Origin of the sequence: Paenibacillus xylanilyticus (genome assembly GCF_047246825.1) — a bacterium.
Taxonomy (GTDB): domain Bacteria; phylum Bacillota; class Bacilli; order Paenibacillales; family Paenibacillaceae; genus Paenibacillus; species Paenibacillus xylanilyticus_B.
In genome coordinates this window covers 966,725-1,024,395 of the sequence record NZ_JBFOLB010000002.1, presented here as the reverse complement: position 1 = coordinate 1,024,395, position 57,671 = coordinate 966,725, and the positions used below count along the sequence as shown (strand labels likewise).

Below are 57,671 nucleotides of genomic sequence, written 5' to 3'. Positions count from 1 at the left end.
ACGTGTTGCAACGGCGCCAGGGACGATGGCATTTACCCGAATGAGCGGTGAGAGCGCGTGGGCAAGAGATAAGGTCAGTCCGTGAACTGCGGCTTTGGAGACTGCGTAAGGGAGGGAGGAGCCGGAACCCGTACTGCCGGCAATACTGCCCAGGTTTACAATGGAGCCACCGCCTGCCTGCTGCATTCCTTCCGTCACTGCACGAGCGCAATAAAACATGCCTTTCACATTCACATCATACAATTCATTCCAGACGTCATCCGTAACGGCTTCCAGATCGTGCAAGGGGATATGACGAGTAATTCCGGCATTGTTAACAAGGGCAGTTATGGGGCCATAGGTTTCGGTTACTGTAGTGACCATCCGCCGGACGGCCATGTCATCAGCAACATTGGCCTGAACGGCAAATGCCTGCCCTCCTTCATCCAAAATGTGTTGAACCGTCTCTTCTGCTGCATCCTGTGAGCGGGAGTAATTGACAGCAACCAATGCTCCACGCCCGGCCAACAATAGGCTGACAGCACGGCCTATGCCTGTTCCACCACCTGTGATTAAAGCTACTCTGTTTTTCCAGTATGTCATGCTGAACACTCCTTATCATCATCCAGTCAGATGACTGGTTGGGGATCTACATGAATTGTAGTCCGGTTTACGCATGAAGTATAATGATTGTTAATGAACTGGATATCATTTTGAATGATGTCAGAACGGAGGGACCATGGAGAGCGGGGATCTTAAAATATTTCAATGTGTTGCACAGGAAGGGAATCTGACCAAAGCTGCTTCTAAGCTGGGCTATGTTCAATCCAACGTAACGGCACGAATCAGGCATCTGGAAGCCGAAGTGGGTACAACGTTGTTCATCCGTCACAACCGTGGGATGACGTTATCTCCAGCCGGAGAGATGCTGCTGGCCTATGCGGATAAAATTATTGGTTTGCTGAATGATGCGTCCAAGGCGCTTCGGGCAACAAGCACGCCATCTGGTCCATTACGAATAGGATCTACACAGACGGCGGCTGCGGTACGACTGCCTGAACTTTTCTCCAGATATTATAAACAGTATCCGGACGTCTCTTTGTCACTGGCTACTGGCAATTCGCAAATGCTTATTGATCAAGTTATCGGGTATGAATTGGAAGGGGCGTTTATTGGTTGTTCCTGTGATCATCCCGAAATCGAGTCCATTGATGTATTCGATGAAGAACTGTTTGTGGTCTCGTCGGGTGTGGGGCCGGCGGAAGAACTTACACGTAAGCCAATCCTTGTCTACAGCATGGGGTGTTCCTACCGCCAAACGTTAGAGGAATGGCTGCTCTCCTGTGGGGTGAACCGTCCGGTGATTATGGAATTTGGTACTTTGGAAGCAATCATTAGTGGAGTGGCATCAGGGATGGGAATCTCGCTGTTACCAGAGATTGTGATTCGGCAGCAGATCGAAAGTGGCATCCTGCGCAAGCATTCGCTTCCCACCGGCATGAGCCGCATGATGACTCGTTTTATTACACGCAAGGATGCGTTTGTCAGCAGTGCGCTTGGCGCATTTATGGCTATGCTGCCGCAGGAATATGATATGATAGAGAGTGCAGATTATTCAGACGTTTAGTTAAGCAGGATTTTAGTATAGGTAATCCGTTAAGGAAGTGATGAGCAATGGATTTATTTTCGTTTCAACAGGATTCAAAGCCCCAGGCAAGACTGCTTGCTGATCGCATGCGACCAGAGCATCTTGATGAATATATTGGACAAGAACATATTATTGGACCCGGGAAGCTGCTGCGGCGCGCGATTGAAGCAGACCAAATTTCGTCCATTCTGCTCTACGGTCCTCCCGGCTGTGGCAAAACAACGCTTGCCCATATCATCTCCCAGCATACACAGGGACAGTTTGTTCGTCTAAACGCGGTGGATGCCTCTGTGAAGGATGTGCGTGAGGTCATTGAGCAGGCGCAGACCAACAAGCAGCTGTACGGAACCAAAACAATACTGTTCCTTGATGAGGTACATCGCTTCAACAGCTCCCGCCAGGATGCATTGCTGCCGGCTGTGGAGAAGGGCACCATTATATTTATTGGTGCTACGACAGAGAATCCTTTTCACTATGTGAATGGGGCCTTGATGAGCCGCTCCACCCTCTTTCAGCTCGAATCGCTGAACAAGGAGCATTCACTTATTGCTATGCGTCGAGCGCTGGCTGATTCGGATAAAGGGCTCGGATTCATGGAATTGCAGGCAGACGATGAAGCTCTGGGTCACATTGCCACGATGGCTAATGGGGATATTCGGCGTGCCCTGAATGCTCTAGAACTCGCTGCATTAACCACACCGCCCGAAAAGGATGGATCCATTCATATTACACTCGCCGTTGCGGAGGAGTCGATCCGACGTCCGATTGTCAAGGCAGATGAGTCCACCCAATATGATGTGCTGTCTGCTTTTCACAAGAGCATTCGCGGTTCCAGTGATGCTGCATTGTTCTGGTTTTTGTATGCAGTAGAGAAGCTTGGCATGGATCCGATGACGTTTATTCGTCGTCTGATTGCTGCGAGCAGTGAGGACATCGGGCTGGCGAACCCACAAGCGATGACTCAGGCTATTGGTGCACTGGACGCATACCGTAACAACGGATGGCCGGAAGCGAAGCTGAATATTGCGCAGGCGATTTTGTTCGCAGTAGAGAGTCCGAAGTCGAATGCAGTATACACTGCCATATCGAAGGCGATGAATGCGATCGATGAGGTGAAGTCGGCTGAGGTTCCGCTCCATTTAAGGGACACGCATTATTCAGGTGCTGCGAAGCTGGGACATGAAGGTTATCAATATCCGCATAACTACCCAGGCCACTATGTGAAACAGGAGTACCTGCCCAAGCAGCTCTCACGGAGAGTATTCTATGAAGCAACGGAGCAGGGCAACGAGTCGAAAATCAGGCTGAACCAACAGCGGCGAAGAGAGTTGTAATGTTAATGACCCGGGAGATGCGTACAACATGAAAGAGATTCTATATGTAGGTGCTGGCGGGTTTTTGGGCACGTTGACTCGATATGTCATACAGTTAGGGATACCCGCTGCCAATGTAGGCTTTCCTTGGGCAGTGCTGCTGATTAATGCCCTTGGCAGCCTGTTTTTGGGTTGGTTCTTTACCATTGCCGTCCCAGACAAAATAACACCACAACTTCGCCTTGCAATTGGCACCGGATTTACAGGCGCATTTACCACATTTTCCACGTTTACGCTGGATATCGTCCGTTTATCTGATGGCAGCATGTGGATGAAGGCCTCCATATATATGATGGCAAGTTTGCTCGCAGGCTTGCTGCTCTGTGCTTTGGGAATCAGGCTCGGGCAGCTTATGCGGGGTAAATCGGCGCAGGATGGCGCTGCAACATGATCATTTGGATCGGACTGGCAGGCACGTTAGGAGCCATACTTCGTTACAGTCTGGGGCGGTGGATTTCAGGAAACCTCGGGGTGGCTTTTCCATGGGGGACATGGATCATTAACATCAGCGGCTCTCTGCTGCTCGGCTTGTTATATGGATGGCATCAATCGGAGATGATCTCGGACGGACTCTGGGTTGTGTGGGGCACCGGATTTTGCGGAGCATATACCACCTTTTCGACCTTCGGGTATGAAACAGTTAACCTGATGATCATGAAACGTTATCCATCGGCTGTATTTTATGTAATCAGTTCAGTTTTACTGGGTGTTGCTGCCTCATACGCAGGCGTGTGGTTAACTGCATAACCGAAAATTTTTATTCTTTTTGCAGGAAAAAGCAGGAAATAAGCCATCCTTCATGGTATACATGAAAGATGGCTTTTATGATGGGAATACAGGGTATTCCGAATTCTATACATAATGGGGTGTTCCTCGATTATTGCATCGCCGGGACAGGTACTTTTTGAACCTGATCAATGGTTCCGCCGCCTAGGCAAACATCGCCATCATAAAATACAACCGCTTGTCCTGGTGTAATGGCTTTTTGTTGTTGATCGAACTGTACATCCACGCTTCCGTCTTTCTGCCAAGTCAGTGTGACGCCTTGATCCGGCTGACGGTAACGGAATTTGGCGGTACAGCGGAAGGGTTCGTTAGGCACATGATCAGCGCCAGCGATCCAGTTTACGCCAGTAGCCGTCAAACCTGTCGAGTACAAGCTCGCGTGTGCATCGCCTTGAACAACAAGCAGTTGGTTTTTCTCGAGATCCTTGTCTGCCACGAACCATGGTTCACCATTGCCGGAACCGCCAATACCGAGACCTTGGCGCTGTCCGAGGGTGTAGTACATCAGTCCGTCATGACGGCCTTTTACTTCACCCGTTACAATATCAACCATGTCTCCACCTTTGGCAGGCAGATAGTTGCTTAGGAACTCTTTGAAATTACGCTCACCGATAAAGCAGACACCTGTGCTGTCTTTTTTCTTCGCCGTGTACAAGCCTGCCGCTTCAGCAATTTTCCGCACCTCAGGTTTAGGAAGATGACCGATGGGGAACATGGCTTTGGACAACTGGTTCTGATTGAGTGCATTAAGGAAGTAAGTCTGGTCTTTGTTGCTGTCTACCCCTCGCAGCAGTTTAAACGTGCCGTCTTCTTCGACGAGGCGAGCATAGTGGCCTGTGGCAACATAGTCTGCACCCAGATCAAGTGCCTTGTTCAGGAATTCACCGAATTTGATCTCGCGGTTGCACATGACATCCGGATTCGGTGTCCGACCTGACTTATATTCATCAAGGAAATAGGTAAATACTTTATCAAAGTACTCTTTCTCGAAGTTGACAGTGTAGTAAGGAATGCCGATCTGTTCACAAACCCGGCGAACGTCCTCTGAATCTTCTTCAGCGGTACAGTGGCCGAACTCGTCCGTGTCATCCCAGTTTTTCATGAAAATGCCGATGACATCGTATCGCTGCTCCTTCAGCAGCAATGCGGTAACGGAAGAATCGACACCTCCGGACATGCCAACGACGACCCGAGTATTCTCAATTGTTTTGGACATCGTTATCACCATTTTCTATATATAAATGTGTTTCGTTTCTATTTTAGCATAACCGGACTCAAGTTACGATACACCCGGCCTTTTTTGGATAGTGTCCACTCCAGGCGCACAATTTTGAATATCGTCAATCTTTCTTTTCCATAAAGCCTGCAGATATGTTAACATTAGCTGAGGGTTATGATCGGAATACGGAGGATTAGAAGCCTTGAGATCTGTATTTTTCGTATCCCGCAGTGGGATCATGAAAAAGACTGTCTTGAACCACACCAATATAATATTGTAATTGTTTTTCTGAAAATTGAAAGAGGTGACTCCTTTGAAAATATCGACAAAAGGCCGTTACGGGCTAACTATCATGATGGAGCTGGCCGCAAGAACAGGCGAAGGCCCCACATCACTTAAAAGTATTGCCGAGCGCAACCAGCTCTCGGAACATTATCTGGAGCAGCTGATCGCTCCATTGCGCAATGCCGGACTCGTTAAGAGCATCCGGGGCGCCTACGGCGGTTACATTTTGGCAGGAGATCCTGCGACAGTGACTGCAGGTGACGTGATTCGTGTCCTGGAGGGGCCAATCTCTCCAGTGGACTTCACCGAAGAAGATGATCCTGCCAAACGCGATCTGTGGCTGCGCATTCGGGACAGCATTGCAGAAGTACTGGATTCCACCACGCTGAAAGACCTGATTACGTTCCAGGATCAGGAACAAAAAGACAGTTACATGTTCTATATCTAGTAAGGTTGATATTAAACATCACAGCTGACACACTAAAGCCCCCATTTTGGGGGCTTTAGCCATGCAAGAGCTACATTTTGCACCAAATGAACGCGATAGAATTCCAACATATAACGGGGTGAATAACATGAACAGAATTTATTTGGACCACGCTGCATCAACACCCATGCATCCACAGGTGGCTGAAGCGATGATGAAAGTCATGACAGGGCAGTATGGCAACGCTTCAAGCATTCATGCTTTTGGTCGGGAAGCCAAACGGACGGTTAGCGGAGCAAGGGACAGCATTGCAGCTTCTTTGGGTTGTTTTCCGGATGAGCTCGTATTTACGGGTGGCGGCACGGAAAGTGATAATCTGGCGATTTTTGGTGCGGTATCGGCGAGAAAAGAACAGGGAAGACATATTATTACAACGGCGATCGAACATCATGCCGTTCTGCACAGCTGTCAGGAGCTTGAGCGTCAAGGTTGTGAAGTAACCTATCTGCCAGTAGATAAGCACGGGAGAGTAAGCATGGATGAACTGCGAGAGGCTATTCGCCCGGATACAGTACTCATTACGATGATGTTTGCCAATAATGAGGTAGGAACGATTCAGCCGATCCGCGAAATAGGCGAACTGGCACGGCAGCATCAGATTTTATTCCATACCGATGCGGTACAGGCGCTGGGCACCCAAAACATCTCCTGTCAAGATCTACCGGTTGACCTGATCAGTTTCTCTGCGCATAAAATTAATGGGCCGCAAGGTGTAGGTGCACTTTATGTACGTCGGGGAATTGTTCTGGAAGCGAGATCCCATGGAGGACTGCAAGAGCGTCAGCGGCGTGCAGGTACGGAAAATATAGCGGGGATTGCCGGATTTGCAGAGGCACTCAAAATCGCAACAGAGCAGGCCGAAACGCATCGTCAGCATGATCTGAAATTACGGCACCTTTTGTTGGAACAGCTGAAAATCCACGTGGGTACAGAGCATTTTCATGTGAACGGTCACCCGGAATTTACATTGCCCAACATTCTGAATATCAGTTTTCCCGAAGTGTCCACAGAAACGATGTTAATGAACCTGGATATGGAAGGCATCGCGGTTGCGAGTGGTTCTGCATGTACTTCAGGTTCCCTTGAAGTCTCTCATGTACTGAAAGCAATGAAGCTGCCGGAGGCATTTTTGCATTCTGCGATTCGTTTTAGCTGGGGATTGGGTAATACTACGGAAGAAATCATGAAAACCGCCGAAAAAATTGGAACCATTCTTGAGCGCTTGCGTAATAGACCCTAAGGGGCTCTTTTGCACATGGAACATAAGGAGGGGAGAAGTTCCATTTCATCGGTTAGATAGAAGCGGTTTTGATGATCGGCGTCTGATTGCCACTCATCAACTTTGGGCATACCTAGCAATAGCGCCGCGCCTATTTAATGATAAGAAGATGAGGAGGACCCTGCGATGAAGCTTCAGGAAATGATCGGACTAGCCGTTTTTGATGTCGAGGACGGAAAACAGGTCGGTAAAATCCAGGATTTCATTGTAAGTGACGATTGGAAAATTGAAGGCATTGAACTTGAGAACAAAGGCCTGTTTACCAGTCATGTCAAAATCGTGCAGTGGCAAGACATTGTTGCCTACGGCGAAGATGCCGTCATGATCCGTAATCAACAGGCTGTCCGCAAGACGGGAGCCGACGACATAAAACACACGTATCTTCTTGGGCAGTCTAAATTGAAAGAGATGTCCGTGCTGACCGAAGAAGGTTTGCTGCTTGGACGAGTCTCTGATGTTTATTTTGACCAAGAGTTGGGAAATACAATAATAGGGATTGAAATTACGGACGGTTTCGTGTCCGATCTGATTGAGGGCCGTAAATGGCTGCCATGTACAAGCGATATGTCTATCGGGGAAAGTGCCATTATGGTGCCTCCACTGAGTGAACAGCGCTTGGAAAATGCCATTCATTCTGTTAATGGATAGGTGAATGTATATGAAATGTCCAAATTGTAGTTCCAAAGATATCGGGAAAATTGGTTCCCACCAGTTTTATTGCTGGGGTTGCTTTATCGAATTGAACGTAAATGGTGAGAAAATGTCTGTGTACCAGGTTGAAGAAGACGGAACGCTCAGTTCTCTTGACGATCTGTTCTTCGGGGAAGAGCTGCCACAAGACTTCCCGCACCTTCACGCATCTTCTTAAAAACGGGCGAAACTTCCTCTATATGCGGTTTTGTGACAATTAATATCATGAGCCCTGTCGTCATTTGGTGACAGATGTGTATAGATGACAGCTACATAGCGGTCCGTCCAGCATGCATTAATGTATGCTCTCGCGGTTAGCAACATGCGTCTCTTTCCATAGTGAAGGAGGCGTTTTTGTTTTCTTCTGTTCCACTTTTGTGCGGGGTTAATAAATATTCCCTTTCCTACATATACTGACTTTCAGAGCCAGTCCAAAGGGGAGAGATACAAGTGGAGCAATTAACCAAAAACAAGCTGTTCCGTTATGCCATCTGGCTGCTGCTCGGCTTGATCATTCTGTATTTTATATGGCTGCTGAGGCCTTTGCTGCTTCATATATATGGATTCCTGAAAACCGTACTGGCACCTTTTATCGTGGCCCTCATCATATCCTATGTACTCAATCCGATCGTAAGCATGTTGGGTGGACGCAAGGTGCCGCGGAGCATCGCCGTATTGCTTATCTATGCTTTTTTTCTCACCTGTATCGGCGTCATACTAATGAATGTCATTCCCGTGCTGATTGAGCAGCTTGAAGAACTGAACGAGCATATGCCCGAACTATCGATGAGAGCACAGAGTCTAATGAACAGCATGGATCACAAATTGATGCCACCGAGTGTACGAACAGGCATGAACAGCTGGTTCTTCCAGATGGAGGACCGTCTTACCCAAGGCATCACGATGCTGATGGACAATATCGGGGCAACGATCAATATGCTGTTTAACGTGTTTATCGTGCCGTTTCTCATTTTCTATATGTTAAAAGACTTCGAAGTGTTCGAACGCACGGTCGTTGCCTATCTGCCGCGTTCCCGCCGCAAAGCCATCGTTTCCGTCATGAAAGAGATCGATACAGCACTCGGTAACTATATTCGCGGGCAATTTATCGTCTGTGTGATTGTCGGCATTTTCGCCTACATCGGTTACGTGGTCATTGATATGCCTTATGCGCTGCTCTTGGCAAGCATTGTGGCGGTATTTAACATCGTGCCGTACCTGGGTCCCTTCCTGGGTGCAGCGCCAGCCGTCATTATGGCTTCAACCGTATCCGTTAAAATGGTCCTGCTGGTGGTTATCGTAAACACACTGTGCCAGGTGCTGGAGAGCAATGTTATTTCTCCACAGGTGGTGGGGCGTTCGCTCCATCTGCATCCGTTGTCCATTATTTTTGCGCTCCTTGTTGGTGGACAATTGGCAGGTATTGTAGGTCTTATTCTGGCAGTGCCCGTTTTTGCCGTTCTGAAGGTCATTGTGCAGCACTTTTTTGCCTATTACATCAAGCGGAGAACAGACTGACTATCTCTCAACGGAATGCCACTTGGGGCACATTGACACTCGCTTGACGTACCGATATAATAAAGTGACATGTTTAGAAAATGAAATCGATGATGAAATGAAGTACGCCGAGGGTTCCTTTCCTCAGAGAATAGACTTCTTCGGATCAGATCCAGATCTGATATCCGATGGCTGGAAGAGTCTTGAAAGTTGAAGCGGCGGAAAGCTGATTTCGGAGTGCAGGACAACCCTGCCGGGCGCGACCGTTATTCGCATGAACGAGGAGATTGCTGATCTGTCCGGGAATGAAGGACTAGCAGCAATAACCAGGGTGGTACCGCGATAACATCGTCCCTGATATTTCAGGGGCGTTTTTTGTGTTTATTTTTACAAAAAGCAATGTTAACCAACCGGAGCGAACAGCACCGGACCATAATAATTAATTGGGGGCAGCCAGTATGAAAGCCAGTGAAATCCGTTCCAAATGGATAGAGTTTTTTGCAAGTAAAGGTCACAAAATCGAGCCTAGCGCGTCGCTTGTACCTCACAATGATCCATCCCTTTTGTGGATCAATGCGGGTATGGCACCGCTTAAGCCTTATTTTGACGGTCGTGAGAAACCGGAGAACCCGCGCCTTGCGAACTCCCAAAAATGTATTCGTACCAACGATATTGAAAATGTCGGCAAAACACGTCGTCACCATACGTTCTTCGAAATGCTCGGTAACTTCTCCATTGGAGACTACTTCAAGGAAGAGACGATTACCTGGGCATGGGAATTCCTGACGAGCAAGGAATGGATCGGTTTCGATCCGGAGCGCTTGTCCGTAACGGTATATCCCGAAGATGAAGAAGCCTTCAAACTGTGGAACGAAAAAGTAGGATTGCCAGCTGAACGCATCATCAAGCTGGACGAGAACTTCTGGGATATCGGCGAAGGTCCATGCGGACCTTGTACTGAGATTTTCTATGATCGCGGTGAAGCCTACGGCAATGACATGAATGATCCGGAAATGTACCCAGGCGGAGAAAATGAACGTTACCTGGAAGTATGGAACCTGGTATTCTCCCAATTCAATCACAACAAGGATGGCAGCTACACGCCACTTCCAAACAAAAACATTGATACAGGTGCAGGTCTGGAGCGTTTTGCTTCCATTCTGCAAAATGTTGATTCCAACTTTGACACAGACTTGTTCCAACCGATGATTCAAAGAACAGCAGCACTTGCTGGTGTGAAATATAATGACAGCGTTGAGATTGATATTGCACTCAAAGTCATTGCTGACCATATTCGTACCGTTGCTTTTGCAGTCGGTGACGGTGTGCTGCCAAGTAACGAAGGACGCGGATATGTTATCCGCCGCCTGCTGCGTCGTGCAGTACGCTACGGAAAAGTACTCGGACTGGATCGTCCATTCCTCTATGAACTGACAACAACGGTCGGTGAAGTGATGGGAGTTTACTACCCAGAGGTAGTAGAGAAGCAAGAATTTATCGCCAAAGTCATCAAAACTGAAGAAGAGCGGTTCCATGAAACACTTAGCGACGGACTGGCTATCCTAGCAGACATCAGTGCTGCAGCCAAAGCCGAAGGCCGCACGGTGATCAGTGGCCCGGAAGCATTCAAACTGTATGACACATACGGTTTCCCGTTTGACCTTACCGAAGATTATGCCGCAGAGCATGGTTTGACTGTCGATCGTGAAGGATTCGATGCTTCCATGCAAGAGCAGCGTGATCGTGCACGTGCAGGCCGTCAGGAAAGCGAGAGCATGAAAGTCCAAGGTGGACCACTTGCCGATCTGGAGGTTAAAAGCGAGTTTGTTGGTTATACTGACCTGTTGACGGAAGCAAAAGTGGTTGCCATTGTTGCTGGCGACGCCCTTGTAGATTCTGTGAGCGAAGGACAAACCTGTCAGGTTATCCTGGACAAAACTCCGTTTTATGCGGAGAGCGGCGGACAAGTCAGCGATCAGGGCTTGCTGCGCGGAGCAGGCGTCACTGCAAAAGTACAAGGTTTGTTCAAAGCTCCACAAGGACAGCACGTACACATGGTAAGCGTGGAGTCAGGTGAACTGCGTGTGGGCGAAGTCATCCAAGCGGAAGTGGATGCGTCCAAGCGTGGAGATATTATTAAAAACCATACAGCTACCCATTTGCTGCACAAAGCACTTAAGGATGTACTAGGTACGCATGTCAATCAGGCAGGATCACTCGTGGAACCACAGCGTCTGCGGTTTGACTTCTCCCACTTCGGCAGCATTACGCCGGAAGAATTGACAGAGATTGAGCGCCAGGTGAATGAGCAGATCTGGAATCGCCTGAATGTAAACATTGAATTGAAAGGCATCGATGAAGCCAAAGAAATGGGCGCAATGGCGTTGTTTGGTGAAAAATACGGAGATATTGTGCGTGTCGTACAAATCGGTGACTATAGTTTGGAACTTTGTGGCGGCTGTCACGTAAACAATACATCGGAGATCGGCATGTTCAAACTCGTGAGCGAGAGCGGAATTGGTTCCGGTGTACGCCGGATCGAGGCTGTAACGGGTCGTGGCGCGTATCTCTTCGTTGAGAGCCAACTGGAGCTGCTCAAGCAATCGGCTGCCTTGCTCAAATCCAATGTTGCCGATGTGCCTAAGCGGATTGAAGGTTTGAATCATCAGCTGAAAGAAGCGGCGAGAGAAACGGAATCGCTGCAAAGCAAGCTGAGTGCCATGGAAGCAGGCGCGCTGACAGATCAAGTGGTACAGGCAGGAGATACACAAGTGCTCGCTGCCCGAGTGGATGCACCGAACATGGATGCACTGCGTACCGTTGCCGACGAGTTGAAAGTAAAACTGCCTGATGCCGTACTCGTTCTGGGTGCTCCAGCAGATGGCAAGGTGAACTTTGTGGTTGCTGTTCCTGCTGAAAAAGTGAAACAAGGTCTTCACGCCGGTAAAATTGTCAAGGAAGTCGCGGCAGTATGCGGCGGCGGTGGCGGTGGCCGTCCAGACATGGCACAAGCCGGAGGTAAGGATGCGTCCAAGCTGGATGAAGCGCTGAAACTGGCGGTTACACTCATTGGACAATAACGGACAAGCAAAAAACACAATTGCATTCTCCTTTGTTTACTCGTGGCAGTCAGAATATGTTATTATATAAGCAGAAATCAATTCGGCAGGACATGGTCCCCATGTTCATGCAGGAGCGAGGTGTCATCAATGGACTCCATGGATAAGACGGTTAAATTTAATGTGAAAGCTGACGAGCAGGAAGCATCCTCCAAAGAGATTCTTCTTACGGTGTATGATGCACTGGTGGATAAGGAGTATAATCCGATCAACCAGATTGTCGGGTACCTGATTTCGGGAGACCCGGCATACATTCCTCGTCATAACAACGCACGCAGTCTGGTCCGGAAAAAGGAGCGCGATGAGCTGATTGAAGAGCTTGTACGTTCCTATCTGGCCAATCACCGGTAATGTATACCGCTTCCGCTGTGATGCAGCCATGCATGCAGCGGGAAATGAACCGACAGAAGACAGCCTGAAGCTTGAGAAGGGGAGTAAGTAATCCTCCTACGCGGGCTTGAGGATGGGAGAGCATGGATGAAAATATTAGGTTTGGATTATGGGGACCGAAGAATCGGAGTTGCCGTTAGTGACGCCTTCGGTTGGACTGCCCAGGGATTAGAAGTGCTTGAACGCCGCCGGGATGAAGGCGAGTTCGGTCGTATTGCTGAGCTGGTGCGTGAGCACGAAATCAGCGAGATCGTTGTCGGGCTCCCCAAAAACATGAACGGCACCGTAGGGCCGCGAGGCGAAATCTGTATTGCTTTTGCCGAACGACTGCGGGGCGAACTGAATTTACCTGTTCACCTTTGGGATGAACGGCTGACAACCATGGCAGCAGAACGAACGTTGATTGAAGCGGATGTCAGTCGGAAAAAGCGCAAGCAGGTTGTGGACAAAATGGCCGCAAGCTTGATTTTGCAAAATTATTTAGATGCGAACAGTAAAAGGTGAGGGGGATCAACAATGGCTGAAGATCAACTGGGTATGGAAGAAGAATCGGAGATTATTTACATCGCGGATGACGAGGGCAATGAAGAAGAATTTGAAGTCATCATGAAGTTTGAAGTGGATGGGTCGGAGGCCAAGTACATGATGGTTGCTCCGGTTGAACCTGAAGATGGAGAAACGGATGTATATGCATTCCGTTATGAAGAAGATGGCGACGATATTAAACTTTTCGTCATCCAAGATGATGCCGAATGGGATATTGTCGAGGAGACGTTTAATACATTTTTGGCAGAAGATGAAGAGGAAGCGAACTAAATGACCGAATACAGCCGCAAAGACCTGAAATGGACAGATTCGCTGCGTCTGGCTTTTGGTGCTCATGTTGAGCTGGAAGAAGAGAATGGTAAGTCCCATCCGTATGACTTGCTGGCTGAGTTCGAAGTGAAGGGTCAGCAGTATGCGGTACTCCGAAGTTCATTACGTCCTTACGACGAAGTTGAGCTTCTGCGGGTCTTGCCTGGAACTGAAGGCCAGGTTATGCCGGAGTTAGTTACGATTGACGATGATGATGAGTGGGAGAACATCTCGGAACTGTACGATGAATGCACTCTCCCCATTGATGAAGATTGATCAGCTTCAAATTGAAGATACCGGAAGGGCGGAGAAGTCCGCTCTTTTTGGTTGTGTAAAGGAGTTGTGTCTTTTTTGAAAGGAAAAGCCATAATAATCGTTCTGCTTATCATTGTAATTGTTGCCGGAGGCGGCGGTGCTGCTGTCTGGAACATGATGCGTCCTGTTGCGGCCTCGGCAGATCCGGTCGTATTCGAGATCAAGAGCGGATCGGGAACATCCAAAATTGCGGATCAGCTTGAACAAGAGGGGCTAATTCGAAGCGGTTTAGCGTTCAAAGGATATTTGAAATGGAAGAAGCAAGGATCGAATTTTATGGCAGGTACATATTCCATGAATCCTGGCGTGTCATACGATGAGATTATTACCAAGCTGAATAGTGGTGAAGTTGTACCGGAAGAAATGGTGAAGTTTACGATCCCTGAAGGATACACGGTGCTGCAAATGGCGGATAAGTTGTCGGCAGAGGGTGTCGTTGACCGTGAGGAATTCATCAAGCTGGCGAACGACCCTTCTTCCTTTGATGTTGACATCATCAAGGACATCCCGGTGGATGAGGAGCTTCGCTATGTCTTGGAGGGGTATTTGTTCCCAGAGACCTATGAGCTCAAAAAGGGCAGCACCGCACATGACGTCATGCAGCGAATGCTTGAGGAATTCCAGACTAAGATCAGCTCCATTCCGGATTTGGAAACGAAACTGCAGGAGCGAAATCTTTCTTTGCATGAGCTGCTTACGATTGCCTCTCTTGTAGAGAGAGAAGTTGTGGTTGATCAGGAACGCGCTCTGGTAGCAGGTGTGATTGATAATCGGCTTAAACAGGATATGAAGCTGGAGATCGATGCTACAGTTCAATATTTGCTGGACAAGCCCAAGGCACGACTGTTGTTCAAAGACTTGAAGGTGCAGAGTCCATACAACTCGTATCTGAACAAAGGACTGCCACCAGGGCCAATTGCAAGCCCGAGTTTGGCTTCCATTGAGGCTGCTCTCGAACCGGAAGCTTCAGAATATCTGTTCTATGTCACGAAAAAGGATGGTTCATCCGGGCATCTGTTTGCCAAAACGTATAAGGAACATCAGCAAAATATAGCCAAAAGTAAGGCTGCGCAATAAGCGGAGGGGATGTATATGAGTAAGAAACATGAACTGCTGGTTACGGCAGCTAATGTGAATGAAGCAGAAGTGCTGCTTCAGGCCGGAGCAGATGCTGTGGTAATTGGGGATGATCGCTTCGGCATGCGTTTACCCGGAAGTTTCACTGTGGAAGAGACGGCTGAAGTGGTAGCCATTGCTGCCAAACATCAGGCGCGTGTCTATGTATCCATGAATAACCTGATGTCCAACGAGCTCTTGAAGGAACTCCCTGAATATGTCCAGGCTCTGGGCAAAATCGGTGTCCATGCGGTGGAATTTAATGATCCGTCCGTACTGGCTGCAATCAAGGAGTACGCTCCACATATTCAACTGCACTGGAACGCGGAGATGACTTCGACGAACTACGCGACAGCCAACTACTGGGGAAACAAGGGTGCCAGTCGTGTCGTGCTTGCTCGGGAGTTGAATATGGATGAACTGACGGAGATGGTCCCTTTTCTAAAGGTGGAAGCTCAGGTTCAGGTTCATGGCATGACGAATATTTATCATTCCAAGCGGAGTCTGGTCCAAAGTTATATGGCGCATCAGGGCCGTCCGGTAGAAGGGCATCTCGGCAAAGAGCGCGGATTATTCCTGATTGAGGCTGAGCGCCGGGATGAGAAATTTCCGATCTATGAAGATATTAACGGTACACACATTATGAGTTCAGAGGATATATGCATTCTGGAGGATCTTCATTTGTTGATGGAGGCAGGCGTGCACAGTTTTAAAGTTGAAGGCATTCTCAAACCGCTGATTTATAATGAAGCTGTTGTACGGGCATACCGGAAAGCAATTGACAGTTATGCAGCTGATGCCGATGCATATGCCTTCTCGGATGATTGGCTGGATGAAGTCCGCCAATTGCAGGACCCTGAACGGGAGCTGTCATTTGGCTTTTTCTACAAAGAACAGGTGTATTAATAGACGAGGTGAACGAAATGGAAACAGTGGCGGTACAGCGGAAATTTTCGGGTAAACGTAACCGTCTGGACAAACCGGAGCTGCTTGCTCCGGCGGGAAATCTGGAAAAACTCAAGTTTGCGATCCATTATGGCGCAGATGCAGTGTATATTGGTGGACAGGCATATGGACTCCGTTCCAACGCGGATAACTTCAGCTTTGAAGAAATGCGTGAAGGTGTGGAATTCGCCAATAAATACGGTGCCAAAGTATTTGTGGCTACGAACATCTATGCACACAATGAAGACATCGAGGGCATTGAAGCGTATTTGCAAAACCTCTACAATGCGGGTATCGCAGCTGTAATCGTGGCTGATCCGGCGATTATTGAAGTGGCCCAGCGGGCTGTTCCTGGACTTGAGGTGCACCTTAGTACTCAACAGTCAACGCTGAACTGGCAAGCCGTGAAGTTTTGGAAAGACGAAGGTCTCCCACGTGTAGTTCTGGGGCGTGAGACCAGCTTCGAGGAGATTGAAGAGATCAAGGCTAACGTGGATATCGAAATTGAAGCCTTTATCCATGGCGCGATGTGTTCCTCTTACTCCGGGCGCTGTGTACTCTCCAATCATTTTACGGATCGGGATTCCAATCGGGGTGGCTGCTGCCAATCCTGCCGCTGGAAATATGATTTGTTTGAAGATGCCAGAGAAGATACGGTGTGGGTCAGTGAAGAAGAGATGCAGATGAAAGCTCCTGCGCCCTTCAAACTGGGAGAAAATCAGCTGCCCCTGTTCCAGGAGCAGGACAATTCGTTTTCCATGGGATCGAAGGATCTGTGCATGATTGGCCATATTCCCGAGTTGATTGATGTGGGTGTGGATAGTTTCAAAATAGAAGGACGCATGAAGTCGATCCACTATGTGGCTACTGTCGTAAACGTATATCGTCAAGCGATTGATGCTTACATGGCCGATCCGGAAAACTATGTGTTGAAGCCGGAATGGGTTGAAGAAATGAATAAGGCTGCCAATCGTCCATTAAACACTGGCTTTTTCTATGATACACCGGATCATGAGGATCATATCTATGAGCCCGAAGAAAAAGCAGTGCCTTATGATTTCGCAGGATTGGTCATGGACTATGATGCGGCCACAGGAATGGCGACAATCCAGCAGCGGAATCATTTCAAACCTGGACAGGAGATCGAATTTTTCGGTCCGAACGGAACCTTTTTCAAGCAAGTTGTAGGTGAAATTCAGGATGAAGAAGGCAATGTGCTCGATGCAGCACGCCACCCGTTACAGTTAATCAAAATGAAGGTGGATCAGCCTGTATCCTACTTTGATATGATGAGAAAAAAGAAATAGGTTGAATGACCTACACTATAACAAGATTATGTTATCCATTTACAAGATTGTGTTATAAATCAAAAATATTGTCTTCCGTATATCGGTATACGGGGGGCTTTTTTTTATAGGGGAATAGGAAAAAAGTTGCAAAATATTTTTGGAAAACAAAAGGGGAAAGGGGAAAACTGTCGAATATTACATGTTTATAGGGGAGAGAAAGAAAAAACATAATTAGCAAACTGGCAGGTGAATGGGATTGGTTCAAAAGAAGCAGAAGGACAGTGGGGAAAAGGTGAAAAAAACAGTGAAGGAAAAGAAGCCGAAAGATCAAAAGTTTAAGAAATTGAGCTTCCTGAAAGGTAAGACAGAAAAACCATCGAACAAGAAGCCGTTCAAGCTGGATTGGAAAAAGATTCAGTGGAATAAGATGGGGGGATCTACGTTAACTCAGGTCCGGAAGGCAAATCCGGTCAAATCGGTAGGGGTTAAACTGTTTTTAATCTTTTTTGCGGGCATTATGATTTTTGTGATTAGCTTGGGTCTATTATCCTACTCAAAAGCCAAAAATACAATTGAGGAAAATGCCTCCCGGGCAAATCAGGAAACGATTGATCAAACCAAAGAAAAAATGGATATCATTCTGGAACGATTTGTGGATACGTCTACCCAGATCTTCTTTGATCCTGAAATGCAATCCTTGTTGCAAAACATGTCTAATGCAAATTTGACGGCATATGATACGTTTATCAATTCAAGCTCCATCAATAAACAGTTATCTAATGTAGCATTTACAAATAAATCTATGGAAGCGATTTATCTGGTACCGACGGACGAAACCAAGTCCACCATGGGAACGGGTAGCAGCAGCTCTTCCATGGGTGACATTCGCAGCGAGGCCTGGTATGACGAGTTGGTACAGTCCGGCGGATATCGCTGGCTTCCTACCGAAATCAAAGAAGACGGAAGTGCGCCAACGTTCCGAATTGCTCGTTCCATGAAAAATCTGCAAGGGACAAATCAGTCCTACGTCCTGGTGATTGAGTTGAAACTGGAAGTTCTGGAGGAACAGTTGAAATCGCTTAATCTGGGAGAGGGAGCTGTACTTCAGCTCATTGCCCCGGACAAAAAAGTTGTAGCCTCAACGATTCCTGACCGTACAGGGAAGGAGACGGAACTTGCCTTTTACGGAGATTTGACGGAGCAAACGGGCAGTACCAATGCAGAATATACGGTTGATGGAAAATCTACGGATATGCTTGTAGTTTACAGTACGATGGAATCATCAGATTGGAAATTAATTGGAATGGTACCTACTTCCATGTTGGTGCAGGATGCAAAAGGCATTTTGACGCTGACATTGTGGATGGCATTGATTGATGCAGCGATCGCAGTATTGATTGGTGTTTGGATGGTCCGCATGATTGCCCGTCCGCTGGGAAGATTGAAAGACCTGATGCAGGAGGGGGCGAAAGGGAATCTGAAGGTGCGTACACCATTTACCTCCAAAGATGAAATCGGCCAGTTATCTGCTGCCTTCAATCTGATGATGGAACAGATTACGAAGCTGGTTGAGCAAACGAATCGTTCCGCGCAGGAGGTACTGGATACCGCTTCTGAGCTTAGCAATGCGTCCAAGAAGACAGCGGTTTCAGCATCGGAGATTGCAGTAGCCACTGAAGAGATTGCAGGTGGGGCAAGCAGCCTGGCATCGGAAGCCGAGCGTGGTAATGAGTTGACCGACAACATCTCCCGTCAGATGGAGAGTGTGGTTGCCGCGAACGAGCAAATGGGACAATCTGCCCGACATGTGGAAAGAGCCAGTGAAACAGGAACACAGCACTTGAATCAATTAATGACGAAGACACAGAAGACAGAAGAAATGATTGGTGCACTTGTGAACAAGGTAGACTCTCTGAAAGAGAGCACATCTTCCGTTCTGAAAGTCCTCGATGTGCTTCAGAACATTACGAAGCAGACCAATATTTTGTCACTGAACGCCACCATTGAAGCGGCACGTGCCGGTGCAGCAGGACGCGGATTCATGGTCGTTGCTGGTGAGGTTCGTCAGCTGGCTGAGCAATCCAGACAGTCCATCGACATGGTTGGTGATATCACCGATAAAATTATGCATGAGATGAACGAGACTGTTACAGCCTTGTCCAATGTCAACCCGTTATTCCGGGAACAGATGGATGCAGTAAAAGATACAAATGTGATATTTGCTTCGGTACAGCAGCAGATGGGTGCATTTGTAGAGAAACTGGACATGGTTACGGACTCCATCGGAGATCTGAACAAGTCTCAAGGTACGTTGTCTGAAGCGATGAGTAATGTTAGCGCAGTAGCTGAAGAATCATCCGCGACATCGGAGGAAGTGGCGTCTTTGAGCAGTGAACAGCAGAATATTAGCAACCAGTTGGTAAACCTGTCTGACAAACTGGAGAATGTATCCACTGAACTTAAGAATACGCTGTCCCGGTTTACAGTCTAACCCAATGTAGAATCTCATGAATATCTTCGATAAACCTGTTCCGTTCCTGGAACAGGTTTATTGCTGTTTTCCGGATAATTCCAAATGAAGTGAAACATACTATGTGAAAAAAAACAGAAAGGGCGAGGATCAGGAAGCATGCATATACAACTGAAAAGAAGAATTTATGTTGGTTGTGTTTTCCTGACCGTCATTTTTGCAATGTTAATTCTGCGCCTGGGTTGGATTCAGATGATTCAGGTCAATCGAATGGTGCCAGGATCTCAGCGAACGGTCCGCGAGATGTCTGTTTTGCAGCGTGAACGCGGGGTTATGCTTGATCCCGGCCGGGGACAGTTCATAGATCGAAAGGGAAGATCATTAACGGGTAAACTGCAGTGGGGACTTGTGCTTTTTCCGCATCCCGGACAAAAGGATTTCCGATCCGCTCCAAATAAGGCAAACTACAGATTGAAACAGATGGCAGCCATATTACATACGGATACAGCTAGGCTAATTAAAGAATGGGAACAGGGATATGCTCCCCATTTCTGGACGGCAGGCAAGCATCAACCGATTGTACTGGATGAATCACAAGTAGCGAGCCTTCGTGAGATTGAGGGGGAGGGTGCCGGAGTATATCCCATGATGTCACGTTATGGCCAGAGTCATACAGGCATGCAATGGCTGGGCTATTTGGCTGAACAACCTGGAGTTCTCAACGGGCGTGACCATCATACAGATGAAGTAAAACAACCATTTGCTCTGAAGTCGGGAGCTGCCGGGCTGGAACGAACGCTAGATCCTATATTAATGGGAATGGGTCCAACCTTATTGACACGAATGGTTACAGGTTCAGGTGAGATTATTCCGGAAATAGAGCCAAGGGTGATTGCCCCAATGAACAGTCATTATCCCTTAAAGGTAGAGACCACCATTGATGCAGACATACAGCAGGGGGTGGAGCGGATTGTGGAGGAATCGGGCATGAAAGAGGGGGCGATCGTTGTGCTCGATACAGCAAATGCAGATGTACGCGCAATGGTCTCTGTGCCGTTCTACAATCCGCAGCATGTGAATCCAGGAGATTCCTCATGGGCGAACCGTGCTGTGCAGAGCGCTGTGCCCGGTTCCATTTTTAAAATCGTTACGGCGGCGGCTGCATTGGAATCTCAGGCTGTGTCGACCAAGGAAACCTTTCACTGTGGTGGAGAATGGGGGAGGTACGGATTATCCTGCTGGAAAGAGCATGGACATGGTGATCTGAAGCTGGAACAAGGATTCGCTGAGTCCTGCAATATCGTATTTGCCGAAACGGCTCGTCGTCTCAGTATGGAGCAACTGGAACGCACGGCAGATGCGCTGGGGCTGGCACGGCCAGTAGGCTGGGAGGGGAAGAATATTGCCGGAATGCCGATACTGCGTCAATTTGATCACGAGGATGCAGGAAGGGTACGTACAGCAGCCGTCTCCCAGCAGGATGAAGGGGCACGGGTACAGACCGCCATTGGTCAGAGAGACACCCGGGTTACTCCGCTACAGGCTGCGAATCTGATGGTTAGTTTGCTTCATGATGGCAGGGTACATGCGCCGCGGCTTGTCCAGCGGATCCGGTACGCTGATGGAGATGTCATGCTGGAAATGCCTTCGCACGATTCACCTTCACTTGCCGGTCAGATCTCCCCAGCAACTGCACATCAACTGCTGGGATGGATGCGTACGGTTGTTACGGATGGAACCGGAAAAACCCTGCAACGGGCACACTGGCATGTCGCAGGGAAGTCGGGTACTGCTCAAGTGCAGCAGAAAGGACGGAATCTTAATCATCAATGGTTTGTCGGGTATGGGCCAGTAGAGCAGCCCCGTTATGCTGTGGCTGTTCTGGTCCAGTACGTAACACCAGGCAGGCAGCACCAAGCGACAGATATCTTTCGCCGTGTTATGGACTATTTGGCCGGATCTTCATGATCTTTGGTCTTGTTTGGGGCTGCTGCAGGAGCTTCCGTGGTAACCCCGGCTGCTTCGTTTACAGGCGAATCCATCACTAATGGGGAAGAGTCAAATTCATCTTTGGGCAGATGGATCCATCGCTGCAGGTACCCCTGCTGCAGCAATTCTTTTAGCAGAATCAGCAGCACTGGGGATAGTACAACTCCGGCAAGGCCGAATATGGAGAGTGAGATCAGCATAAAGGAAAGCATCAGGTATGCAGAAGATACTCCAATCGAGTTGCCCGATATTTTCGGTTCAAGCAGCTGGCGGGTCAGCATCGTAATCACAAGCACAACAATCAGGCCGATGGCCAAGCTGCTGTTGCCTACAATGAACAGGTAGACAATCCATGGGATAAATATGACAGGAACCCCCAGCAGAGGTACCAAATCAAATACCGCACAAATGGCAGCGATCGTGAAGGCATTGTTGGTTCCAAGAATGAGCAATCCAACATAGATCAATACAAAGGTAATCAGCATCATGATCATCTGTGCCTTCAGATACGAACGAATGGTTTTGAAGACATGGTTTCGCATAAAAGCCAGAGCCAGCTTCAATGTTTTTGGTGTTTTTGCACGGGCAAACTTGCGCCAGGATTCAATCTCGATACTGAGAAAGAATGCAAGAATGATCGCAATCCCGAAGTTCGTGATAAATGATGAAAAAGAACTCAGAAATCCGATGATGAGTTGTGCACCACTGGTCACCCACGTGGACAGAAAACCGGTAAGTGTTGCAAAATAATCGTTTACCTTCTCAATAATTCCTGGAGGAAGTGCGTTCCACTTGTCCTGAAGAAAGTATACGAGACTGGTAAACTCGCTTTGGAGCAGCTGCACATAACGAGGGAAGTTATCCTGGAGATTGGAGATTTGAGAAACGATAATCAAACCCACGCCGAAAAAAGCAGCAACAATCAGTGCGAGAAAAAGTAAAACCGATATCGCGGCTCCCAAGGTTTTGGGCAATCCCCGGCGATGCAAAAAGCGGGCCAGTGGTTCGATCATCCAGTACACGATAAATGAAAGAAAAACGGGCGCAGCCAATTGATATAATCGGCTAAAACCATACATGATAAAATATACAGTTAACACAAGTAAAGCGATGTCAAAAACAGTACGTCCATATTTTTTATAAAGCGGTAGCATGGGCAGGGCTCCTTCGTCCGTCATTCATCCATTTATTGTACACGATTGACTTGTTTTTTGGAAAACAGGATTCAAGAAAAGTTTAAATTATGATAAAATTAAAGGCGATTTATTTTCCATAGTACATGGATGGGAGCAGTCATTCAGCAAGAGAAGCGGGGAATCAGAGCATGACAAATTTACTTCAGAGCCTATTTTTATGGGCATTGTACATTTCATCTTTTTACGCCTTTATTCCAAGTTTGATCAGCAGACTTTTTGGGTTGCGCGTGTTCAGACGTGGAAGAAGTGATACACAGTTTGCATTAACATTCGATGACGGTCCCGATCCGGTATACACGCCAAGGTTACTGAAATTGCTGAAGCAATACGATGCCAAGGCGACTTTTTTTGTGGTCGGGGAGCATGCAGCCAGTCACCCGGAACTCATTCAGCATATTCATGAGCACGGGCATCTCATCGGAATTCATAATTATATTCACAAAACCAATTGGTTAATGCGACCGCGTACGGTTAAAAATCAGATTCAGCGAACCGGACAGATTATAGAGGAAGTGACGGGGGTAAGAACCTGTTATTATCGTCCACCTTGGGGGATTATGAATCTGTTCGATTTTTTCAGCAAAAAGGATCGTCAGATTGTCCTGTGGTCTTCCATGTTTGAAGACTGGAAAAGCCGTGTTGGGGCTGAAAAGTTGACAGAACGCATGTTGAAAGAGCTAAGAGGCGGAGAAGTCATGCTGCTGCACGACCGGGGGACAACGCTGGGAGCTGACGCACATGCACCCGAGCAGATGCTTCAGGCATTGGAAGTGGTTTTGCAGGAGGCCGGGCGGCAGGGATTACAAAGTGTACGCATCGATACCTTGATGGGAGGAGGCATTACATTGAACGAATCTCAGAAATCAACTCAACCTCAGCCACAACTGTCACCATGGAAACGGGGCGTAGTTGCATTGTGGCTTGGCTGGGAGAAGTTGTTCCATTGGGTATACCATTTGCGGACCGCTTCACCGGAAGACCCCCTGCTTCATTACCGGTCCCGAGTATATCACGGTGCATTGGTTGAAATGAACGAGGGGCAGGTCATCCGGAATGGCGACCCGGTGATTGAACTTCATTTTGATAATAAAAAATTATTTGAGCTCGGGATGACCTCGCGTTCCAGCATGCATCTGGCTATTCGCATGATCCGGGCCATGGAACAGCAGCTTCCCGATTTGGCTCGGCAGATTGCAACAGAACCCGAACTGCGTTCTGCCAAAGCTCTCTATGGCGTGAGCATGATTAATAGGGGACCGGAGAAATTCGGATTCACTGTGAAGGAACTGCCACCCGGACCTTTCAGTTCGGCTTCCAAGGTGTATCTCAAACTGCTGCTCAGCGTGATCCATCCTTCAGGAACAAAACGTCTGAAGCAGCGATCCGAGCAACTGGTTCCCAAAATGATTGCCATGCCGCTCGATACATTAATGGAGCGCTATGGTCAGCATGCACTTGTAGCTGCAACAACGGAACAGCTTCAGACGGACAGGATCAACACTGAGACGGATGTGCTGACTGGCCCTGAATTGAAGAACACACCAACGGGCTAAATGGAAATAGAACTGATTATTGATTCTTATTCGATATACTTGGATCATGGAAAACGATAAAGGGTTGCTCCCTTGCCAATACTGGCAGAGGAGCAACCCTTTTATTTTGCCTCCGATAAGCAAAAATCAATCGGAAAACGAATGAAATTAAATGCTCAGCACTCCACCGTTACTTGCGTTGGTAACGAGTTTGGAATAACGAGCCAGGTAACCAGTTTTTACTTTTGGTTCGAAACCTTTCCAATTCGCACGGCGACGTTCAAACTCTTCGTCACTGATATGCAGCTCGATGACTCGGTTGTTCAGGTCAAGTTCGATGATATCGCCTTCTTCAACAAAGGCAATTGGACCACCTTCAGCTGCTTCCGGAGAGATGTGGCCGATACTGATCCCGCGGGATGCACCGGAGAAACGTCCATCGGTGATCAGGCCGACTTTGGCACCAAGACCCATACCCACGATCTGGGAAGTTGGGGCAAGCATCTCAGGCATACCTGGACCGCCTTTTGGTCCTTCATAACGGATAACGACAACATGTCCTTCTTTTACTTTGCCGTTCGCGATGCCTTCCAAAGCTTCTTCCTGTGAATCGAAGCAGATGGCAGGCCCTTTGTGGTAACCGCCAACTGAAGCATCGACAGCACCAACCTTGATGATGGAGCCTTGCGGTGCAAGGTTACCGAACAATACAGCCAGTCCACCTTTTTCAGAGTGAGGGTTATCCAGCTTGTGGATAACATTCGTATCCTTAATCTCTTGTCCCTCCACGTTCTCACGGATGGTTTTACCTGTTACGGTAATACAGTCAGCGTGGATCGCGCCTGGTTTTTTCAGCAATTCGTTCAGAACTGCACTTACGCCGCCCGCATTGTGCACATCTTCGATGTGAAGGTCGGAAGCAGGTGCAAGTTTCGCCAGATGAGGTACACGGTTGGCAACTTCGTTGATGCGTTCGATTGGATAATCGATGCCTGCTTCGTGTGCCAGAGCCAACGTGTGCAGTACGGTGTTGGTTGAACCACCCATGGCCATATCGAGTGCAAATGCGTTGTCGATAGCTTCTACCGTAACGATGTCGCGTGGTTTCAGATCCATTTTGATCAGTTCCATCAATTGTTTCGCAGATTGTTTAACAAACTCACGACGCTCTGGAGCTACTGCCAGAATGGTACCGTTACCTGGCATAGCCAGTCCCATTGCTTCAGCCAGACAGTTCATGGAGTTCGCTGTGAACATACCGGAGCAGGAGCCGCAAGTTGGGCAACCGAACTGTTCGAGCTCAAGCAAGCTCTTATCGTCGATTTTACCTGCCTGGAATGCACCAACACCTTCAAATACGGATGTCAGGGACAAGGCTTTACCGTTGCTGTCACGACCAGCCTTCATCGGTCCACCGCTAACAAACACGGTAGGGATATTACAGCGGAGTGCACCCATCATCATTCCTGGTGTAATTTTGTCACAGTTCGGGATACATACCATGCCGTCGAACCAGTGCGCGGATACAACCGTCTCAACAGAATCGGCAATGATATCACGGCTTGGCAGCGAGTAACGCATACCGATATGTCCCATGGCAATTCCATCGTCTACGCCGATTGTGTTGAATTCGAACGGAACGCCACCGGCTTCACGAATTGCATCCTTTACAATTTTACCGAATTCCTGCAGGTGCACATGACCTGGCACGATATCGATGTATGAGTTACATACGGCAATAAACGGTTTGCCAAAGTCCTCTTCTTTAACGCCTGCTGCGCGGAGCAGACTGCGGTGCGGTGCACGGTCAAAACCTTTTTTGATCATATCGGAACGCATCTTCTTGGCTGACATGGTGTATTTCCCCCCAAATATAAAATGTATTCGAGCAACATGAATGGAAATAAAATGGCAGTGCATCTGTCGTTTAATTTCATCCGTACTCTAAAAAATAGACCGACTTGGCCGGCTTCGAGCTTCCGTAGTTTGTGAAACTCTTTGCTGCTTTAAACCCGTGAATAACCCGGTTTTTCTATTGAGTCTATCACAATCGCCGTCATATTTCTACAATTCAATAGAAAGAAGCCGACTTCCATTTAAATGGCTTCGGCTTCCTCAACAGCAATTTCACGTTTCGTTATGAATCGGAGAAAATACGCCAAACAGGCTAGTTACTTCCGCCTTTGCGTCCAATCTCGCGATAGAATTCTTTGGTATGCGTTTCGGAGGTGGCTTCGCCGCCCTTGCGGCCAATCTCTTTGTAAAAATCGGAATCATGAGCATCCGAGGTGGCTTCTCCACCTTTTCTGCCTATCATTTGATAAAAGCTGCGGTCATGATTTTTGGAGGTAGCTCTGCCACCCAATCGGCCGGCTTCCTCGCGGCTCATCTTCTGTCCAGTTGCTTGTGAACGTGCCATTACAAATCACTCCTTACGGGATAAGTTGTTTTTTGTAGCGCGTATCCCTACTTACCACGTTATTTCCGGCCTGAAACAAGCCGTTTGGCATGGAAAGCAATGCATAATCTACATCTGAACGATTACACGGAGCGTTTAAATAATTCCCGGCGATGAAGAGTAAACCGAGAGGTATCCGGTTCGATTAATGGCCGAAAGGCATGGCGTATGGCCGGATGGGCCAATAATACAGCGAACATTACGGCAATGACGACAATCACCGGAATGTATAAGCCGCTTTCTATATGATTGTAGACCCCCGACCAGATCGTAAGACGCACAAGAAATCCGTGCAGAAGAAAAACATAAAGCGTACGTCGTCCCAAATCGGTCAGTTTGGATGTGAGAGAAGGCACCCAGGCGAGAAAAAGTGCACCTGACACCATTTCCAGCGCGTAGATCCCGAGGCGATATATGCCGGCATACCATTCATGGTGGCCCAGTTCAGCGTAAGTCATGCTGCCCATCAACCATCCTGTGGATACCTCAAGTCCACCCAATCCAATCCATATCAAAAGGCCAGCCGATAATGTTGCTGCGGCGTTACGGCCCCAACCCGTTCTTAGATAAGACCGAATAGTTGCTCCGTAGTCGTAACCGACCATAAAGAAAGGAAGGAATACAAATGTACGGCTAAAGCTCAGCCAGAATCCGTCCACGGGCAAATAGCCGGCGATAACTCCCAGCAGAATGGAAGCAATCAGCCGATGGACCGGCTTCCACGATATAGTAAGCCTAAGCAGAAGTCTCCAGCAAAAATGGCTGGCCAGAAACCAAAGCAACAAATAAGGCGCAAAAAAGGACAGCTTCATATGAGGGGTGTGAAACACCGTAAAATCCATTAGAGCATATAGGGATTGGAAAAGAACGTACTGCAGCGCAATTTGTTTAAGCACTCTGCGTCCGGGTTCTCCCTGCGGGGCATGTCTGGCAAAGTACCCGGTAACCCATACAAATAGCGGCATATGAAACGTATATATCCACAGGAACAGAGCCTCAGCTCCCGCAAAGCGTGTAATCAGCGGTTCAAGGGCGTTGCCAACGAGTACGCAGACGATAAGCAAAAAGCGCAAGTTGTAAAAAAATGATTCCTGGTCATTACGGATTCCAGTCCGGTTGTTCATGTTGTAACCCTCCTGTTGACTCACTAACTAAGGTCGTCTGTATCTGTAATAAGGGTAATACGGATATGGATCAGTCATTGTGATATAATTCACAATAGAAAGCGCTATCCTTTCTTAGAGCTGTGACAACAAAATGAACGCTCGGGATTGACAACGGTTGCATAGAGGATGACAATGGGGAAAGAAGATGAGGAAATGTAAATATAAGGAGGCAAGGAACGATGTCAACGAATACCCGCCAGAGTCCTGAAATTGTTACATTCGGCGAAAGTATGGGTTTGCTGACAGCAAAGGATACAAGGGGTCTAGAATACGCGGCTTCATTGGACAAGTCATTTGGCGGTGCAGAGAGCAATCTGGCCATCGGTGTGTCCCGTCTGGGTCATACAAGCGGCTGGTTTGGTCGCTTGGGTCAGGATCCCATCGGCACCATGATTCTAAAAGCGATTCGTGGTGAAGGTGTAGACGTATCCCGGGCACGGCTGAGTGACACTGAGCCAACTGGTTTGATGATTCGTGAGAACGCTTCCGGGAAGTCCTCGGTACATTATTATAGGAAGCTATCCGCTGCAAGTGCCATGACGCCCGATGATTTGGATCCGGACTATATTGCAGGAGCTCAAATTTTGCATGTTACAGGCATAACTGCTGCGATCAGCCCTTCGGGTTTATCTACAGTGGAAGCCGCTATACATATAGCCAAGCAGGCTGGTGTAAAAGTAAGTTTTGATCCGAATCTGCGTCTCAAGCTCTGGTCCGCAGAGGAGGCACGCCCGGTTTTACTCCGTCTGGCGGAGCAGGCTGACTACTTTTTGCCGGGTCTGGATGAAATGAAGCTTCTATATGACGAACAGGATGATCAGAAAATATTCGAACGGCTATCCGCACTGGGTGCAATCTCGATCGTGAAGGGCGGTCCTGATTTGACCTATGTATTGGTGAATGGTACCCTAACGGAAGTTCCGTACTTCAAGGCGGATCATGTGCTGGATACGGTCGGGGCAGGGGATGGATTCTGTGCAGGCTTCCTGTCAGGTCTACTTAAGGGCTATTCGCCGCAGGAAGCTACCCGGCTCGGTAATTTGACCGGTTCCATGGTAATACAGGCTGTGGGTGATTGGGAGGCGCTCCCGACGTGGGAGCAAGTCGAGGCCAAGCTGAACAACGTAGCCCATGTTGAGCGCTAGTCGCTGCTGAAATCATATATGTCTCATCTTCGTTCTTCAAATGTAAGGCTTGTAATAACAACCACATTGACAAGGGAGAGAATGAAATGAAGAAGCTCCAGCTGCTGCAAAAAATTACGGATAACGGGGTTGTTGCCGTACTTCGGGCCGACTCTGCTGACCAGGTCATTGCCATGGCCGAACAAGCCATTGCTGGCGGAATCAAAGTGATTGAGATCACCATGACCGTTCCCAGTGCGCTCAAAGCCATTGAGAAACTGAGCCGTGTCTACCACTGGAACACACAGGATCCTGAGAAGTTTGCCATTATAGGAGCAGGAACAGTACTTGAGCCCCAGACAGCACGAGCTGCAATCATGTCAGGTGCCGAGTTTGTCGTTGGGCCTTCCTTGAACCCGGATACCGTTAAGATTTGCAATCTCTATCGGATTCCGATCCTGCCTGGCGTAATGACCATTGCTGATGTTCAACGTGCGTTGGAACTCGGCGTGGATATTGTGAAATTGTTCCCAGGCAATCTGTATGATCCATCCATTATCAAAACGATGAAAGGGCCTATGCCACAGGCGAATTTTATGCCAACTGGCGGGGTATCCTTGTCCAATCTGGGTGACTGGATCAAGGGAGGAGCCGTAGCCGTGGGAATCGGTTCAGACCTGACCAACGAAGCCATGAAAACAGGGGATTTAAGTCATGTTCGCCGCAAGGCGGAACAATATATGGATGCTTACCGCAAGGCCAAGGCTGAATAAAAGCATGGCGTGGAATGAGAGCCGGGTCAATGGGGCTCTCATTCCACGCGAGCCGCAGCACCTGCGGTAAGTGAAGAAAGGTGATTGAAGTTGAGAAACCGGTATAATACAGGGCGCAAGAAGAGGGGCATCGGGAAATTTCTGCTCGTTCTTCTGGCGCTCATTGTCATTGGCTGCGGGTTTGTTGCCTGGAAGCTGTTCACCCCCTATGGACCGCAGGAAGTGGCCCAAACGGCCATGGAGACGGCGAATCAGGTTACGGTGAGCGAACAGGAGAACTGGATTGATTTTGTACCAGACAAACCTGAAGGGATTAGTGTTATTTTCTATCCGGGTGGTTTGGTGAAAACGGAAAGTTATGCTCCTCTTGCTCACGAGCTGGCGAAAGCCGGACATCATACCATTATTGCCAAAATGCCGGTCAATCTGGCAGTACTGAAACAAAATTTGGCGGATGATATTCGCAATGCATATCCAGACGAACCATTTGTCATGGGTGGACACTCATTGGGTGGATCCATGGCCGCACGTTATGCCGCATCACATCCAGACGCACTCCAAGGTATCTTTTTCCTGGCATCCTATCCGGATCAAAAAGGCAGTGTGAAGTCACTGGGAATTCCGGCGCTATCCATTTTGGGTACCAATGATGAAGTCGTCAACGCGACCAAGTATCAGAATGGCCGTGCTTATCTGCCAGAAGACACTGTGTACTACACGATCGAAGGAGGAAACCACTCTCAATTCGGAGATTATGGACATCAGAGTGGTGACGGAGAACCAGGAATTACAGGTGAAGAGCAGCTGTCTCAAACGGTAAATACAATCTCGGGATGGCTTGAAGGTATCAAATAGATGTTGCTGCCAGGAGGGACGGCTCGGTTATGGCCATACTTCAAATAAAGGACGTACAAATTCCTTGTCAGGGCATTTTGTTCGATAAGGACGGGACGCTGCTTGAGTTTTTGCAATTATGGGGACCATGGGCGCAATCATTGCTGAATCAACTGGAAACAGTGTTAGCCGGCCTTGGAGCCGGATTTACGGTGGAAAGAGAAAAGGTTCTTGGTACAATTCATGACAGCGAAGGACGCATTGTCGGTTATGACAGGCAGGGTCCGCTGGCAATCGCTACTGTAGATGAGAGTACCGGGCTTCTGGCCGGGCAGTTGTATGCGGCTGGTATGCCCTGGAATGACGCGATCACTACGATACGCAAGCTGTCCAGCGCTGCCATGCAGGAAGTCCGGTTAATGCGGCAGGCCCAGCCCATGCCGGGCTTGGTTACCTTTTTGCAGAGCTGCCAAGTTGCTTCGATCCCGATGGCTGTGGTAACCTCGGACACCACCTCGGCTGCAATAGAACATTTGGAATGGATGGGACTGCGCTCCTTTTTTACATCCATCGTCGGCTGTGACCGCGTTACATTGGGAAAGCCGGATGGGGAGGCCGTCATACTGGCATGTGGTGAACTACATATTCTTCCTCACCAGGCCATAGTCATAGGGGATAGCAACGGAGATATGCAGATGGGACGGAACGGAGGGGCCGCGCATGTCATTGGTTTTTGTCCTCAAGGCGAGCAAGCAGCTTATCTGCAAGATGCAGATGTTATTATTGGGGATTATCTCGAAATAAGGGTGAATCCGGACGGTGCCTGAATGGGATCATTCCAACTAAGGAGGAGAGAGGATGAACGGGGCAGAACAACTGGTTTCCTGGATTCAGGAAAGTTCAAACATTGTTTTTTTCGGAGGGGCAGGAACGTCGACGGAAAGCGGGATTCCCGACTTCCGCTCTGCCGCTGGCCTATATCAGACGGAGCAGCATTCGCCTTATCCGCCGGAAGAACTGCTGAGTCGTCATTTTTTTGATCAGCATCCCGATATTTTTTATGATTTCTATCGTGGTAAAATGCTTCACCCCGATGCGGTACCTAATGGTTGCCACAGACTCCTTGCACGACTGGAGCAGGAAGGCCCCCTTAAGGCAGTCATCACCCAGAATATCGACGGATTGCATCAAAAAGCAGGGAGCATGAATGTGCTGGAATTACATGGTTCCGTTCACCGAAATGCCTGCATGGATTGCGGACGTTTTTACTCCTTGGATGACATCATTCACTCGAAGGAAGGGGTTCCCCGGTGTGCAGGATGTAAGGGAGTGATCAAGCCTGATGTCGTGCTGTATGAAGAGGAACTGGATCAGAATACGTTATACCAGTCAGTGGATGCAATCTCTTCTGCCGATCTGCTGCTGGTAGGTGGTACATCCCTCACTGTACATCCTGCTGCACAGTTAATTACGTATTTTCGCGGAAAACATACCGTATTGCTGAATGCCACGCCAACAGCTTATGACCGGCAGGCAGATTTGCTGATTACCGAACCGATTGGTGAGGTAATGAATAAGGTGGACCAGCTTCTTGGTTAGAACGTTTGTCTGAATAACCGCATTCTCTCGCACTCTAACTGGGCGCAGGAAGCGGAACCTGGGGAAAGAAGGGATTCATGATGGTCTACGTAGCCAGTGATACACGCTATGAAACAATGAAATATAACCGTGTTGGACGTTCTGGACTGAAACTTCCGGCAATTTCACTTGGACTTTGGCATAACTTTGGCGGCATCAATAATGCGGAGAATGGTCGAAACATGATCACCCGCTCCTTTGATCTGGGCATTACGCATTTCGATCTCGCCAACAATTATGGTCCGCCCGCAGGTTCTGCAGAGCAGCTGTTTGGTCAGGTGCTGGCACAGGATCTGAAGCCTTATCGGGATGAGCTGGTGATATCCACCAAGGCGGGTTATTATATGTGGCCTGGACCGTATGGCGAATGGGGTTCCCGCAAAAATCTGGTGTCCAGCCTGAATCAGAGTCTGAAGCGCATGGGGCTGGACTATGTCGATATTTTCTACTCGCATCGTTATGATCCCGAAACACCGCTGGAAGAAACGATGATGGCTTTGGACCATATTGTTCGTTCGGGTAAGGCGTTGTATGTAGGCATTTCCAATTACCCGGCAGAACAGACGAAACAGGCTGCCGAAATTCTGAAAAGTTTGGGTACGCCTCTATTGATCCACCAGCCGAAATATTCAATGCTGGATCGCTGGATAGAAGATGGGCTGCAGGATGTGCTCGACGAGTACGGTGCAGGCAGCATTGCGTTCTGTCCGTTGGCACAGGGGCTGCTCACCAACAAGTATCTGAACGGTATTCCAGAGGATTCTCGTGCAAAGGGGCCTTCCGTCTTCTTGAACGAGAACAATATCTCGCCAGAGACACTGCGCAAAGTACGTGCTCTCAATCAGATTGCGGCAGCACGGGGCCAAAGTCTGGCTCAGTTCGCGCTTGCTTGGGTTCTGCGAAGTGGCAGGGTAACGTCTGCCTTGATCGGCGCAAGCCGTACATCGCAGATCGAGGAGAATGTGGCGGCACTCAGTCAGCTGGACTTCTCATCGGAAGAGCTGGAGCGAATTGAATCCATTCTTAGTCCCGAACCTCATGACAAATAAGCAGTGACGATGGAATGCTAAAACAGATGAAAAAGAAGGTGCATTTTCGCCATGGCGAGTGCATCTTCTTTTTCGTTCTCAGCAAGTGCAGGTAAACAAACATTTGACCATTAAACCTACTTGAACTAGCTGAGTCATCTCTGGTTTGACTGTGATACGCCGGACCTCGAAGATTGAGGTCTCGAGAGAATATTTTCCCGGTAGAGAGTCGGAGCTTCTCCGTGGAAACGTTTAAACTGCTTGGAGAAATAAAGTGCATCCGGCAGTCCCACGGAGGCGGAAACCTGCTCAATGGACAGATCCGGCCGTTCACGCAGCAGTTGACGCGATTTGTCGATCCGAAGCTTGAGCAGATACGTGACCGGGGAAAGTCCGGTTTCCTGTTTGAAAATCCGGGACAGGTAAGCGCGGTTGTATCCGAGACTGGCGGACATCTGTTCAATGGAGACGGGGTAAGCGTATTGGGTAGACATGTATTGAATCATCTGTTTGACGGTCCGCCTGATCGAAGATTCACCAGGAATCAGGGTTTGCCCCTGAGAAAGGTGATTTTGTGCTTCGGCTAGAATCATATATAAGGTACCGATGGATGTAAAATGGGAGCTTTCTTTTCGCTCGGCAAATGCATTCTGCATCACGGACAGCCAATCTGCAATTCCGCAGGATGGCCCGGCATGAAAAACGGATTTTTCCGGACGGAATCCAGCTTCCTCCGTATGCTTCCCGGCCTGGCTGCCCGTATAGGCCATCCAACGATACTGCCAGGGGCGGCGGGCATCCGATTGGTAGCTTACAAGCTGTCCGGGATGAATGAGGAAACAATCCCCTTCGGATAATTCGTAGGTATGAAGTTCGGTGCGGAATGTGCCGGCTCCCTTTTCTACATAATGAAGCAAATAGTAATCGTACAGTTTTGGTCCAAGGGCATGGCCGGGAAGGGTCTGGCTGGCGCCTGCAAAGAGGACATGCAATGCTCCCTTTTCATAATAGACAGGATTGGAGGCAACCGAGTACGTTTTCGCTCCACTTTTTCCGGAGGACTCCTGTGTGCTTTTGATCAGATGTTCTGCTGAATGTTCCTTGTGTGGATCGATCATGGGGCGTTCCTTCTTTCCGTGATGTTATTCCCATTATATGTCGTAAGGTCACATTTATCCATATGAATCACACATGGCTTCATTTCAAGAGGCACCGCTTTCTTGTATAATAACCTTAAGAAAACAACAACAATGAGATGAGGTGCAGCAGCAATGAACATACATGAATTGAAACAAAAGTTTATTGAGAAGTACGGAGAGAGTGAAGCGGATATCCGTGTATTCCATGCTCCTGGACGTGTGAATCTAATCGGCGAACATATCGACTACAATGGTGGCTACGTGCTGCCGGCCGCACTTGAATTCGGTACGACACTTGTTATTCGGGAACGCAAGGACGACAAGCTTCAGCTCGCTTCCACCAATATGTCCTATGAAGGCGTGCTTGACACATCCTCCATCGGCAAGGAGAAAACAGGGGAGTGGACAGATTATCCAGTTGGTGTCATGGTTGAACTGCAAGGTAAAGGCGTGAAAGTAACGAAAGGATACGACTTCCTGTACCACGGTGAAATTCCGAATGGTGCCGGACTATCCTCTTCCGCTTCGCTGGAGGTACTCACAGGATACGCCATACAATCGATGGAGGGTGTGTCTGATATCGATACGGTACAGCTGTCGCTTCTGTCCCAAAAGGCTGAAAACGAGTTCGTCGGCGTCAACTGCGGTATTATGGATCAGTTCGCCGTGGCTAACGGGGCAGAGGATCATGCCATTCTGTTGATGTGTGACACCCTAGAATATGAAAAGGTACCTTTCCGTACCGGCTCATACAAGCTGGTCATCGGTAATACGAACAAACGCCGCGGTCTGGTGGACTCGGCTTATAACGAACGGCGCTCCCAGTGCGAGCAGGCACTTGCCATCTTGAAGGAACAGCTGCCTGCACTCAACTACCTGGCGCAATTGACACCGGAGCAATTTGTAACGCTGCAGGATCACATTAAGGATGAGAAGGTAAGACAGCGTGCCGAGCACGTTGTGGAAGAGAATGCGCGTGTACTCGCATCAGTGGAAGCGCTGCGCGATAACGATCTGGAAACCTTCGGCAAGCTGATGAATGCGTCTCATGAATCGCTTCGCTATCTGTATGAAGTAAGCTGCGAAGAATTGGACGTGATGGTTGAGGAAGCACAGCGCATTCCAGGCACACTGGGTGCACGTATGACAGGTGCGGGATTTGGTGGATGCACAGTATCCCTGGTACATGAAGATGATGTAGAGCGTTTTGTAAGCGAAGTGGGTGCGGCGTATGAAGCACGTACCGGTCTCAAGGGAGACTTCTATGTGTGCGGAGTGGGCGACGGCGTCAAAGAATTGAAGGAGGCGAAGTAAGATGGCAATTTTGGTGACAGGTGGAGCAGGGTATATTGGTTCTCACACGGTAGCAGCTTTGCTGGAGCGTGGTGAGGAAGTCGTTGTACTGGACAATTTGCAGACAGGACATCGGGAAGCATTGCTGGGTGGCAAGCTGTATGAAGGAGATCTGCGTGACAAGGAGCTTTTGGCGAAGCTGTTTGCTGAGAATTCCATTGATGCAGTCATTCACTTTGCAGCCAACTCGCTGGTCGGCGAGAGCATGAAGGATCCGGTTAAGTATTACGACAATAACGTGTTCGGCACATTGTGCCTGCTGGAAGCGATGAACGCAGCGAATGTACGCCGCATCGTATTCTCCTCTACGGCTGCCACATACGGGGAGCCTGAGAAAGTGCCGATCGAAGAGAGCGACCGCACCGAGCCTACGAACGTCTATGGCGAGACCAAGCTGATGATGGAGCGCATGATGTCCTGGTTCGATAAAGTACAGGAAATCAAATACGTATCCCTGCGTTATTTCAATGCAGCTGGTGCACATGAAAGTGGCAAAATTGGTGAAGACCATCAGCCAGAGAGTCATTTGATCCCACTTGTACTGCAAACGGCATTGAAACAACGTCCGCACATTGCCGTGTTTGGTGACGACTATGCTACAGAAGATGGAACCTGCGTCCGCGATTATATTCACGTCAGTGACCTGGCTGATGCGCATCTGCGGGCTGTCGATTATCTCCGCAAAGGGGAGAACAGCAACGTGTTTAACCTGGGGAATGGTAAAGGCTTCTCGGTAAAACAAGTCATCGAAACAGCGAAAAAAGTGACCGGACTTGATATCCCGGTTGTACAGGAGCCGCGTCGTGCAGGTGATCCGGCCGTACTGGTAGCATCGTCTGCCAAAGCAAGATCGGTACTGGGATGGAATCCGACATGGACCAACCTGGAAGATGTCATTCAGAGTGCCTGGAGCTGGCACCAATCCCATCCTAACGGCTACGGAAAAAACTAGGAGGCGAACATCCATATGTCACAGACCCATAATGCTGCAGACAACACAGACCGGACACCGGAGCAGCAGGAAGCACTGCATGCCATTGAACGTCTGGTTGCATTTGCCTTACAGAACAAGCTGATTGAAGAAGCGGATCGGGATTACAGCCGCAACCTTCTGCTGGAACAGTTTGGATTTTCTGAGCCTTATGCCGGAACATTGAACGAGAGTGTACTGGATGGACCGCAGTCTTTGCTGGATACGTTAATTGACTATGGTTTTGAAATTGGACTCATTCCGGAAAATACCGATACGTACCGCGATTTGCTGGATGCAAAAATCATGGGTCAATTGATGGCCCGTCCGTCCGAGGTGGTGCGCGCCTTCCGCCATACGGAGCAAACAGAAGGTATCGAAGCAGCCACATCTCAGTTCTATGAGCTGTCGATTCACTCCAACTATATCCGCATGGACCGGATCTCGAAGAATGTGTACTGGACACAGGAAACGCCGTATGGCGATATGGAAATTACAATTAACCTGTCCAAACCGGAGAAGAGTCCGAAGGAAATCGCCATGGCTAAACTGCTTCCGCCGCCGGTGTATCCGAAATGTCAGCTGTGCCGTGAAAATGTGGGGTATGCAGGCCGGGTAAACCACCCGGCGCGTCAAAACCTGCGTGTCATTCCATTGGAATTAAACGGTGAACCATGGTTCTTCCAATATTCGCCGTATGTGTACTACAACGAGCATTGCATCATTTTCCACCATGATCATGTGCCAATGAAGCTAACTAAAGATACCCTGCGCCGGCTGCTTGCTTTCGTAGGTGAGTATCCGCATTACTTCATCGGCTCGAATGCGGATCTTCCGATCGTGGGAGGTTCAATCCTGACACATGACCATTTCCAAGGTGGACGTCATACGTTCGCGATCCAAAATGCCAAACCTGAAGCGGTATTCCGTCATGCCAAGGCGCCTGGGCTTACACTCAGTCTGGTGAAATGGCCGATGTCGGTTCTGCGTCTCGCTTCACATGATCCAGCGGAACTGCTCGAAGCGGGTAACGCCGTGTATGAAGCGTGGAAAGTCTATAGTGATTCTTCCGTAGAGATTGAAGCCTTCAGTGATGTGGATGGAGAGCAAATACCTCATAATACGGTAACACCTATTGTTCGTCGCAGTGCGGAGGGTGGATATGAGATGGATCTGGTTCTGCGTAACAATCGCACGAATGATGAACATCCGGAGGGCATATTCCACCCGCATCGCGAAATGCATCATTTGAAAAAAGAGAACATTGGGCTTATCGAAGTTATGGGGCTTGCGATTCTCCCAGGTCGGTTGAAAGAAGAACTGGATGGAATTGCTGATATTCTCGCTGGGGACACCCAACTTGCTGAATCTGCCAAAGCTTCGGATCATGCCTTGAATCAGCATCTGCGCTGGACAGAAGAATTGAGAGAACGTTTTGGTTCCAACTTGAATAAGGAACAAGCCGTCGCTCTGGTTCAGCAGGAAGTAGGCCTGAAATTTGCCGAGATTCTGGAACATGCAGGGGTCTACAAATACGATGAAGCAGGACGTCAGGCTTTCCGTCGATTTGTGGCAAGCATGGGATATACAGAGTAGCAGCAGCAGGTAAGCAGCAGAGTCAGGCAAAGGAGAATAAATTAAAAGGGATAGATGAGCAGAATACAATCTGCTCATCTATCCTTTTTTGGTTCAATCAGAAAAAGATAACGATATATTAATAACTTCAATGATTCAAAAGCAATTGCAGTCCATTTAGTACCACTTTTAGCCATACACATTGAATATAGGACCATGGCAGAAGCTGGGTGTTCATTGTATAATGTGAGAAAGGTTATCACAGGTTGATAAAATAACACGAATCTAAGGAAACGGGGATGAATAAATGGAAAAGCAGCCACTAAACATACCGCTGATCACCGATGCAGAAGAACTGCAAACCATGGTGGGTGAGCCGCATGAACACGTGAGAAACAAGGCGATATCGTTTGTGGACTCCCATGTTCAACACTTTCTATCCATGTCTCCACTGTTTTTCCTGTCCACTTCTGATGGTGAAGGGAAAAGCGACGTATCTCCAAGGGGGGACGGAGCAGGATTCGTCAAGGTTCTGGATCAATATCGGCTGGTCTACCCGGAACGTCCCGGCAATCGCCGAATTGACTCCCTGTTAAACATGTTGTCTAACCCTGGCGTGGGCATGATCTTCCTGATCCCAGGCATGAATGAAGTGTTACGGATTAATGGAAAGGCCTCCATAACCAAAGATGAGAATTTTATCAACAGCATGGGCTGGACTGGCAAAACGATCGGAGCAGCGGTCATTGTGGACGTGGAAGAATGTTTCATCCATTGCCCGAGAGCATTCAAGCAGGCAGGAATATGGTCCTCAGAGACTTGGGTGGATCAGGAGAATCTGCCATCGACCAGTGAAATGTTCCGTGCCCACCTGCAAATCAACGGGTTGTTATAAAGTGAGTGACTATGGATTTGTTTTTATAAAATCGGGGTACTATAATTGGAGTTGCACAAATATTCTAACTCCATTGGAGGCGACATAGATTTATGAGATCTTTTCAATTTTATAACCCTACCCGGCTGATTTTCGGTAAAGGACAATTGGAAGCGTTGAAAACGGAAGTGCCGAAATACGGCAAACGGGTATTGCTTGTATATGGCGGCGGAAGTATTAAACGCAGTGGTTTGTACGATCAAGTGATCGGATTGCTCAAGGAAATTGGAGCAGAGGTTACGGAACTGGCGGGCGTTGAACCGAACCCGCGTCTTTCGACGGTTCATAAAGGGGTAGACCTCTGCAAAACAAATGATATTGAATTGATTCTTGCAGTAGGCGGCGGTAGTGTGCTTGACTGTGCCAAAGCGATTGCTGTAGGCGCGAAGTACGATGGCGACATGTGGGACTTTGCTCAGCGCAAAGCGGTTGCCCAGGATGCACTTCCACTTGGTACCGTGCTGACTATGGCGGCGACTGGTTCTGAAATGAACTCCGGTTCTGTGATTACCAACCAGGATACACAGGAAAAACTGGGCTGGGGCAGCGCGTATTCCTTCCCTGCGTTCTCCATCCTTGATCCGGTGAATACATATACCGTGCCTTTGGATCAGACGGTGTACGGCATGGTTGACATGATGTCCCACGTATTGGAGCACTACTTCCACCTGGATGCCAATACACCGGTACAGCTTGGCTTCTGTGAAACTATTCTGCGTACAGTTATGGATGCGGCACCTCGATTGGTAGAGGATTTGGAGAACTATGAGCTACGTGAGACCATTCTATACTGTGGAACAATGGCGTTGAATGGCGTACTCAACATGGGACTTGCCGGTGACTGGGCAACCCACAATATTGAGCATGCCGTGTCTGCTGTGTACGATATCCCTCATGGCGGGGGCTTGGCCATTCTGTTCCCGAACTGGATGAAACACAATCTCGACGTGAATGTAGATCGTTTCAAACGTCTGGCCATCAACGTGTTTGAGGTTAACCCTGAAGGCAAATCGGACAAGCAGATTGCAGAAGAAGGAATTGAAGCCTTGCGCAAATTCTGGACGTCCATCGGGGCACCTAGTCGTCTCGCAGACTATGACATTGACGACAGTCAGATCGATGTCATGGCTGACAAAGCAATGCTCTTTGGCCCATTTGGTAACTTCAAAAAGCTGCAGCGTGAAGATGTTGTATCCATTTACAAGGCATCTCTGTAACTCAAAAACAAGCAGTCCATTTATTAATAAAGACCGCAAATATCCATATATTGGAGATTTGCGGTCTTTTTGTGTGAAATATCATTTAGAATAACCATTATCGGGTCTGAGATACAAATGAGGAAAGATTTTGAAACATTATGCCGATTGCTACGTATTTATTTACATGAGGAATGCCCAGTTAGTTTGGATTTGCGGCAGAAGAGAGGAGGAACGGGGGATGGAGACAATCTATTGGGGGTGTCTAATCGGAGGAGCCATTTTTGCGATTGTCAGTCTTGTGCTGGGTGACTTGATTGATGGTTTGCTGGATGGGGCCTTTGAACTGCCAGGCATTGATTTTCTCAAACCTGTTGTGCTTGCCGGTTCCATTACGGCCTTTGGCGGAGCTGGAATTATGTTGACACGCTATAGCTCGGTGAGTGCGATTGCGGGACTTATTTTATCCCTGCTTATAGGTATTGCTGCTGCCATGCTGGTATTCTTTGCATATATCAAACCGATGCGCAACAGTGAGGTTTCTATCGCTTTTTCGATGAAAGAGCTTTCAGGGAAAATAGGGGAAATTACGATTCCAGTACCTGAAAAAGGCTTCGGTGAAGTCATGATCCGTTTTGCTTCCGGTAATACGATTCATACGGCGTCCAGCTTCGAACATCGCCCCATTGCGGCGGGAGCGCGTGTTGTTGTGGTGGACGTTACAGAAGGTGTACTCCGTGTGGCGGAATGGGATGAAGATGTACTTAAAGACGTCTAGTCGAACGTGTAGCGAAATGAATCTACTCATCAAGAATTAAGGGGAGAGATGTGAATGAATTTGGATATGGATATGTTGTTGGTTCCTGCAATTGTGGTAGGTGTAATTCTGATTCTTGGATTGGCCTTCTGGGCGAGATACAAAACGGTGGGTCCGGATGAGGCGATGATCGTCACAGGTTCTTTCCTGGGCAACAAGAATATTTCGGAAGATGAATCCGGTCGCAAAATCAAAATCGTACGCGGTGGCGGTGCCTTCATCTGGCCTGTGTTTCAACAGTCCGAATTTATCTCATTGCTGTCCCACAAGCTGGATGTATCCACGCCTGAAGTGTACACAGAGCAGGGTGTGCCGGTTATAGCAGATGGGGTTGCCATTATCAAAGTTGGCAGTGCTGTGGAGGATGTAGCTACAGCAGCTGAACAATTCATCGGTAAACCCGTTGAAGCATTAAGAGGCGAAGCACAGGAGGTTCTGGAAGGGCATTTGCGGGCCATTCTCGGAACGATGACTGTGGAAGAAGTGTACCGAAATCGGGATCGATTCGCACAAGAGGTTCAGGGTGTGGCTGCACGAGATCTGAAAAAGATGGGCCTGCAGATTGTATCTTTTACCATTAAGGATGTTCGTGACAAACAAGGGTATCTGGATGCGCTCGGTAAGCCGAGAATTGCAGCGGTGAAGCGGGATGCCGAGATTGCTGAAGCTGAGGCGATGAGGGATGCCCGGATTCAGAAAGCCAATGCGGAAGAGCAAGGGCAGAAGGCAGAATTGCTGCGTGATACCAATATCGCGGAAGCTGCCAAAGAAAAGGAATTGAAGGTAGCCGCGTTTAAGCGGGATCAGGATACAGCTAAAGCCGAAGCGGACCAAGCTTATCATATCCAAGAAGCACGTGCGAAACAGACTGTAGTGGAAGAACAGATGAAAGTGGAACTTGTGCGTAAAGAACGTGAGATTGACCTGAAGGAAAAAGAAATTACCGTACGTGAGAAGCAGTATGACGCCGAAGTGAAGAAAAAAGCGGAAGCTGACCGTTATGCTGTTGAGCAGGCTGCGGAAGCGGATAGAACAAAAAGAATGCGTGAAGCAGAGGCGGTTCAATACTCGATTGAAACGCAAGCCAGAGCAACAGCAGAACAAAAACGGCTTGAAGGTCAGGCGGTTGCGGATGCAGAACGGGCCAAGGGTACAGCGGATGCAGAAGTCATTCGTCTGCGCGGTCTGGCAGAAGCCGAAGCGAAAGAGAAACTGGCGGAAGCGTTCCAGAAGTTTGGCGAGGCTGCTGTACTCGATATCATTGTCAAAATGCTGCCTGAGTTGGCAGGTAAAATTGCAGAGCCGATCTCATCCATTGATAAACTGACTGTGGTAGATACAGGTAAGGGTGAAGGGGCAGCGCGTGTAAGTAACTATGTCACCGAGTTAATGTCTACGGCTCCGGAGATGCTTAAGAGTGTATCCGGTATTGATGTAGAGCAATTGATTAAAGGGTTGACCAAGTCCAAAACACCTGTACCGGTTGCTGTCCAGCAGAGTGAACCTGCAACCACTCCATCTGTACTAGATAAGATTGTGGAAAGAGCTGGAGCTGAGGATTAAGACTACATGAATGATGCATGAAGCTCTATTGACCTTAACGTGATTTTTTGTTACTTTTTAAGCGAGACGTTCGGCGCGGTATGCCCGCGCCAGACGTCTTTTCGTTGTTAATGAGGATGTGACTGAATCGCATTCAAGATGGTGTGAAAAAAGAGGTGCAAACATTGAGCAGCCTGCATGTAAACAAAGCGCTAAATAATAATGTAATTATTGCACAGCATCCTGAACATGGAGAAGTCGTCGTCATCGGTAAAGGCATTGGCTTCAACCGGAAAACGAATGACATCATTCCCTTGATGGCTGTGGAGAAGATGTTCATTTTGAAGAATCAGCAAGAGCAAGAGCAGTACAAACAGCTTCTTCCACAGGTGGATGAAGCTTTGATCGAGATTATTAACGAAGTCATTACGTATATCGCAGAGCGTACGGATGTTCCGCTCAACGAGCATATTCACATCGCATTGACTGATCATATTTCTTTTGCACTAAAGCGCAAAGAACAGGGCATTGTCATACAGAATCCGTTTTTATATGAAACACGTGAGATATACCCTGAAGAATATCGCATGGGAGATTACGCTGTTCGTCTCATCAAGGAGAAACTGGGTGTCGATCTGGGTATGGATGAGATTGGATTTATTGCGCTTCATATCTACAGTGCCATGACGAACCAGAATATATCTCAAGTACGTGAGCATTCGCAACTCATTACCGATCTGGTGGGCATCGTTTCTGATCATTTGGATTATTCATTTGAGACGGAGTCCCTGGACTATTCCCGGTTGCTGACTCATCTGCGATTTGCATTGGAACGTGTTCGGCGGGGAGACAAGGTGGAAGAACTGCACAAGCTGGATTCCCTGTTGAAGTTGGAGTACCCTGAAATGTACTCGCTTGCATGGAAACTGACCAAAGTGATGGAACGCAGATTAAATCTACCGGTTTATCCGGCAGAGGTTGGTTATCTGACCATCCATCTCCAACGGCTGAACCAGAGGAAAGAAGAAGAGAAGAAGTGAATTATTACCATCCATGGAATTCAGTCCGGAGAATTTTTGTGTAAAGGCTTGCACTGTTTTTGAAGTGATGCTACAATGGTGTCCGTAATCAAGCAACTGAATAAACATAAGCGACGTGTTACTGACTCGATCAGGCATGAGTTTCTAGAGTGTGATTGTTCTTACCTTATACAGGGTATGCTATACCCGAAGGTTGGTACGATTCACTTTATTAGCTCATGCCTTTTTTGTTTTCCCTTGCTTGCATCACGACATATAGAATTAGACGAAAGGGTGAATACGACGCGATGTTTAAAAAGCTTTTTGGCGTCTTGCAAAGAGTAGGTAAAGCTCTTATGCTGCCTGTGGCGATTTTGCCAGCGGCGGGCTTGTTGCTCGGTATCGGTAATATGCTGGTGAATCCGGACTTCTTGCAATATGTGACGGCGCTAGATACCCCTTGGGTGAACTCGATCGCGACGATCATGATGAACGCAGGTCAGATCGTATTTGACAATCTGGCGTTGCTATTTGCTGTCGGTGTGGCCGTCGGGCTAGCCGGTGGCGAAGGCGTGGCAGGTCTTGCGGCCATCATTGGTTATTTGGTCATGAACGTTACTCTGGGTACAGCCGTTGGTGTAACACCAGCAATGATCGGCGAAGTACCGGGTTATGCCAGCATTTTGGGTATACCAACGCTGAGTACAGGTGTGTTCGGAGGTATCATTATTGGTATTGCCGCCGCGCTATGTTACAATCGGTTCTTCAAAATCGAGCTGCCGTCTTACCTTGGGTTCTTTGCGGGTAAACGTTTCGTTCCGATTATCACCTCTGTTGTATCCCTTTTGTTAGGGTTGCTTCTGGTGGTTATCTGGCCTCCCATTCAAAGTGGGCTGAATGCCGTATCTCACTTCATGGTAGATACGAGTCCGACCTTGTCGGCATTCATTTTCGGAGTCGTGGAACGGTCACTTATTCCGTTTGGACTTCATCACATTTTCTACTCCCCATTCTGGTTTGAATTCGGCGAGTATGTGAACAAGGCCGGAGACGTTATTCGTGGAGACCAGCAAATCTTCTTCAACCAATTGCGTGACGGCGTGAACCTCACTGCGGGAACATTCCAAGTGGGTAAATTCCCGTTCATGATGTTTGGTTTGCCAGCTGCGGCACTTGCGATGTACCATGAAGCAAGACCGGAGCACAAAAAGTATGTTGCAGGGATCATGGGTTCAGCTGCGCTGACCTCGTTCCTTACAGGGATTACAGAACCGCTTGAATTCTCGTTCCTGTTTGTGGCGCCAGTACTGTTTGCAGTACACTGTATCTTTGCAGGTTTGTCTTTCATGACCATGCAAATTCTCGGCGTCAAAATCGGGATGACGTTCTCCGGTGGATTCATTGACTTCCTGATTTTCGGTATTATCCCGAACCGTACACCTTGGTGGAATGTCATTATTGTTGGCTTGATTCTTGCCGTGATCTACTACTTCGGATTCCGAATGATCATTCGCAAATTCAACCTCAAAACACCGGGCCGTGAAGAGGCAACTCCTGAAACAGCTTCCGGTGGAGGTTCAGGTTCAACCGATGATCTGCCACACAACATTCTTGCAGCCTTTGGTGGTCAGCAGAATATCAAACATCTGGATGCATGTATTACTCGTTTGCGGATTGAAGTGAATGAGAAATCCAATGTAAATAAAGATCGTTTGAAACAATTAGGTGCATCTGGCGTGCTTGAAGTGGGTAATAATGTACAGGCCATTTTCGGTACACGTTCAGATACAATCAAATCCCAAATGCAGGATATCATTGCTGGACGCACCCCGGCACCGACACCAGCTGCGGATGTCACACCAACTCCTGAAGAGGAGAAGGCACAGGGAGCAGAAGGTGAGCGCATTATTGCCGAAGATATCGTCATGCCAGTAAATGGTGAATTGATGGATATCACTAATGTACCTGATCCGGTCTTTGCCGAAAAAATGACAGGTGACGGTTTCGCTGTTCTGCCACATGATGGCAAGATTACATCGCCTGTGTATGGTAAAGTGTTTAACGTATTCCCTAGTAAACATGCTGTCGGCATCATGTCCGACGGAGGCAAGGAAGTACTGGTTCATATAGGTGTCAACACGGTGAAGCTGAAAGGTCAAGGCTTCAACGTGCTCGTGCAGGAAGGCGACCTGGTATCGGCAGGTCAACCGATTATGGAAGTGGATCTGGAGTATGTGAAAGCTAACGCTCCATCCATTATCTCACCAGTCATTTTCACCAATCTGCCAGAAGGTTCCACAGTGACCCTGAAGAAGAGTGGAGTACTGAAAATTGGCGATCAGCCAATCATTGAGATAAAATAAGAAGTGTTCCGACAATGGCAAGCAAGTGTAAATATACGCAATGCCTAAATTAAACTACTTGAAAGTGAGATGATTGTAATGCAACAAACATTCAGAATTACAGACGAAGATGGTATCCACGCACGTCCGGCGACAGCCCTGGTTAATACAGCTAACAAATTCAAAGGTGCAGAATCCTTTGCAGAAGCTAACGGTAAAAAAGTAACATTGAAATCCATCCTGGGTGTTCTTTCCCTTGGTCTGGAACAAGGCGACACCATCAGCATCATCGTTGAAGGCGAAGGCGAAGCTGAAGCTCTTCAAGCTCTGACTGACGTTATGGTTAACGAAGGGCTGGGCGAAATTAATGCTTAATGTTTCCGGGATCGCGGCTTCGGCGGGTATTGCTATCGCCAAGGCGTTTATCTTGGAGCATCCCGATTACTCTGTAGAAAAACGCCAAATCACCGACGTTGACGCAGAGATCGCTAAACTCGACTCAGCACTGGGCAAGTCCCAGTCTGAGCTTGAGGCGATCAAAGAGCGTACTTTACAAGAGCTTGGCGAGAAAAAAGCTGAAATCTTTGCTTCGCATTTGCTCATTCTGAATGACCCGGAACTGATTGATCCGGTTAAGGCAAAAATTGCTGATGAGAAAGTGAATGCGGAATTCGCTTTGAACGAAACAGCATCGCAATTTATCTCCATGTTCGAGAACATGAAGAGTGCTTATCTGCAGGAACGTGCAGCAGACATGCGTGACGTTACCAAACGTGTGCTGAATCACTTGCTTGGTATCGACTTCATGAGTCCGGCTGAGATCAGTGAAGAAGTGATTGTGCTTGCGGAGGATCTGACGCCTTCCGATACAGCTCAATTGAACCGTCAATATGTTAAAGGTTTTGCAACCAACATTGGTGGTCGTACTTCTCATTCCGCTATCATGGCTCGTTCCCTTGAAATCCCGGCTGTCGTTGGAACCAAAGATATCCTGGCTCAAGCGAAACAAGGCGATTTGATTATCGTTGACGGCTTGGATGGTCATGTTTTGGTTAATCCGACGGATGAGGTTGTTGCAGAATATCGTTCCAAACAGGAGCAGTATGATGCACAACGTGCCGAGTGGAGAAAACTGCGTGACGAACCAACCGTAACGGTGGATAATGTTCATGTGGAATTGGCAGCCAACATCGGCACGCCGAATGACGTTACAGGTGTTCTGGAGAACGGTGGAGAGGCTGTAGGCCTGTACCGTACCGAGTTCTTGTACATGGGCAGAGACAAGCTTCCTTCCGAGGATATTCAGTACAATGCTTACAAAGCGGTATTGGAGAAAATGGAAGGCAAACCTGTTGTCGTTCGTACACTCGATATCGGTGGAGACAAAGAGCTTCCATATCTGGATCTGCCAAAAGAAATGAACCCATTCCTCGGTTTCCGCGCAGTTCGTCTGTGTCTGGACCGTCTGGATATTTTCCGTACTCAATTGCGTGCATTGCTGCGTGCAAGTGTACATGGTAATCTGCGTGTCATGTTCCCGATGATCGCAACACTGGGTGAATTCCGTGAAGCGAAAGCTGTCCTGCTCGAAGAGAAGGATAAGCTGGTAGCCGAAGGTATTGCTGTTTCCGACAGCATCCAACTGGGCATCATGGTCGAAATTCCTTCGACTGCGGTTCTGGCGGATCAATTTGCCAAAGAGGTTGATTTCTTCAGTATTGGAACAAACGATCTGATTCAATACACTATGGCTGCTGACCGCATGAATGAGCGTGTCTCCTATCTGTACCAACCTTATAATCCTTCCATTTTGCGTTTGGTTAAAATGGTCATCGATGCAGCGCATCGTGAAGGAAAATGGGTTGGCATGTGCGGAGAGATGGCGGGAGACGAAACAGCAATTCCGCTGCTGCTCGGTCTCGGACTGGATGAGTTCAGCATGAGCGCAACATCCATTCTGCCAGCTCGTAGTCAGATCACCAAGCTGTCCCGTGCGGACATGCAGGAACTGGCTGCCAAAGCTCTCGATATGCAAACGGCTGAACAAGTGGTTGAATTGGTTCAAAGTATCAAAGCGTAATTTTGCCGGGGTTTCTTCCGGATGTTAAGGTCTTTTCTTTTTCCGATTAATGGGCTGCAGAAATGCAGCGATATTGCCGGTATCTGCGATCAAGCGGATGCCGGCTTTTTTTGTGCGCCAATATAGGAAAGGTAATGACGATGAGAGAGGGGACTTTAACAGGAATGAGGGATACGAAAACTGAAAGTAAAGTGAAACAAGCTCTTGCTGATGTGTATACGTCAGCAAGAGCTTGTTTCTTAAATTCCTATAGTGTTTAGCTGCAAGCACAGTTCAGAACAGGTTTACGAGCCGCAGTTGTCTCATCCAGACGGGTAACCGGTGTACCGTAAGGAGCATTCAGTACCAGTTCAGGTGTCTCTTCTGCTTCCTTGGCAATCCGAATCATCGTATCAATGAAGCCATCAAGCGTCTCCTTGCTCTCCGTTTCCGTTGGCTCAATCATGATACATTCCTCAACGTTGAGCGGGAAGTATACGGTTGGCGGATGATACCCAAAATCAAGCAGTCGTTTGGCCACATCCAGTGTCCGTACACCATATTGTTTCAGTCCCCGACCAGACATGACAAATTCATGTTTACATACGCCTGGATACGGAATCTCGTAGTAAGGAGCAAGACGTGCCATCATATAGTTGGCATTCAGTACGGCACATTCGGATACCCGGCGCAAACCTTCCGGTCCATAAGTACGAATGTAAGCATAGGCGCGTACCAAAATGCCGAAGTTGCCGTAATACGCTTTGACCCGGCCGATCGATTGATCGCCTTCACGATCCAGTGCGTACTGTCCCTGATCATTCTTGATGACCATCGGTTTTGGCAGGAACGGAATCAGACGGCTTTTTACGCCAACTGGTCCCGCACCAGGACCGCCTCCGCCATGAGGGGTACTCATCGTTTTGTGCAAGTTCAGATGCACGACGTCGAAGCCCATATCACCAGGGCGGGTGATGCCCATAATGGCATTGGAGTTGGCACCATCATAATAGAGCAGACCTCCAGCTTGATGCACGATTGAGGCAATCTCCTGGATGTCCTTTTCAAACAATCCAAGTGTGTTTGGATTGGTCAGCATCAAGGCCGCAGTATCCGGACCAACGGCTGCACGCAGTGCATCCAGATCCACCAGACCGTCCGCTCGGGATGGTATGGTTATGGTCTCGAAGCCAGCCACGGTTGCACTTGCCGGATTGGTACCATGGGATGAATCCGGCACAATGACTTTGGTGCGCTGTTCACCGCGACCTTCGTGGTAGGCACGAATCATCATAAGTCCGGTCCATTCACCATGTGCACCAGCAGCTGGTTGCAGGGTTACAGCATCCATACCTGTCAGACCTGCAAGGTCGTTTTGCAATGTGTACAGCAGTTCAAGTGCACCTTGAATGCTCGATTCAGGCTGATACGGATGGATTTTGGCAAATCCGCTGTAACGGGCAACATCCTCATTGATTTTTGGATTGTACTTCATCGTGCAGGAGCCGAGAGGGTAGAATCCGTTATCTACCCCGAAGTTACGGCGGGAGAGGGCAGTATAGTGACGGATGACATCGACTTCAAATACCTCGGGCAGTGCAGCTGCTTCCGAACGCAGCATTTCCCGGGGAATCAACGATTCCGGATCTTGACGCGGAACATCACATTCAGGCAGGGAGTAAGCGACACGACCTGGGCTGCTAAGTTCAAAAATCAGAGATTGCTCCGGAGCGGGCGATGCAGTCTGTGCAGTTTGATTCGAGTCGGTCTCGGTTTGGGAAGGAGCTGCCGTGTCCGGCTGTCCTTGAATTGTTTTCATTTCCTGAGTCACAGTGATCCCTCCAATACACGTGCGAATTCGTCAATCTCTTCCTTGCTGCGTCGTTCTGTAACGGCTACGAGCATATGTCCGGCAAGCTCAGGATAATCACGTCCAAGTTCATAACCACCGATGAATCCGGCATCCAGCAGCTTCAGCTGAAGTGCATCGGCGTCTGTTCCTTCAGGCAGTTGGATGACAAACTCATTGAATGTTGGTGCAGTAAACGTTAGGCTAACCCCAGGAATAGCGGTTAACGTATTCAGGGCATAGTGACTCTTTTGCAAATTTAAGTCAGCTACGTCGATCATGCCCTGTCTCCCCATGGTGGACATATATACAGATGCGCTCAGTGCAAGCAAAGCCTGATTAGAGCAAATGTTGGATGTCGCCTTTTCGCGGCGGATGTGCTGCTCCCGTGCTTGCAGCGTCAATACAAAACCGCGTTTGCCGTTGCGATCGGTTGTCTGGCCAACGATCCGGCCAGGAATCCGGCGCATATGAGCCTGGGATACGGCGAAATATCCGCATGTTGGGCCGCCGAGGGAAGCGGCGATGCCAAGGGGCTGCGCGTCGCCAACAACGATGTCGGCACCCAGCTTGCCTGGGGCTTCAAGCAGACCAAGCGCCAGCGGGTTCGCGCTGACTACCAGCAGACCCTTGTGCGCATGTGCGAGGTCTGCAGCCTGTTTTACATTTTCCACGGCACCGAAAAAGTTTGGACTCTGGATCATGACGGCTGCGGTATCGTCGGATATGGCAGCTTGCAGGGCATCCCAGTCGGTGACCCCATTCTGATAACCAACCTCGACAATCTCCAAATTCAAACCGTGAGCGTAAGCCTTCAATACTTGACGAGCTTCCGGATGAACCGTACGGGATACGATCAGCTGTTTACGGCGGGTTGCCGCAGCAGCCAGGTTCCCTGCCTCCGCAAATGCGGTTGCACCATCATACATGCTGGCATTGGCCACGGCCATGCCGGTCAGTTCACAGATATACGATTGAAATTCGAAGATGGCCTGGAGCTCACCCTGACTAATTTCGGGCTGATACGGAGTATAGGCTGTATAGAACTCGGAACGGGAAATGACGTGGTTAATCACGGAAGGAATGTGGTGATCATAAATGCCTGCACCAAGGAAACTGGCGTGTGTCTCAAAATTGGCATTGGCACCGGCCTGTTTGGACATATGGCGCGTCAGCGCATACTCATCCAGTTTGGAGGAAACAGGCAGCTCGCCCTGATAACGAATCTCCTGTGGAATGTCATGAAACAGATCCTCAATCGTGTCCACACCGATGGTCGCGAGCATGGCGCTCTGATCCTGCTCAGTCATGGGAATGTAACGGTGCTTGCTCATGCTTGATCAGCTCCTTGGGTAGGTGTCTTTGACGTGCGTGTCCGTTTATGAAAAGGGGTCTTCACGACCTCGGCTTTCAGTTTCTTGCCGCGAATCTCAATCTCCAGCGGGGTACCTAGCGCAGCATATTTGCTGTCAATCAGTGCGAGTCCCAGATTACGCTTCAGCGTAGGGGACTGTGTGCCTGTCGTCACTTCCCCGATCTGCACGCCTTCGGCGTAGATTGGATAGTGAGGGCGGGGAATACCGCGCTCCAGCACTTCGATGCCGACCAGTTTGCGGGCAGGCCCGTCATTTTTTTGCTGCAACAAGGCCTCGTGTCCGATAAAAGGTCCGGCATTCAGCTTCACAAACATGCCAACCCCTGCCTCCAGGGGGGAGATGGTTGGCGACAATTCCTGTCCATACAGGGGCAGCTTCGCTTCAAAGCGCAGTGTATCCCGTGCACCAAGTCCAGCCGGAACAAGCCCGTGTGGTTCGCCAGCCTGCATTAATCCATTCCAGACTGCAGCAGCCTGATCCGCGGTTACGTAAAGTTCAAAGCCGTCTTCACCGGTATAACCGGTGCGGGAGAGCAGCAATTTTACACCGCACACTTCAGCGTTCTTCACAAAACGAAAAGGCTCAATCGTGGAAACATCAGTATCTGTAACTTTTCCAATAATGTCCACAGCAAGCGGGCCTTGCAGAGCCAGAAGAGCTGTCTCCTCGGAATCATTCTTCATGCTCACCCCAGGGACCATATGCTCTTGCAGCCATGCCCAATCCTTGTCGATATTGGAGGCGTTAACGACCAGCATATAATGCTGATCTTCCAGCTTATACACAAGCAGATCGTCGACCACGCCACCATCCGGATAACACATCAATGTATACTGCGCCTGACCGGGAACCAGTGTAGTCACGTCATTGGTCGTCATTTTCTGCAAAAATGCTTCTGCCTGTTCACCCCGCACGGTGAATTCGCCCATGTGGGATACATCAAACAGACCGGCCCGTTCCCGTACGGCTTCATGTTCCTTCTGAATTCCGCTGAACTGCACCGGAAGTTCCCAGCCTCCAAAATCGATGCACCGTACACCTTCGTATTGCTGATAAAGTGGAAAGAGTGGAGTTCTAAGCAAATCGGACATCAAATCACCTCGTTGTGGCCGCTGCGGGCCGAGTGTGTAGCATGAATGAAGCAGTAATTTTTCGTATAAGTATAATTAAGGCTGCTATAGACAGCGCCGGTTGATCCTGTATTTCTTTTTTTGGGAAAAAGGAAAAGGACAGGCCAAAGAACCGGCATGCCAGAAGCACGCTGTATTCTAAGGCTCTGTCCTTGGTACCTGAGAGTTACCCCGCCGATCAGTTGCAGCAGGTTTCCCCTTGGGTGATCATTACGCCCAGACCGGGCGATTAGATGCTCTCCAGAGTTGCGTCCCGTAAAAGTCCTTTTGCCTGAGAGATTCACCTCCCGCTTGTCGGGTGGTTTACTCCTTCGGCGTTACCGCATGCACATCCAAGACTCGGGTGTCACGGGTAATCTCTCCCTTTACATTCATCCGCGGGTAATGCACACAACGATAAACATTTACTCTCTCATTAAAACGTGAATCCACTATTGATGTCAAGAACGATATCACGGAAAATGATAAAAAACCGAATATTTTTTAGATTGCTAGTATTATTGTTCGTATAACTGAAAAGAGTGCGCTTACTCTTCTATTATTCACCATTATATGTAGAGAGAGGGTATTTCAGTCACAGGCTTTTGTTGTAGAAATCTAAAGATTTTGTGAGGTATCTTGACATTTGAATCCGAAATATCATACGCTAAGTTCTGGGAAAAAGGGTAAGGCCAAAGAAACGCATGCACTCATTAATGAAAAAGCGAGGCGGATATCGATGAGCGAATTGAAAAGTGATTTCCTGTACAGTGAAGAGCATGAGTGGGTGCAAACCGTAGGGGAGGATACTGTACGGATCGGCATTACCGAGTTCGCGCAGCATCAGCTGGGTGACATTGTGTTTGTGGAATTGCCTGACCTTGAATCGGATGTAAAAGCAGAAGACAGCATTGGTACGATTGAATCCGTTAAGACGGTTTCGGATTTGTTTTCTCCGGTAAGTGGTTCTATTATTGCCGTGAATGAAGCACTGCAGGATGCACCTGAACTGGTCAACAGTTCGCCTTATGAAGAAGGCTGGATGATTGAGATTCGTGTTGAAGGTGATCTGACAGAAGCCTTGTCGAAATTGATGAGTGCCGATGCATATCGTAAGCATACAGAAGAGTAGAATGGTTTTGTACTAATTAGCCTATCATTTCAATACAAATAGATGTTTTTGTACGTTTTCTGAGCCTGTGTGAGCCTTGGTGCTTATGCAGGTTTTTTTGTGTTATCAAGACAGACATGGTGGCCAGAAGAGGTGCTGAAGAGTATGAAATGAGCATGAATCGTACAAGCTATACCCTTAAAACCAACATAGTAAATGATATAAGTCACACACGAAAAAGCCTTGAATATCAACGGTTACAGCCTTCCTATCACGATAAAACGATTACATAACCGTAATGTTGTCATCAATGATCATGACGAAAGTACGCTTTCATTTCGTTGAACCGGAGACCAATCTGGCTTAGGATAACAGCAGGGGAGAAATGATACCCCTTTCATAAATTATAATCACTTGATCCGAGGAGGATAATACAATGAGTAACTTGGACCAAACGTCCAATTCCAAAGGCGGTCTCCGGGTAGGCGTTCAACGTTTTGGCCGATTCCTGAGCGGTATGGTTATGCCGAATATGGGGGCATTTATTGCCTGGGGACTGATTACAGCGCTGTTCATTGAAAAGGGTTGGTTCCCTAATGCAACTCTTGCAGAGCTAGTGGATCCGATGATCAAATATCTGCTGCCGCTGCTTATTGGTTACACCGGGGGTACTATGGTGCATGGCCAGCGTGGTGGTGTCGTGGGTGCCATCATGACCATCGGGGTTATCGTCGGTAGTGATATTCCGATGTTCTTGGGTGCCATGATTGCCGGACCTCTGGCCGCATGGGTCATCAAAAAGTTTGATAAAGCAGTTGAAGGCAAAATCAAAGCAGGATTCGAAATGTTGGTCAACAACTTCTCTGCCGGGATTATTGGCGGGATCTTGGGAATTATTGCACTGCTGGGGATCGGACCTGCTGTAGAAGCAATTAGCACAGTGTTGTCTGCTGGCGTACAGGGTCTGATGAATCTGGGCTTGCTTCCGCTGGTCAACCTGATTATTGAGCCGGGGAAAGTATTGTTCCTGAACAATGCAATCAACCACGGAATTCTAACTCCGATTGCAACAGATCAAGCAAGAGAATTGGGCCAATCCGTATTATACATGCTTGAATCCAACCCGGGTCCCGGACTTGGAATCCTGCTGGCCTACTGCTTCTTCGGTCGTGGAACTGCAAGATCCTCTGCACCGGGTGCCGTTATCATCCATTTCTTCGGGGGGATTCACGAAATTTATTTCCCTTACATTCTGATGAGACCGATTTTGATTCTTGCTGCAATCGCAGGTGGTGTGGCAGGTACAGCAACCTTTATGCTCACCGGAGCCGGACTGGTTTCAGCACCTTCGCCGGGTAGTATCATTGCTTATTCCCTGTTAACACCAAAAGGCGGATATCTTCCGATGCTCGCAGGGGTGGCTGTAGCCGCCATCGTTTCCTTCCTGGTTGCAGCGCTGCTGCTGAAAACAGGTAAACAAAAGGAAGAAGATCTGGAGTCTGCATCCAATCGGATGAAAGACATGAAGAGTCAAGGAACTACGCCGAATGCTGCCATTACGGCGGATAACCGTGAAGCAGACAGAGCAGCGGATATTGCTTCTTCTGCTGTGAAAACCGATGTGAAGAAAATCGTCTTCTCCTGTGATGCCGGTATGGGGTCCAGTGCCATGGGGGCTTCCATTCTTCGCAAGAAGATGAAAGCAGAAGGGATTGACGTTGCGGTAACCAATACGGCAATCAGTGATATCCCGCAGGACGCAGACGTTGTCATTACGCAGAAGACATTAACGGACCGTGCCCGCAGCGTGGCACCGAACGCAGAACATATTTCCATCGACAACTTCCTAAAAAGCCCGGAATACGATGCGCTCGTTGAACGTCTGAAGTAACAGGCTGCGATCGTTTTCCCTGAGCCGGAGGCTTGAGATATGAGTATTACGAAAAGACAGCGTGAAATTGTGGAGTTCCTGCTGGAACACCCGCATGAGGTAACAGCCGGCGAAATTGCAATCGCGGTAAAAGTCAGTACCCGAACTGTTCATCGGGAGCTGCAGATGATTGAGAAGTGGCTTGAGCCATTAGGCATGAAATTAGAAAAAAAATCGGGGACCGGGGTCCGTATTGACCCTGGTTCCAACGATTTGGCTGCACTGCGTCAGCAATTGGAGCTTAACGAATACGTGGAGTTTACGCCGGAAGAGCGTAAACTCTTCATGCTTTGCATTTTGCTGGATGAAGCGGAGCCCGTAAAACTGCTTGCGTTGTCATCAGATTTGAAAGTGACGGTCTCCACGGTGAGCAATGACCTCGATGAGCTGGAGCCCCGAATTCGGCAGGCTGGACTGAAGCTGGTTCGCAGACGGGGATACGGGGTGAAGATCAATGGAAGTGAAACAGCTTATCGGGCAGCGATTGCCGGGCTTGCGCTTGAATTTCTGGATGAGTCGGATCTGTTTGGAAGACAACCCGAGCAGGGAGTTTCCAAGGTGAATCAGAAGCTGCTGAGCATGATTGGCCACCGTGACGTACTGACGGTCGAAAATGCCTTGTGGCAGCCGGATATTGATTGGCTCGAACATATTCCGGAGCGACAATATACGAAATTGCTTATTCAATTATCCGTTGCACTGGCACGCATACGCAAAGGGTTTACGGTGGGGCGAGGCACTGCACAAAAGACGATACACTCGTCTACTTTGGACATGAATGTACCTGAATATATGGCCTCCCGGTTATGCGGTGTGCTGTCCAGTCAGCTTGGGATATCGTTTGCCAAAGAAGAACAGAACTATCTGCACAAACTATTAATAGAAACAGAGCAGCTTATTCACTCCACACGTTTACTGCCTGTTGACGACCTGGTGCTGCTGGATATGGTTCGTTCCCTGATGGATCAGATGCAGGGGAGAACCGGTTATGCATTCCAGGAGGATCGTCTCCTTCGAGAAGGGCTGATTGCCCATATGCAGCCGGTGATGGAACGGATCGGTGGGCAGCAAAGCATACGTAACCCATTGCTTCAACAGATCCGCAGGGATTATGATTCGCTGTTCGTGGAAGTGAAGGAAGCCGTGCAGCAGGCATGGCCGGATACGGACGTGCCGGATGAGGAAATTGGATTTTTGGTCATGCATTTCGGAGCTTCCATCGAGCGTTTGCGTGTGCTGAAGCGTGAGATTCGGGCGATTATTGTTTGCACCAGCGGAATCGGATCCTCGCGGATGCTTTCCAGCCGTTTGTCCAAGGAGATCCCGGAGATTCGCATTATTGACAGTGCATCATGGTATGAAGCCGCGCGGATCCCTGAAGAGGATTATGATCTCATTTTGTCGACAGTCGATCTGCCGATGGAACCACATCAGTATTACAAGGTGAGTCCCTTATTGACGGCAGATGAAAGTGAACGTTTACGGCAGTACATTCAAAATACGACGCTGCAGCGGGAACAAGGCAAGTATGGGGACAGTAAAGGAAGCCGAAGGGCAACTGATCGTAATACGGACCCGGCCGGGCTTGATGCCACGCTCATCGAGATTGTACGTATCATAGGCAAGTTTCAGGTGTTTCCGCTGGATAACCGCAGGATGGGATTTTACGAAACAGCATTTGCTATGTGCAAGGTGCTGCAGGAATCCGGTGTATTAAAGGACCCGGAAGAGATAGCCAGGCTGCTTGAAGCCCGCGAATCGGTCGGCAGTCAGAAAATCCCGGATACATCACTGGCTCTGTTCCACACTCGCAGTGATGTCATCTATAGGCCGTCTATCAGCCTGTTTCAGTTGTCAGAGCCGCTGCTGG

The 57,671-nt window shown here is 48.5% G+C and carries 50 protein-coding genes and 1 riboswitch (2 of these 51 running past the window's edge); of the genes, 40 read left to right on the top strand and 10 right to left on the bottom strand.

Features of this window, described 5'->3' with window-relative positions:
* Positions 1–582, bottom strand: the 5' portion of a protein-coding gene (locus tag AB3N00_RS19345; RefSeq protein ID WP_413036022.1) for an SDR family NAD(P)-dependent oxidoreductase. The gene continues 162 nt to the left of window position 1, outside the view; 582 of the gene's 744 nt are visible here — the first part of the coding sequence; it begins with the start codon at positions 580–582; its stop codon lies beyond the left edge, outside the window.
* A 136-nt stretch (positions 583–718) separates the two neighbouring features.
* Between AB3N00_RS19345 and AB3N00_RS19340 the strand changes: the two genes are divergently transcribed.
* The 4 genes from AB3N00_RS19340 to crcB are packed head-to-tail and all read left to right on the top strand — an operon-like array spanning position 719 to position 3,747.
* Positions 719–1,606 carry a LysR family transcriptional regulator gene (locus AB3N00_RS19340; protein ID WP_413036021.1) on the top strand — a complete coding sequence of 296 codons (888 nt, stop codon included), beginning with the start codon at positions 719–721 and terminating at the stop codon, positions 1,604–1,606.
* A 47-nt stretch (positions 1,607–1,653) separates the two neighbouring features.
* Positions 1,654–2,961 (top strand): replication-associated recombination protein A, encoded by a 1,308-nt coding sequence (locus tag AB3N00_RS19335; RefSeq protein ID WP_413036020.1) that lies wholly within the window; start codon positions 1,654–1,656, stop codon positions 2,959–2,961.
* A 28-nt stretch (positions 2,962–2,989) separates the two neighbouring features.
* Entirely contained in the window at positions 2,990–3,391 is a 402-nt protein-coding gene (locus tag AB3N00_RS19330; protein ID WP_413036019.1) for a FluC/FEX family fluoride channel, read from the top strand.
* Entirely contained in the window at positions 3,388–3,747 is a 360-nt protein-coding gene (gene crcB, locus AB3N00_RS19325) for a fluoride efflux transporter CrcB (RefSeq protein ID WP_413036018.1), read from the top strand. The genes AB3N00_RS19330 and crcB overlap by 4 nt, the downstream gene beginning before the upstream one ends.
* A gap of 130 nt (positions 3,748–3,877) precedes the next feature.
* Here crcB and mnmA read toward each other — a convergent pair whose 3' ends face one another.
* Positions 3,878–5,002: a tRNA 2-thiouridine(34) synthase MnmA gene (mnmA, locus tag AB3N00_RS19320; RefSeq protein ID WP_413036017.1), complete on the bottom strand. Its 1,125-nt coding sequence runs from the start codon at positions 5,000–5,002 to the stop codon at positions 3,878–3,880.
* 316 nt (positions 5,003–5,318) lie between these two features.
* Here mnmA and cymR point away from each other — a divergent pair, with 316 nt between their 5' ends.
* The 15 genes from cymR (at position 5,319) to AB3N00_RS19245 (ending at position 21,710) form a co-directional block, all read left to right on the top strand.
* Positions 5,319–5,738, top strand: coding sequence for a cysteine metabolism transcriptional regulator CymR (gene cymR, locus AB3N00_RS19315; RefSeq protein WP_076287765.1), 420 nt, complete (start codon positions 5,319–5,321; stop codon positions 5,736–5,738).
* 127 nt (positions 5,739–5,865) lie between these two features.
* A complete protein-coding gene (locus AB3N00_RS19310) occupies positions 5,866–7,017 on the top strand; it encodes a cysteine desulfurase family protein (RefSeq protein WP_413036016.1) in 1,152 nt (383 codons plus the stop codon).
* A gap of 165 nt (positions 7,018–7,182) precedes the next feature.
* The gene (locus AB3N00_RS19305; RefSeq protein WP_175397188.1) at positions 7,183–7,704 is read left to right on the top strand and encodes a PRC-barrel domain-containing protein; all 522 of its coding nucleotides are present in this window, start codon (positions 7,183–7,185) and stop codon (positions 7,702–7,704) included.
* Between the two features lie 10 nt (positions 7,705–7,714).
* Positions 7,715–7,924, top strand: a complete 210-nt coding sequence (locus tag AB3N00_RS19300; RefSeq protein ID WP_095289519.1) for a hypothetical protein — start codon at positions 7,715–7,717, stop codon at positions 7,922–7,924.
* Positions 7,925–8,196: 272 nt separating this feature from the next.
* Positions 8,197–9,264 (top strand): AI-2E family transporter, encoded by a 1,068-nt coding sequence (locus AB3N00_RS19295; RefSeq protein ID WP_413036015.1) that lies wholly within the window; start codon positions 8,197–8,199, stop codon positions 9,262–9,264.
* A 437-nt stretch (positions 9,265–9,701) separates the two neighbouring features.
* Positions 9,702–12,323, top strand: a complete 2,622-nt coding sequence (gene alaS / locus AB3N00_RS19290; RefSeq protein WP_413036014.1) for an alanine--tRNA ligase — start codon at positions 9,702–9,704, stop codon at positions 12,321–12,323.
* A 129-nt stretch (positions 12,324–12,452) separates the two neighbouring features.
* A complete protein-coding gene (locus AB3N00_RS19285; RefSeq protein WP_024633073.1) occupies positions 12,453–12,713 on the top strand; it encodes an IreB family regulatory phosphoprotein in 261 nt (86 codons plus the stop codon).
* Positions 12,714–12,839: 126 nt separating this feature from the next.
* Positions 12,840–13,256 carry a Holliday junction resolvase RuvX gene (gene ruvX / locus AB3N00_RS19280; RefSeq protein WP_095289522.1) on the top strand — a complete coding sequence of 139 codons (417 nt, stop codon included), beginning with the start codon at positions 12,840–12,842 and terminating at the stop codon, positions 13,254–13,256.
* A 12-nt stretch (positions 13,257–13,268) separates the two neighbouring features.
* A complete protein-coding gene (locus tag AB3N00_RS19275) occupies positions 13,269–13,568 on the top strand; it encodes a DUF1292 domain-containing protein (RefSeq protein ID WP_127538641.1) in 300 nt (99 codons plus the stop codon).
* On the top strand, positions 13,569–13,883 hold the full coding sequence (locus tag AB3N00_RS19270) for a DUF1292 domain-containing protein (protein WP_175397191.1): 315 nt from the start codon (positions 13,569–13,571) through the stop codon (positions 13,881–13,883).
* Between the two features lie 75 nt (positions 13,884–13,958).
* On the top strand, positions 13,959–14,999 hold the full coding sequence (gene mltG / locus AB3N00_RS19265) for an endolytic transglycosylase MltG (RefSeq protein WP_413036013.1): 1,041 nt from the start codon (positions 13,959–13,961) through the stop codon (positions 14,997–14,999).
* A 15-nt stretch (positions 15,000–15,014) separates the two neighbouring features.
* Positions 15,015–15,944: a peptidase U32 family protein gene (locus tag AB3N00_RS19260; RefSeq protein ID WP_413036012.1), complete on the top strand. Its 930-nt coding sequence runs from the start codon at positions 15,015–15,017 to the stop codon at positions 15,942–15,944.
* A 17-nt stretch (positions 15,945–15,961) separates the two neighbouring features.
* Entirely contained in the window at positions 15,962–17,290 is a 1,329-nt protein-coding gene (locus AB3N00_RS19255; protein ID WP_413036011.1) for a peptidase U32 family protein, read from the top strand.
* Between the two features lie 232 nt (positions 17,291–17,522).
* Positions 17,523–19,763 carry a methyl-accepting chemotaxis protein gene (locus AB3N00_RS19250; protein ID WP_413036010.1) on the top strand — a complete coding sequence of 747 codons (2,241 nt, stop codon included), beginning with the start codon at positions 17,523–17,525 and terminating at the stop codon, positions 19,761–19,763.
* Between the two features lie 138 nt (positions 19,764–19,901).
* Complete coding sequence (locus AB3N00_RS19245; RefSeq protein ID WP_413036009.1) at positions 19,902–21,710, top strand: peptidoglycan D,D-transpeptidase FtsI family protein; 1,809 nt, start codon at positions 19,902–19,904, stop codon at positions 21,708–21,710.
* On the opposite strand, the gene AB3N00_RS19240 is transcribed toward AB3N00_RS19245, so the two are convergent.
* On the bottom strand, positions 21,689–22,885 hold the full coding sequence (locus tag AB3N00_RS19240) for an AI-2E family transporter (protein WP_413036008.1): 1,197 nt from the start codon (positions 22,883–22,885) through the stop codon (positions 21,689–21,691). The genes AB3N00_RS19245 and AB3N00_RS19240 overlap by 22 nt on opposite strands.
* 170 nt (positions 22,886–23,055) lie before the next feature.
* Between AB3N00_RS19240 and AB3N00_RS19235 the strand changes: the two genes are divergently transcribed.
* Entirely contained in the window at positions 23,056–24,480 is a 1,425-nt protein-coding gene (locus tag AB3N00_RS19235) for a polysaccharide deacetylase family protein (protein ID WP_413036007.1), read from the top strand.
* A gap of 147 nt (positions 24,481–24,627) precedes the next feature.
* Here AB3N00_RS19235 and ilvD read toward each other — a convergent pair whose 3' ends face one another.
* From ilvD to AB3N00_RS19220, 3 genes are all read right to left on the bottom strand, one after another.
* The gene (ilvD, locus tag AB3N00_RS19230) at positions 24,628–26,313 is read right to left on the bottom strand and encodes a dihydroxy-acid dehydratase (protein ID WP_413036006.1); all 1,686 of its coding nucleotides are present in this window, start codon (positions 26,311–26,313) and stop codon (positions 24,628–24,630) included.
* A gap of 313 nt (positions 26,314–26,626) precedes the next feature.
* On the bottom strand, positions 26,627–26,878 hold the full coding sequence (locus AB3N00_RS19225; RefSeq protein ID WP_175397198.1) for a KGG domain-containing protein: 252 nt from the start codon (positions 26,876–26,878) through the stop codon (positions 26,627–26,629).
* A gap of 122 nt (positions 26,879–27,000) precedes the next feature.
* Positions 27,001–28,041 (bottom strand): acyltransferase family protein, encoded by a 1,041-nt coding sequence (locus AB3N00_RS19220; RefSeq protein ID WP_413036005.1) that lies wholly within the window; start codon positions 28,039–28,041, stop codon positions 27,001–27,003.
* Positions 28,042–28,262: 221 nt separating this feature from the next.
* Between AB3N00_RS19220 and AB3N00_RS19215 the strand changes: the two genes are divergently transcribed.
* The 6 genes from AB3N00_RS19215 to mgrA all read left to right on the top strand — a co-directional run bounded on the left by AB3N00_RS19215 (position 28,263) and on the right by mgrA (position 33,501).
* Positions 28,263–29,228 (top strand): sugar kinase, encoded by a 966-nt coding sequence (locus tag AB3N00_RS19215; RefSeq protein WP_413036004.1) that lies wholly within the window; start codon positions 28,263–28,265, stop codon positions 29,226–29,228.
* 86 nt (positions 29,229–29,314) lie between these two features.
* Positions 29,315–29,980: a bifunctional 2-keto-4-hydroxyglutarate aldolase/2-keto-3-deoxy-6-phosphogluconate aldolase gene (locus AB3N00_RS19210; protein WP_413036003.1), complete on the top strand. Its 666-nt coding sequence runs from the start codon at positions 29,315–29,317 to the stop codon at positions 29,978–29,980.
* Positions 29,981–30,070: 90 nt separating this feature from the next.
* Positions 30,071–30,835, top strand: a complete 765-nt coding sequence (locus tag AB3N00_RS19205; protein WP_413036002.1) for an alpha/beta fold hydrolase — start codon at positions 30,071–30,073, stop codon at positions 30,833–30,835.
* 29 nt (positions 30,836–30,864) lie between these two features.
* Positions 30,865–31,641 (top strand): HAD family hydrolase, encoded by a 777-nt coding sequence (locus tag AB3N00_RS19200; protein WP_413036001.1) that lies wholly within the window; start codon positions 30,865–30,867, stop codon positions 31,639–31,641.
* A gap of 31 nt (positions 31,642–31,672) precedes the next feature.
* Positions 31,673–32,413 (top strand): NAD-dependent protein deacylase, encoded by a 741-nt coding sequence (locus tag AB3N00_RS19195; RefSeq protein ID WP_413036000.1) that lies wholly within the window; start codon positions 31,673–31,675, stop codon positions 32,411–32,413.
* Between the two features lie 80 nt (positions 32,414–32,493).
* Positions 32,494–33,501: an L-glyceraldehyde 3-phosphate reductase gene (gene mgrA / locus AB3N00_RS19190; protein ID WP_413036082.1), complete on the top strand. Its 1,008-nt coding sequence runs from the start codon at positions 32,494–32,496 to the stop codon at positions 33,499–33,501.
* A 134-nt stretch (positions 33,502–33,635) separates the two neighbouring features.
* On the opposite strand, the gene AB3N00_RS19185 is transcribed toward mgrA, so the two are convergent.
* Positions 33,636–34,598 carry an AraC family ligand binding domain-containing protein gene (locus AB3N00_RS19185; RefSeq protein ID WP_413035999.1) on the bottom strand — a complete coding sequence of 321 codons (963 nt, stop codon included), beginning with the start codon at positions 34,596–34,598 and terminating at the stop codon, positions 33,636–33,638.
* Between the two features lie 153 nt (positions 34,599–34,751).
* Here AB3N00_RS19185 and AB3N00_RS19180 point away from each other — a divergent pair, with 153 nt between their 5' ends.
* The 11 genes from AB3N00_RS19180 (at position 34,752) to ptsP (ending at position 48,447) form a co-directional block, all read left to right on the top strand.
* The gene (locus tag AB3N00_RS19180) at positions 34,752–35,933 is read left to right on the top strand and encodes a galactokinase (RefSeq protein WP_413035998.1); all 1,182 of its coding nucleotides are present in this window, start codon (positions 34,752–34,754) and stop codon (positions 35,931–35,933) included.
* A 1-nt stretch (position 35,934) separates the two neighbouring features.
* Entirely contained in the window at positions 35,935–36,924 is a 990-nt protein-coding gene (galE, locus tag AB3N00_RS19175) for a UDP-glucose 4-epimerase GalE (RefSeq protein WP_413035997.1), read from the top strand.
* Positions 36,925–36,939: 15 nt separating this feature from the next.
* A complete protein-coding gene (locus AB3N00_RS19170; protein ID WP_413035996.1) occupies positions 36,940–38,538 on the top strand; it encodes a UDP-glucose--hexose-1-phosphate uridylyltransferase in 1,599 nt (532 codons plus the stop codon).
* A 286-nt stretch (positions 38,539–38,824) separates the two neighbouring features.
* Positions 38,825–39,412, top strand: coding sequence for an MSMEG_1061 family FMN-dependent PPOX-type flavoprotein (locus tag AB3N00_RS19165; RefSeq protein WP_413035995.1), 588 nt, complete (start codon positions 38,825–38,827; stop codon positions 39,410–39,412).
* A 92-nt stretch (positions 39,413–39,504) separates the two neighbouring features.
* Positions 39,505–40,668 (top strand): iron-containing alcohol dehydrogenase, encoded by a 1,164-nt coding sequence (locus AB3N00_RS19160; RefSeq protein WP_413035994.1) that lies wholly within the window; start codon positions 39,505–39,507, stop codon positions 40,666–40,668.
* 220 nt (positions 40,669–40,888) lie between these two features.
* Positions 40,889–41,425, top strand: a complete 537-nt coding sequence (locus AB3N00_RS19155) for a protease (RefSeq protein WP_175397209.1) — start codon at positions 40,889–40,891, stop codon at positions 41,423–41,425.
* Positions 41,426–41,479: 54 nt separating this feature from the next.
* On the top strand, positions 41,480–43,027 hold the full coding sequence (locus tag AB3N00_RS19150; protein ID WP_413035993.1) for an SPFH domain-containing protein: 1,548 nt from the start codon (positions 41,480–41,482) through the stop codon (positions 43,025–43,027).
* Between the two features lie 164 nt (positions 43,028–43,191).
* Positions 43,192–44,046 carry a glucose PTS transporter transcription antiterminator GlcT gene (glcT, locus tag AB3N00_RS19145; RefSeq protein WP_175397210.1) on the top strand — a complete coding sequence of 285 codons (855 nt, stop codon included), beginning with the start codon at positions 43,192–43,194 and terminating at the stop codon, positions 44,044–44,046.
* A 287-nt stretch (positions 44,047–44,333) separates the two neighbouring features.
* Positions 44,334–46,388, top strand: coding sequence for a glucose-specific PTS transporter subunit IIBC (gene ptsG, locus AB3N00_RS19140; RefSeq protein WP_413035992.1), 2,055 nt, complete (start codon positions 44,334–44,336; stop codon positions 46,386–46,388).
* A gap of 78 nt (positions 46,389–46,466) precedes the next feature.
* Positions 46,467–46,742 carry an HPr family phosphocarrier protein gene (locus AB3N00_RS19135; protein ID WP_036617010.1) on the top strand — a complete coding sequence of 92 codons (276 nt, stop codon included), beginning with the start codon at positions 46,467–46,469 and terminating at the stop codon, positions 46,740–46,742.
* Positions 46,735–48,447 (top strand): phosphoenolpyruvate--protein phosphotransferase, encoded by a 1,713-nt coding sequence (gene ptsP, locus AB3N00_RS19130; RefSeq protein WP_413035991.1) that lies wholly within the window; start codon positions 46,735–46,737, stop codon positions 48,445–48,447. Before AB3N00_RS19135 ends, ptsP begins: the two co-directional genes overlap by 8 nt.
* A gap of 256 nt (positions 48,448–48,703) precedes the next feature.
* Here the strand turns inward: ptsP and gcvPB are convergent, their stop codons facing one another.
* Genes gcvPB through gcvT form a run of 3 tightly spaced genes read right to left on the bottom strand, consistent with a single transcriptional unit; the run spans position 48,704 to position 52,742 of the window.
* On the bottom strand, positions 48,704–50,257 hold the full coding sequence (gene gcvPB / locus AB3N00_RS19125; protein ID WP_413035990.1) for an aminomethyl-transferring glycine dehydrogenase subunit GcvPB: 1,554 nt from the start codon (positions 50,255–50,257) through the stop codon (positions 48,704–48,706).
* Positions 50,254–51,609 (bottom strand): aminomethyl-transferring glycine dehydrogenase subunit GcvPA, encoded by a 1,356-nt coding sequence (gcvPA, locus tag AB3N00_RS19120; RefSeq protein ID WP_413035989.1) that lies wholly within the window; start codon positions 51,607–51,609, stop codon positions 50,254–50,256. Before gcvPA ends, gcvPB begins: the two co-directional genes overlap by 4 nt.
* Positions 51,606–52,742 (bottom strand): glycine cleavage system aminomethyltransferase GcvT, encoded by a 1,137-nt coding sequence (gcvT, locus tag AB3N00_RS19115; RefSeq protein ID WP_413035988.1) that lies wholly within the window; start codon positions 52,740–52,742, stop codon positions 51,606–51,608. Before gcvT ends, gcvPA begins: the two co-directional genes overlap by 4 nt.
* 288 nt (positions 52,743–53,030) lie before the next feature.
* A riboswitch (glycine riboswitch) is annotated at positions 53,031–53,156 on the bottom strand.
* Positions 53,157–53,499: 343 nt separating this feature from the next.
* On the opposite strand from gcvT, the gene gcvH reads away from it, so the two are divergent.
* The 3 genes from gcvH to AB3N00_RS19100 all read left to right on the top strand — a co-directional run.
* Positions 53,500–53,892 (top strand): glycine cleavage system protein GcvH, encoded by a 393-nt coding sequence (gene gcvH, locus AB3N00_RS19110; RefSeq protein WP_413035987.1) that lies wholly within the window; start codon positions 53,500–53,502, stop codon positions 53,890–53,892.
* Positions 53,893–54,307: 415 nt separating this feature from the next.
* Complete coding sequence (locus AB3N00_RS19105) at positions 54,308–55,762, top strand: PTS mannitol transporter subunit IICB (protein WP_413035986.1); 1,455 nt, start codon at positions 54,308–54,310, stop codon at positions 55,760–55,762.
* Between the two features lie 39 nt (positions 55,763–55,801).
* Positions 55,802–57,671 carry the 5' portion of a BglG family transcription antiterminator gene (locus AB3N00_RS19100; protein WP_413035985.1) on the top strand. Its footprint extends 221 nt past the window's final position, so only the first 1,870 of its 2,091 coding nucleotides appear in the window; its start codon is at positions 55,802–55,804; its stop codon lies off the right edge, out of view.

Bases quoted from the DNA above. Each gene is read 5' to 3' on its own strand.
- alaS (WP_413036014.1), top strand. From the start codon at position 9,702: ATGAAAGCCAGTGAAATCCGTTCCAAATGGATAGAGTTTTTTGCAAGT.
- AB3N00_RS19215 (WP_413036004.1), top strand. From the start codon at position 28,263: ATGTCAACGAATACCCGCCAGAGTCCTGAAATTGTTACATTCGGCGAA.
- AB3N00_RS19185 (WP_413035999.1), bottom strand. From the start codon at position 34,598: ATGATCGATCCACACAAGGAACATTCAGCAGAACATCTGATCAAAAGC.
- AB3N00_RS19305 (WP_175397188.1), top strand. From the start codon at position 7,183: ATGAAGCTTCAGGAAATGATCGGACTAGCCGTTTTTGATGTCGAGGAC.
- ilvD (WP_413036006.1), bottom strand. From the start codon at position 26,313: ATGTCAGCCAAGAAGATGCGTTCCGATATGATCAAAAAAGGTTTTGAC.
- AB3N00_RS19245 (WP_413036009.1), top strand. From the start codon at position 19,902: ATGCATATACAACTGAAAAGAAGAATTTATGTTGGTTGTGTTTTCCTG.
- AB3N00_RS19150 (WP_413035993.1), top strand. From the start codon at position 41,480: ATGAATTTGGATATGGATATGTTGTTGGTTCCTGCAATTGTGGTAGGT.
- galE (WP_413035997.1), top strand. From the start codon at position 35,935: ATGGCAATTTTGGTGACAGGTGGAGCAGGGTATATTGGTTCTCACACG.
- AB3N00_RS19220 (WP_413036005.1), bottom strand. From the start codon at position 28,041: ATGAACAACCGGACTGGAATCCGTAATGACCAGGAATCATTTTTTTAC.
- AB3N00_RS19160 (WP_413035994.1), top strand. From the start codon at position 39,505: ATGAGATCTTTTCAATTTTATAACCCTACCCGGCTGATTTTCGGTAAA.
- AB3N00_RS19310 (WP_413036016.1), top strand. From the start codon at position 5,866: ATGAACAGAATTTATTTGGACCACGCTGCATCAACACCCATGCATCCA.
- AB3N00_RS19340 (WP_413036021.1), top strand. From the start codon at position 719: ATGGAGAGCGGGGATCTTAAAATATTTCAATGTGTTGCACAGGAAGGG.
- AB3N00_RS19105 (WP_413035986.1), top strand. From the start codon at position 54,308: ATGAGTAACTTGGACCAAACGTCCAATTCCAAAGGCGGTCTCCGGGTA.
- AB3N00_RS19155 (WP_175397209.1), top strand. From the start codon at position 40,889: ATGGAGACAATCTATTGGGGGTGTCTAATCGGAGGAGCCATTTTTGCG.
- AB3N00_RS19260 (WP_413036012.1), top strand. From the start codon at position 15,015: ATGAGTAAGAAACATGAACTGCTGGTTACGGCAGCTAATGTGAATGAA.
- AB3N00_RS19195 (WP_413036000.1), top strand. From the start codon at position 31,673: ATGAACGGGGCAGAACAACTGGTTTCCTGGATTCAGGAAAGTTCAAAC.
- AB3N00_RS19275 (WP_127538641.1), top strand. From the start codon at position 13,269: ATGGCTGAAGATCAACTGGGTATGGAAGAAGAATCGGAGATTATTTAC.
- gcvH (WP_413035987.1), top strand. From the start codon at position 53,500: ATGAGCGAATTGAAAAGTGATTTCCTGTACAGTGAAGAGCATGAGTGG.
- crcB (WP_413036018.1), top strand. From the start codon at position 3,388: ATGATCATTTGGATCGGACTGGCAGGCACGTTAGGAGCCATACTTCGT.
- ptsP (WP_413035991.1), top strand. From the start codon at position 46,735: ATGCTTAATGTTTCCGGGATCGCGGCTTCGGCGGGTATTGCTATCGCC.
- AB3N00_RS19335 (WP_413036020.1), top strand. From the start codon at position 1,654: ATGGATTTATTTTCGTTTCAACAGGATTCAAAGCCCCAGGCAAGACTG.
- AB3N00_RS19255 (WP_413036011.1), top strand. From the start codon at position 15,962: ATGGAAACAGTGGCGGTACAGCGGAAATTTTCGGGTAAACGTAACCGT.
- AB3N00_RS19330 (WP_413036019.1), top strand. From the start codon at position 2,990: ATGAAAGAGATTCTATATGTAGGTGCTGGCGGGTTTTTGGGCACGTTG.
- AB3N00_RS19180 (WP_413035998.1), top strand. From the start codon at position 34,752: ATGAACATACATGAATTGAAACAAAAGTTTATTGAGAAGTACGGAGAG.
- AB3N00_RS19300 (WP_095289519.1), top strand. From the start codon at position 7,715: ATGAAATGTCCAAATTGTAGTTCCAAAGATATCGGGAAAATTGGTTCC.
- ptsG (WP_413035992.1), top strand. From the start codon at position 44,334: ATGTTTAAAAAGCTTTTTGGCGTCTTGCAAAGAGTAGGTAAAGCTCTT.
- AB3N00_RS19225 (WP_175397198.1), bottom strand. From the start codon at position 26,878: ATGGCACGTTCACAAGCAACTGGACAGAAGATGAGCCGCGAGGAAGCC.
- AB3N00_RS19240 (WP_413036008.1), bottom strand. From the start codon at position 22,885: ATGCTACCGCTTTATAAAAAATATGGACGTACTGTTTTTGACATCGCT.
- gcvT (WP_413035988.1), bottom strand. From the start codon at position 52,742: ATGTCCGATTTGCTTAGAACTCCACTCTTTCCACTTTATCAGCAATAC.
- AB3N00_RS19250 (WP_413036010.1), top strand. From the start codon at position 17,523: ATGGGATTGGTTCAAAAGAAGCAGAAGGACAGTGGGGAAAAGGTGAAA.
- AB3N00_RS19170 (WP_413035996.1), top strand. From the start codon at position 36,940: ATGTCACAGACCCATAATGCTGCAGACAACACAGACCGGACACCGGAG.
- AB3N00_RS19235 (WP_413036007.1), top strand. From the start codon at position 23,056: ATGACAAATTTACTTCAGAGCCTATTTTTATGGGCATTGTACATTTCA.
- mnmA (WP_413036017.1), bottom strand. From the start codon at position 5,002: ATGTCCAAAACAATTGAGAATACTCGGGTCGTCGTTGGCATGTCCGGA.
- AB3N00_RS19165 (WP_413035995.1), top strand. From the start codon at position 38,825: ATGGAAAAGCAGCCACTAAACATACCGCTGATCACCGATGCAGAAGAA.
- AB3N00_RS19210 (WP_413036003.1), top strand. From the start codon at position 29,315: ATGAAGAAGCTCCAGCTGCTGCAAAAAATTACGGATAACGGGGTTGTT.
- mgrA (WP_413036082.1), top strand. From the start codon at position 32,494: ATGGTCTACGTAGCCAGTGATACACGCTATGAAACAATGAAATATAAC.
- AB3N00_RS19285 (WP_024633073.1), top strand. From the start codon at position 12,453: ATGGACTCCATGGATAAGACGGTTAAATTTAATGTGAAAGCTGACGAG.
- AB3N00_RS19270 (WP_175397191.1), top strand. From the start codon at position 13,569: ATGACCGAATACAGCCGCAAAGACCTGAAATGGACAGATTCGCTGCGT.
- AB3N00_RS19135 (WP_036617010.1), top strand. From the start codon at position 46,467: ATGCAACAAACATTCAGAATTACAGACGAAGATGGTATCCACGCACGT.
- AB3N00_RS19200 (WP_413036001.1), top strand. From the start codon at position 30,865: ATGGCCATACTTCAAATAAAGGACGTACAAATTCCTTGTCAGGGCATT.
- ruvX (WP_095289522.1), top strand. From the start codon at position 12,840: ATGAAAATATTAGGTTTGGATTATGGGGACCGAAGAATCGGAGTTGCC.
- gcvPA (WP_413035989.1), bottom strand. From the start codon at position 51,609: ATGAGCAAGCACCGTTACATTCCCATGACTGAGCAGGATCAGAGCGCC.